This is a genomic window from Pannonibacter sp. SL95 (assembly GCF_026672425.1).
GTDB lineage: Bacteria > Pseudomonadota > Alphaproteobacteria > Rhizobiales > Stappiaceae > Pannonibacter.
This window is the reverse complement of the sequence record NZ_JAPPRC010000004.1, coordinates 411,236-466,971: the sequence shown is the minus strand read 5'-3', so window position 1 is coordinate 466,971 and position 55,736 is coordinate 411,236. Positions and strand designations below refer to the sequence as shown.

General features: G+C 63.8%; 53 protein-coding genes. 27 read left to right on the top strand and 26 right to left on the bottom strand.

The window, feature by feature from the left end; genetic code table 11:
- Positions 1 to 178: 178 nt before the first annotated feature.
- The 10 genes from dnaJ to OVA12_RS12650 all read left to right on the top strand — a co-directional run bounded on the left by dnaJ (position 179) and on the right by OVA12_RS12650 (position 9,090).
- Positions 179 to 1,312 carry a molecular chaperone DnaJ gene (gene dnaJ, locus OVA12_RS12695; RefSeq protein WP_268137829.1) on the top strand — a complete coding sequence of 378 codons (1,134 nt, stop codon included), beginning with the start codon at positions 179 to 181 and terminating at the stop codon, positions 1,310 to 1,312.
- A gap of 91 nt (positions 1,313 to 1,403) precedes the next feature.
- On the top strand, positions 1,404 to 2,018 hold the full coding sequence (locus OVA12_RS12690; RefSeq protein WP_268137827.1) for a class I SAM-dependent methyltransferase: 615 nt from the start codon (positions 1,404 to 1,406) through the stop codon (positions 2,016 to 2,018).
- Between the two features lie 105 nt (positions 2,019 to 2,123).
- Complete coding sequence (locus tag OVA12_RS12685; RefSeq protein WP_268137826.1) at positions 2,124 to 2,717, top strand: NADPH-dependent FMN reductase; 594 nt, start codon at positions 2,124 to 2,126, stop codon at positions 2,715 to 2,717.
- Between the two features lie 93 nt (positions 2,718 to 2,810).
- Positions 2,811 to 3,392, top strand: a complete 582-nt coding sequence (locus tag OVA12_RS12680; protein ID WP_268137824.1) for an NADPH-dependent FMN reductase — start codon at positions 2,811 to 2,813, stop codon at positions 3,390 to 3,392.
- Between the two features lie 183 nt (positions 3,393 to 3,575).
- The gene (gene hslV / locus OVA12_RS12675) at positions 3,576 to 4,136 is read left to right on the top strand and encodes an ATP-dependent protease subunit HslV (protein WP_326493911.1); all 561 of its coding nucleotides are present in this window, start codon (positions 3,576 to 3,578) and stop codon (positions 4,134 to 4,136) included.
- 34 nt (positions 4,137 to 4,170) lie between these two features.
- The gene (gene hslU / locus OVA12_RS12670; protein WP_268137822.1) at positions 4,171 to 5,475 is read left to right on the top strand and encodes an ATP-dependent protease ATPase subunit HslU; all 1,305 of its coding nucleotides are present in this window, start codon (positions 4,171 to 4,173) and stop codon (positions 5,473 to 5,475) included.
- Positions 5,472 to 6,557: a hypothetical protein gene (locus tag OVA12_RS12665; RefSeq protein ID WP_268137820.1), complete on the top strand. Its 1,086-nt coding sequence runs from the start codon at positions 5,472 to 5,474 to the stop codon at positions 6,555 to 6,557. Before hslU ends, OVA12_RS12665 begins: the two co-directional genes overlap by 4 nt.
- Before the next feature lie 107 nt (positions 6,558 to 6,664).
- The gene (locus OVA12_RS12660) at positions 6,665 to 7,174 is read left to right on the top strand and encodes an MmcB family DNA repair protein (protein ID WP_268137818.1); all 510 of its coding nucleotides are present in this window, start codon (positions 6,665 to 6,667) and stop codon (positions 7,172 to 7,174) included.
- Between the two features lie 108 nt (positions 7,175 to 7,282).
- Positions 7,283 to 8,920: an FAD-binding domain-containing protein gene (locus OVA12_RS12655; RefSeq protein ID WP_268137816.1), complete on the top strand. Its 1,638-nt coding sequence runs from the start codon at positions 7,283 to 7,285 to the stop codon at positions 8,918 to 8,920.
- A gap of 2 nt (positions 8,921 to 8,922) precedes the next feature.
- On the top strand, positions 8,923 to 9,090 hold the full coding sequence (locus tag OVA12_RS12650) for a DUF2256 domain-containing protein (RefSeq protein ID WP_268138703.1): 168 nt from the start codon (positions 8,923 to 8,925) through the stop codon (positions 9,088 to 9,090).
- A 9-nt stretch (positions 9,091 to 9,099) separates the two neighbouring features.
- Here the strand turns inward: OVA12_RS12650 and coaBC are convergent, their stop codons facing one another.
- Together coaBC and OVA12_RS12640 are read right to left on the bottom strand one after the other, a co-directional pair.
- Entirely contained in the window at positions 9,100 to 10,305 is a 1,206-nt protein-coding gene (coaBC, locus tag OVA12_RS12645; RefSeq protein ID WP_268138701.1) for a bifunctional phosphopantothenoylcysteine decarboxylase/phosphopantothenate--cysteine ligase CoaBC, read from the bottom strand.
- Between the two features lie 14 nt (positions 10,306 to 10,319).
- Entirely contained in the window at positions 10,320 to 11,600 is a 1,281-nt protein-coding gene (locus tag OVA12_RS12640) for a penicillin-binding protein activator (protein WP_268137814.1), read from the bottom strand.
- A gap of 164 nt (positions 11,601 to 11,764) precedes the next feature.
- Here OVA12_RS12640 and rsmI point away from each other — a divergent pair, with 164 nt between their 5' ends.
- From rsmI to gshB, 3 genes are all read left to right on the top strand, one after another.
- Entirely contained in the window at positions 11,765 to 12,706 is a 942-nt protein-coding gene (gene rsmI / locus OVA12_RS12635; protein WP_268137812.1) for a 16S rRNA (cytidine(1402)-2'-O)-methyltransferase, read from the top strand.
- Entirely contained in the window at positions 12,703 to 13,110 is a 408-nt protein-coding gene (locus OVA12_RS12630) for a YraN family protein (RefSeq protein ID WP_268137810.1), read from the top strand. The genes rsmI and OVA12_RS12630 overlap by 4 nt, the downstream gene beginning before the upstream one ends.
- 119 nt (positions 13,111 to 13,229) lie before the next feature.
- On the top strand, positions 13,230 to 14,174 hold the full coding sequence (gene gshB, locus OVA12_RS12625; protein ID WP_268137808.1) for a glutathione synthase: 945 nt from the start codon (positions 13,230 to 13,232) through the stop codon (positions 14,172 to 14,174).
- Positions 14,175 to 14,241: 67 nt separating this feature from the next.
- Here gshB and OVA12_RS12620 read toward each other — a convergent pair whose 3' ends face one another.
- Positions 14,242 to 15,063 carry a cyclase family protein gene (locus tag OVA12_RS12620; RefSeq protein ID WP_268137806.1) on the bottom strand — a complete coding sequence of 274 codons (822 nt, stop codon included), beginning with the start codon at positions 15,061 to 15,063 and terminating at the stop codon, positions 14,242 to 14,244.
- Between the two features lie 163 nt (positions 15,064 to 15,226).
- Here OVA12_RS12620 and OVA12_RS12615 point away from each other — a divergent pair, with 163 nt between their 5' ends.
- Positions 15,227 to 16,753: a YifB family Mg chelatase-like AAA ATPase gene (locus OVA12_RS12615; RefSeq protein WP_268137804.1), complete on the top strand. Its 1,527-nt coding sequence runs from the start codon at positions 15,227 to 15,229 to the stop codon at positions 16,751 to 16,753.
- On the opposite strand, the gene OVA12_RS12610 is transcribed toward OVA12_RS12615, so the two are convergent.
- Entirely contained in the window at positions 16,713 to 17,126 is a 414-nt protein-coding gene (locus OVA12_RS12610; RefSeq protein WP_268137802.1) for a hypothetical protein, read from the bottom strand. The two genes, OVA12_RS12615 and OVA12_RS12610, sit on opposite strands and share 41 nt — an antisense overlap.
- 258 nt (positions 17,127 to 17,384) lie before the next feature.
- Here OVA12_RS12610 and OVA12_RS12605 point away from each other — a divergent pair, with 258 nt between their 5' ends.
- Both OVA12_RS12605 and OVA12_RS12600 read left to right on the top strand, forming a co-directional pair.
- Entirely contained in the window at positions 17,385 to 19,481 is a 2,097-nt protein-coding gene (locus tag OVA12_RS12605) for an ATP-binding protein (protein ID WP_268137800.1), read from the top strand.
- 510 nt (positions 19,482 to 19,991) lie between these two features.
- A complete protein-coding gene (locus OVA12_RS12600; protein ID WP_268137798.1) occupies positions 19,992 to 20,945 on the top strand; it encodes a GNAT family N-acetyltransferase in 954 nt (317 codons plus the stop codon).
- 449 nt (positions 20,946 to 21,394) lie between these two features.
- Here OVA12_RS12600 and OVA12_RS12595 read toward each other — a convergent pair whose 3' ends face one another.
- On the bottom strand, positions 21,395 to 21,700 hold the full coding sequence (locus tag OVA12_RS12595; RefSeq protein WP_268137796.1) for a DUF1330 domain-containing protein: 306 nt from the start codon (positions 21,698 to 21,700) through the stop codon (positions 21,395 to 21,397).
- 286 nt (positions 21,701 to 21,986) lie between these two features.
- On the opposite strand from OVA12_RS12595, the gene OVA12_RS12590 reads away from it, so the two are divergent.
- A complete protein-coding gene (locus tag OVA12_RS12590; protein ID WP_268137794.1) occupies positions 21,987 to 24,182 on the top strand; it encodes a transglycosylase domain-containing protein in 2,196 nt (731 codons plus the stop codon).
- A gap of 14 nt (positions 24,183 to 24,196) precedes the next feature.
- Here OVA12_RS12590 and OVA12_RS12585 read toward each other — a convergent pair whose 3' ends face one another.
- The 7 genes from OVA12_RS12585 to rph all read right to left on the bottom strand — a co-directional run bounded on the left by OVA12_RS12585 (position 24,197) and on the right by rph (position 31,090).
- On the bottom strand, positions 24,197 to 24,931 hold the full coding sequence (locus OVA12_RS12585; protein ID WP_268137792.1) for a M48 family metallopeptidase: 735 nt from the start codon (positions 24,929 to 24,931) through the stop codon (positions 24,197 to 24,199).
- Positions 24,932 to 25,098: 167 nt separating this feature from the next.
- On the bottom strand, positions 25,099 to 25,515 hold the full coding sequence (locus OVA12_RS12580; protein WP_268137790.1) for a DUF2852 domain-containing protein: 417 nt from the start codon (positions 25,513 to 25,515) through the stop codon (positions 25,099 to 25,101).
- A gap of 101 nt (positions 25,516 to 25,616) precedes the next feature.
- Positions 25,617 to 26,522 (bottom strand): glutaminase, encoded by a 906-nt coding sequence (locus tag OVA12_RS12575; protein WP_268137789.1) that lies wholly within the window; start codon positions 26,520 to 26,522, stop codon positions 25,617 to 25,619.
- A 153-nt stretch (positions 26,523 to 26,675) separates the two neighbouring features.
- Positions 26,676 to 28,226, bottom strand: coding sequence for a polyhydroxyalkanoate depolymerase (gene phaZ / locus OVA12_RS12570; protein WP_442793879.1), 1,551 nt, complete (start codon positions 28,224 to 28,226; stop codon positions 26,676 to 26,678).
- A 344-nt stretch (positions 28,227 to 28,570) separates the two neighbouring features.
- On the bottom strand, positions 28,571 to 29,743 hold the full coding sequence (gene hemW, locus OVA12_RS12565; protein WP_442793867.1) for a radical SAM family heme chaperone HemW: 1,173 nt from the start codon (positions 29,741 to 29,743) through the stop codon (positions 28,571 to 28,573).
- Entirely contained in the window at positions 29,725 to 30,366 is a 642-nt protein-coding gene (gene rdgB, locus OVA12_RS12560; protein ID WP_268137784.1) for an RdgB/HAM1 family non-canonical purine NTP pyrophosphatase, read from the bottom strand. The genes hemW and rdgB overlap by 19 nt, the downstream gene beginning before the upstream one ends.
- A 10-nt stretch (positions 30,367 to 30,376) precedes the next feature.
- Complete coding sequence (rph, locus tag OVA12_RS12555) at positions 30,377 to 31,090, bottom strand: ribonuclease PH (RefSeq protein WP_268137783.1); 714 nt, start codon at positions 31,088 to 31,090, stop codon at positions 30,377 to 30,379.
- Positions 31,091 to 31,278: 188 nt separating this feature from the next.
- Between rph and hrcA the strand changes: the two genes are divergently transcribed.
- Both hrcA and OVA12_RS12545 read left to right on the top strand, forming a co-directional pair.
- On the top strand, positions 31,279 to 32,325 hold the full coding sequence (hrcA, locus tag OVA12_RS12550) for a heat-inducible transcriptional repressor HrcA (protein ID WP_268137782.1): 1,047 nt from the start codon (positions 31,279 to 31,281) through the stop codon (positions 32,323 to 32,325).
- A 39-nt stretch (positions 32,326 to 32,364) separates the two neighbouring features.
- Positions 32,365 to 33,174, top strand: coding sequence for a HesA/MoeB/ThiF family protein (locus tag OVA12_RS12545; RefSeq protein WP_268137781.1), 810 nt, complete (start codon positions 32,365 to 32,367; stop codon positions 33,172 to 33,174).
- 66 nt (positions 33,175 to 33,240) lie between these two features.
- On the opposite strand, the gene fabI is transcribed toward OVA12_RS12545, so the two are convergent.
- The 3 genes from fabI to fabA all read right to left on the bottom strand — a co-directional run bounded on the left by fabI (position 33,241) and on the right by fabA (position 35,957).
- A complete protein-coding gene (fabI, locus tag OVA12_RS12540; RefSeq protein WP_268137779.1) occupies positions 33,241 to 34,053 on the bottom strand; it encodes an enoyl-ACP reductase FabI in 813 nt (270 codons plus the stop codon).
- Positions 34,054 to 34,114: 61 nt separating this feature from the next.
- The gene (gene fabB / locus OVA12_RS12535) at positions 34,115 to 35,332 is read right to left on the bottom strand and encodes a beta-ketoacyl-ACP synthase I (RefSeq protein ID WP_268137777.1); all 1,218 of its coding nucleotides are present in this window, start codon (positions 35,330 to 35,332) and stop codon (positions 34,115 to 34,117) included.
- 118 nt (positions 35,333 to 35,450) lie between these two features.
- Positions 35,451 to 35,957 (bottom strand): 3-hydroxyacyl-[acyl-carrier-protein] dehydratase FabA, encoded by a 507-nt coding sequence (fabA, locus tag OVA12_RS12530; protein ID WP_268137776.1) that lies wholly within the window; start codon positions 35,955 to 35,957, stop codon positions 35,451 to 35,453.
- A gap of 369 nt (positions 35,958 to 36,326) precedes the next feature.
- Between fabA and irrA the strand changes: the two genes are divergently transcribed.
- Positions 36,327 to 36,761 carry an iron response transcriptional regulator IrrA gene (irrA, locus tag OVA12_RS12525; RefSeq protein ID WP_268137775.1) on the top strand — a complete coding sequence of 145 codons (435 nt, stop codon included), beginning with the start codon at positions 36,327 to 36,329 and terminating at the stop codon, positions 36,759 to 36,761.
- A gap of 49 nt (positions 36,762 to 36,810) precedes the next feature.
- On the opposite strand, the gene OVA12_RS12520 is transcribed toward irrA, so the two are convergent.
- Together OVA12_RS12520 and nth are read right to left on the bottom strand one after the other, a co-directional pair.
- Positions 36,811 to 37,362, bottom strand: coding sequence for a GNAT family N-acetyltransferase (locus OVA12_RS12520; protein ID WP_268137773.1), 552 nt, complete (start codon positions 37,360 to 37,362; stop codon positions 36,811 to 36,813).
- Positions 37,359 to 38,186 carry an endonuclease III gene (nth, locus tag OVA12_RS12515; RefSeq protein WP_268137772.1) on the bottom strand — a complete coding sequence of 276 codons (828 nt, stop codon included), beginning with the start codon at positions 38,184 to 38,186 and terminating at the stop codon, positions 37,359 to 37,361. Before nth ends, OVA12_RS12520 begins: the two co-directional genes overlap by 4 nt.
- A 22-nt stretch (positions 38,187 to 38,208) precedes the next feature.
- Here nth and OVA12_RS12510 point away from each other — a divergent pair, with 22 nt between their 5' ends.
- A complete protein-coding gene (locus tag OVA12_RS12510) occupies positions 38,209 to 38,751 on the top strand; it encodes a DUF2244 domain-containing protein (protein WP_268137771.1) in 543 nt (180 codons plus the stop codon).
- 123 nt (positions 38,752 to 38,874) lie between these two features.
- A complete protein-coding gene (locus OVA12_RS12505) occupies positions 38,875 to 39,507 on the top strand; it encodes a DUF2799 domain-containing protein (RefSeq protein WP_268137770.1) in 633 nt (210 codons plus the stop codon).
- A 51-nt stretch (positions 39,508 to 39,558) separates the two neighbouring features.
- Here OVA12_RS12505 and OVA12_RS12500 read toward each other — a convergent pair whose 3' ends face one another.
- Positions 39,559 to 40,725 (bottom strand): MFS transporter, encoded by a 1,167-nt coding sequence (locus tag OVA12_RS12500; protein WP_268137769.1) that lies wholly within the window; start codon positions 40,723 to 40,725, stop codon positions 39,559 to 39,561.
- 205 nt (positions 40,726 to 40,930) lie between these two features.
- Positions 40,931 to 43,696, bottom strand: a complete 2,766-nt coding sequence (mutS, locus tag OVA12_RS12495) for a DNA mismatch repair protein MutS (protein ID WP_268137768.1) — start codon at positions 43,694 to 43,696, stop codon at positions 40,931 to 40,933.
- A gap of 158 nt (positions 43,697 to 43,854) precedes the next feature.
- On the opposite strand from mutS, the gene OVA12_RS12490 reads away from it, so the two are divergent.
- Positions 43,855 to 46,137, top strand: coding sequence for an NADP-dependent malic enzyme (locus OVA12_RS12490; protein ID WP_268137767.1), 2,283 nt, complete (start codon positions 43,855 to 43,857; stop codon positions 46,135 to 46,137).
- 107 nt (positions 46,138 to 46,244) lie between these two features.
- Entirely contained in the window at positions 46,245 to 47,048 is an 804-nt protein-coding gene (locus tag OVA12_RS12485) for a nucleotidyltransferase domain-containing protein (RefSeq protein ID WP_268137766.1), read from the top strand.
- Positions 47,049 to 47,102: 54 nt separating this feature from the next.
- Here OVA12_RS12485 and cysK read toward each other — a convergent pair whose 3' ends face one another.
- Both cysK and dut read right to left on the bottom strand, forming a co-directional pair.
- Positions 47,103 to 48,068, bottom strand: coding sequence for a cysteine synthase A (gene cysK, locus OVA12_RS12480; protein ID WP_268137765.1), 966 nt, complete (start codon positions 48,066 to 48,068; stop codon positions 47,103 to 47,105).
- 185 nt (positions 48,069 to 48,253) lie between these two features.
- Entirely contained in the window at positions 48,254 to 48,703 is a 450-nt protein-coding gene (gene dut / locus OVA12_RS12475; RefSeq protein WP_442793866.1) for a dUTP diphosphatase, read from the bottom strand.
- A gap of 218 nt (positions 48,704 to 48,921) precedes the next feature.
- On the opposite strand from dut, the gene OVA12_RS12470 reads away from it, so the two are divergent.
- Positions 48,922 to 49,722 (top strand): DODA-type extradiol aromatic ring-opening family dioxygenase, encoded by an 801-nt coding sequence (locus OVA12_RS12470; RefSeq protein ID WP_268137763.1) that lies wholly within the window; start codon positions 48,922 to 48,924, stop codon positions 49,720 to 49,722.
- Positions 49,723 to 49,763: 41 nt separating this feature from the next.
- On the opposite strand, the gene OVA12_RS12465 is transcribed toward OVA12_RS12470, so the two are convergent.
- The 3 genes from OVA12_RS12465 to trpA all read right to left on the bottom strand — a co-directional run bounded on the left by OVA12_RS12465 (position 49,764) and on the right by trpA (position 53,012).
- Positions 49,764 to 51,080, bottom strand: coding sequence for a bifunctional folylpolyglutamate synthase/dihydrofolate synthase (locus tag OVA12_RS12465; RefSeq protein WP_268137762.1), 1,317 nt, complete (start codon positions 51,078 to 51,080; stop codon positions 49,764 to 49,766).
- A gap of 166 nt (positions 51,081 to 51,246) precedes the next feature.
- The gene (accD, locus tag OVA12_RS12460; RefSeq protein ID WP_268137761.1) at positions 51,247 to 52,143 is read right to left on the bottom strand and encodes an acetyl-CoA carboxylase, carboxyltransferase subunit beta; all 897 of its coding nucleotides are present in this window, start codon (positions 52,141 to 52,143) and stop codon (positions 51,247 to 51,249) included.
- 41 nt (positions 52,144 to 52,184) lie between these two features.
- On the bottom strand, positions 52,185 to 53,012 hold the full coding sequence (gene trpA, locus OVA12_RS12455) for a tryptophan synthase subunit alpha (RefSeq protein WP_106754437.1): 828 nt from the start codon (positions 53,010 to 53,012) through the stop codon (positions 52,185 to 52,187).
- A gap of 358 nt (positions 53,013 to 53,370) precedes the next feature.
- Here trpA and OVA12_RS12450 point away from each other — a divergent pair, with 358 nt between their 5' ends.
- Positions 53,371 to 53,538 carry a hypothetical protein gene (locus OVA12_RS12450; RefSeq protein WP_268137760.1) on the top strand — a complete coding sequence of 56 codons (168 nt, stop codon included), beginning with the start codon at positions 53,371 to 53,373 and terminating at the stop codon, positions 53,536 to 53,538.
- A gap of 70 nt (positions 53,539 to 53,608) precedes the next feature.
- On the opposite strand, the gene OVA12_RS12445 is transcribed toward OVA12_RS12450, so the two are convergent.
- Positions 53,609 to 54,157, bottom strand: coding sequence for a TetR/AcrR family transcriptional regulator (locus OVA12_RS12445; RefSeq protein ID WP_268138699.1), 549 nt, complete (start codon positions 54,155 to 54,157; stop codon positions 53,609 to 53,611).
- A gap of 174 nt (positions 54,158 to 54,331) precedes the next feature.
- On the opposite strand from OVA12_RS12445, the gene OVA12_RS12440 reads away from it, so the two are divergent.
- Positions 54,332 to 55,093 carry an SDR family oxidoreductase gene (locus tag OVA12_RS12440; RefSeq protein ID WP_268137759.1) on the top strand — a complete coding sequence of 254 codons (762 nt, stop codon included), beginning with the start codon at positions 54,332 to 54,334 and terminating at the stop codon, positions 55,091 to 55,093.
- 81 nt (positions 55,094 to 55,174) lie between these two features.
- Here the strand turns inward: OVA12_RS12440 and secB are convergent, their stop codons facing one another.
- Positions 55,175 to 55,654, bottom strand: coding sequence for a protein-export chaperone SecB (secB, locus tag OVA12_RS12435; protein WP_268137758.1), 480 nt, complete (start codon positions 55,652 to 55,654; stop codon positions 55,175 to 55,177).
- Positions 55,655 to 55,736: the final 82 nt, after the last annotated feature.

Sequence of the window (55,736 nt, the reverse complement as noted above, 5' to 3'; positions counted from 1 at the left end):
ACCGTTTAAGGCACAAGAGCGAAGGCGTTGATGCGTCTGCAGGCGCATCACACCGGGTGCTGCGGGCAAAGCAGTTCTCGGGAACCAGCTCAACGCATTGATCTGGGAGCGATTTCTCATCGACCGGTCACCACGGCCTGATTGGAAAGCGCTCCGGAATCCAGCGAGTACCTCGAATATGGCAAAGCGCGATTACTATGAAATCCTTGGCGTTGCGCGCGGCGCGGATGAAAAGGTGCTGAAAAGCGCCTATCGCAAGCTCGCCATGCAGTATCACCCGGACCGCAATCCCGGTGATGATTCCGCCGAGGCGCTCTTCAAGGAAGTCAACGAAGCCTATGACGTCTTGAAGGACGGCCAGAAGCGTGCCGCTTACGATCGATTTGGCCATGCCGCCTTCGAAAACGGCGGCGGCGGTGGCGGCGGGTTCGGTGCGCATTCGCACGACTTCGCCTCGACCATGTCGGATATTTTCGAAGAATTCTTCGGCATGAGCGGCGGCGGCCGTCGCTCTGGCGGTCGTGAGCGTGGCGCTGACCTGCGCTACAATCTTGAAATCACCCTGGAAGAGGCCTTTGCGGGCAAGACGGTCGAGATCGAAGTGCCAACCTCGATCACCTGTCAGCCGTGCGGCGGCTCGGGCGCCAAGCCGGGCTCCAGCCCCACCACTTGCCGCACCTGCGGCGGCTCCGGACGCGTGCGCGCGGCACAGGGTTTCTTCACCCTCGAGCGCGCCTGCCCGAGCTGTCAGGGGCGTGGCCAGGTCATTTCCGACCCTTGCACCAACTGCGGCGGCGTGGGGCGGGTGACGCAGGAACGCACCCTGTCCGTCAACATTCCGGCCGGCATCGAGGACGGAACCCGGATCCGGCTCGCCGGCGAAGGCGAAGCGGGCTTGCGCGGCGGCCCCAGCGGCGATCTCTACATCTTCCTGTCGATCAAGCCGCATGAGTTCTTCCAGCGCGACGGCGCTGATCTTTACTGCCGCGTTCCGATCTCGATGACGACGGCCTCGCTTGGCGGGCAGTTCGATGTCCCGACCGTGGACGGGGGCACGACGCGGGTGAAGGTTCCCGAAAGCACCCAGACGGGCAAGCAGTTCCGCCTCAAGGGCAAGGGCATGCCTGTCATGAGGGCAAGCCAGCACGGTGACATGTACATCCAGGTGACCGTCGAAACGCCGACGAATCTCACCAAGCGCCAGCGGGAGCTTCTCGCCGAATTCGAGAAGGAAAGCTCCGGCGAGAACAATCCGGAGTCGACCGGGTTCTTTGCCAGGGTAAAAGATTTTCTCGACAATCTCGGCGGTTAGCCTCACGTGACGCAAGCGTCACGCAAGTTCGGTCTTGAAATCGCCACGCTTGGTTTCCTAGATGATAATCATCGTTAAGGGGACGGAGCCGATGGCCGCGCACAAGCTGCTCACGCACAAGGGACTTGCCGACAAGATCCGGGATGAACTGCGTTTCTTCCGGAGCTGGATCGACAGTCCGTTGACCATGGGTGCCGTCAGCCCGTCGGGCCCGGAACTGGCGAAGCGCATTGCCTCGTTTGTCCCCGTGCGCCCTGGCGGCCATTATCTGGAACTTGGCCCGGGCACTGGCGTAGTGACCAAGGCGATCTTTGATCGCGGCGTCGCCCAGCGCGACCTCACGGTGATCGAATACAGTTCCGACTTCTGCCATCTGCTGCGCCAGCGGTATCCGGGCATGGCGACGGTACAGGGTGATGCCTATGCGCTGCGCGACACACTCGCGCCGCATGCGCCTGTGGCGAATGGCAGTCTTGCTGCGATCGTCTCGGGCCTGCCCCTGTTCACGAAGCCAGTCGAACAACGCCGCGCGCTCATTCTCGAGGCGCTGGAACTGCTGGAGCCAGGCGCGCCGTTCATCCAGTTCTCCTACGCGCTGGTTCCTCCGGTCAAACCCGAGGCTGGCCTGTTCGATCTGGCCCGGACCGACTGGATCTGGGCCAACCTGCCGCCTGCACGTGTCTGGGTGTACCGACGCCCTGTTTGACTGAGGTCTCACCTCAGCCCTTGCGATTAGACTTGGGGTTTTTTCCGGCCGTATTGACAGAACCCGGCAGCGTTGCGCTGCCGGGTTTTTGCGTCTGGAGGCAGCATGGCACATCCAAGAATTCTCGTGTTCTCAGGCTCGGCACGCACTGGGTCCCACAATGCTCGCCTGGCGTCGCTCGTCGGGCAGCGTCTCGGCGAAAACGGCGCTGAGGTCAGCTCCATTTCCCTGCGGGACTTCCCCATGCCGCTCTATGATGGTGACCTGGAGAATTCGGAGGGCGTGCCCGAGAACGCGGTCGCGTTGAAGCGGCTGATCCAGCAACATCATGGCGTCTTCATCGCCAGCCCCGAGTACAACGCCGGTGTAACACCGCTGCTGAAGAACGTGATTGACTGGATCAGTCGTGTTTCCGAGCCGTCCGAACCGCGCATGGCCGCCTACAAGGGCCGTGTTTTTGCACTCGGCTCGGCGTCGACATCTCCGTTTGGCGGCATCCGCGGATTGGCAAACCTGCGGCTCGTTCTGGAAACGGGCGTTGGAGCCCTTGTGATCCCGGAGATGATTGCCGTTCCGAATGCTGCCGATGCGTTCGACCCCTCAGGCGGCCTCGCCAATGAACGAGCAGCCGCATCGCTCTCTGCGATGATCCGGGCCTTGATTGCGGAAGCGTCGCTGAGGATGAGCAAAGCGGCGTAGTCCAGACCAGTCATTTCTGGTGAAGTCATTGAACTTTCTTCGTTCAGACCGCACTCTGCGCGGCAGATCCATGCGGCTGATCGAGGAGTTTTCATGCGCCATCCCAGAATTCTGGTTTTCTCCGGCTCCATCCGGGGCGGGTCCTACAACACGCAGCTGGCCGCGTTCGTGGCCAAGCAGCTGGTGCTGGCCGACGCGGACGTGACCCGCATTTCCCTCGCCGACTATCCGATGCCGCTTTACGACGGCGATCAGGAACGGGAGAAGGGAGCCCCGGAATCTGCACACAAGCTGAAGCGGCTGATGCAGGAGCACCAGGGCGTGTTCATCGCCTGCCCCGAATACAACACCGCCATTACACCTTTGCTGAAGAACACGCTCGACTGGCTCAGCCGTCTCAATGACCCTGGCGAGCCGGCGGCAGCGGCATTCAAGGGCCGCATCTTCGCAATTGGCGCCGCCTCGACCGGCGCACTGGGCGGAATTCGCGGGCTAATCGGGACGCGGACCATTCTGGAAGTCGGGCTCGGTGCCTTCCTGATCCCCGAGATGGTCATGGTACCCAATGCCGCGGACGCCTTCGACGACAAGGGCGATCTGCGCAACGAGCGCAGCATGGCCTCGCTGGATGCGATGGTGAAGCGGTTCCTTTCCGAGACCAGGGCCCGCGCCTGACAAGGCTAGACCAAGCGTGGCTTGGCGATTGACCGTTGCACGCCTAAATAAGGATCAACGAAGCGGCGACCGAAGATACGGATCGGCCCGGATCGACACGATCCGGACCGGGCTATCCATGTTTGCGGTCGCCGGTGTCTCCTGGCGCTGATGCCGGAGACGGATGCGACAGACGGACAGGACATGAGTTCAGAACACGGAATGGGCACCTGGCACGGGACCACAATCCTGATGGTCCGCAAGGGCGGCCGCGTTGTCATTGCTGGCGACGGACAGGTCTCACTCGGACCGACGGTGATCAAGAATACCGCGCGCAAGGTGCGGCCACTGGCCAAGGGCAGCGTGATTGGCGGCTTTGCTGGCGCAACCGCAGACGCTTTCACCCTCTTCGAGCGGCTTGAGGCCAAGCTGGAACAATATCCGGGACAGCTGATGCGCGCCTGCGTCGAGCTGGCCAAGGACTGGCGGACGGACCGGTATCTGCGCCGTCTTGAAGCCATGATGCTGGTCGCAGACAAGGATGTCTCGCTGGTCCTGACCGGCACTGGCGACGTGCTTGAGCCTGAGGGCGGTGTCATGGGTATCGGGTCCGGCGGCAACTTCGCGCTGGCCGCTGCCCGCGCGCTGGTGGACATCGACATGGAAGCCGAGGCAATCGCCCGCAAGGCGATGGCCATCGCCGCTGACATCTGTGTCTACACCAACGGCAATCTCACCATCGAAAGCCTGGAGAGCGCGCGCTGACACGCGGCGCGCCCCCGAGAGGACCATCGACACGATGACCAATTTTTCCCCCCGCGAGATCGTCTCCGAGCTCGACCGCTATATCGTCGGCCAGAAGGACGCCAAGCGCGCCGTCGCCATCGCCCTGCGCAACCGCTGGCGCCGCCAGCAGCTGGAAAGCCCGATGCGCGAGGAAGTCCTGCCGAAGAACATCCTCATGATCGGGCCCACCGGCGTCGGCAAGACCGAGATCGCCCGGCGCCTCGCCCGCCTTGCCAACGCGCCCTTCGTCAAGGTCGAGGCGACCAAGTTCACGGAAGTCGGCTATGTCGGCCGCGACGTGGAACAGATCATCCGGGACCTCGTTGAGGCCGGGATCTCGCTGGTGCGCGATGTGCGCCGGCAGGAGGTCAAGGCAAAGGCTCATGTGCTGGCAGAGGAGCGCGTGCTGGACGCGCTGGTCGGCGCCAGCGCCAGCCCCGCGACCCGGGACAGCTTCCGCAAGAAGCTGCGCGACGGTGAACTCGACAACCGCGAAATCGAGATCCAGGTTCGGGCGACGCCGCAGATGCCGGGCTTTGACGTTCCCGGCATGCCGGGTGCGAACATCGGCGTCATCAACATGTCCGAACTGCTCGGCAAAGCCTTTGGCGGCCAGACCAAAAGCCGGCGCGTGACGGTCAAGGAATCGCACGACATCCTGATTGCCGAAGAATCCGACAAGTTGCTCGACGAGGAAAAGGTCATCCGGGAAGCGGTTTCTCTGGTCGAGAATGCCGGGATCGTCTTCCTTGACGAGATCGACAAGATCTGCGCCCGCGATGGCCGTGTTGGCGGCGATGTCTCGCGCGAGGGCGTGCAGCGCGACCTGCTGCCACTGATCGAGGGAACTGTCGTTTCGACCAAGCACGGTCCGGTCAAGACGGACCACATCCTGTTCATTGCTTCGGGCGCGTTTCATGTGGCCAAACCGTCAGACCTTCTGCCGGAATTGCAGGGACGCTTGCCCATCCGCGTGGAACTGAAGCCGCTGACGCGGGAAGATTTCCGGGCCATTCTCACGGAACCGGAAGCAAGCCTGATCAAGCAGTATGTGGCCTTGCTGAAGACCGAAGAGGTGGAGCTGAGCTTTACCGAGGCCGCCATCGACGAGATCGCGGCCATCGCAGTGGAGCTGAATGCCAGCGTCGAGAACATCGGCGCGCGGCGGCTGCAGACGGTGATGGAGCGGATTCTCGACGAGATTTCCTACTCCGCCCCCGATCAGGCTGGCCGTGTTGTCGCCATTGACGCCGATCATGTGCGGACCAACGTGGGCGAACTGGCCCGCAACGTCGACCTGTCGCGCTTCATCCTGTGACCCTGACGGATAAACCCGGCGAGGACGCAGCGTCCTTTCTCCGGCACCGGCTTGCCCCCGGTGCCGGCAGCGGCCTGCTCGTCGTGGTCTATTCGCAGGTTCGTGTGCCGGACGGCAAGTTCGGTCTGGAGCGGATGTTCTCCGCCACCCGTCACGCCTGCCTGTTTCTCAACGACACGCGCAACGGCTGGTATCTGGGCCAGGAGGCAGCCATTGATGCCGCTATCGAGGCGGCCATGGCCTCGGTCCAGCCGGCCCGCATCCTTCATTACGGCGCCTCGATGGGCGGATACGCCGCGCTGGTCACCGGCCTGCGCCGGGGCGACGGGGCAATCCATGCCTTCGGCCCTGAGCTGGAGCTGGGCCGGCCCGGCAGCCAGAGCGCGCTTTATGGCCTGCCCCATCCCGGCACCCCGGCCGAGGCGCTGGCGCTGGACCCTGCGCTCGACGGGCTGCGGCGGGAGCTTGCCCATCCTGTTCATCTCTATTTCGGCCACCTTGATCCGGTCGATAGCGCCGGGGTCGCGCGGGTCCTGGCACAGGGACTGGGCAGCCGGCTGTTCGATCTCGCCTCCTGCCACGCCAGCCATGACCACCTCTACACGCTCAACGTGATCCGCAAGATCACCCGCACCTTCGACCGCGATCCGGAAGACGAGCTGGTGGCGCGGGGCCTGATCCGACCGTTGCCGCGTGCCTTTCACGCGGGCTTTGCGGCCGCCGGCGAGGCCTTTGCTGCCGGCGAACGGCTGACGCCTGAGCAGCTTGACGCGCTGGCCGCGCTCGCACCGGGCCACGCCGGCCTGCTGCGGCTGCGGGCCGAGGCGGCCGCTGGCACCGGCGATCTCGTTCACGCGGTTGACCTGATGCAGGCGGCGGAAGCGGCGATCACCCGGGATCCCGCCTTGCACGGCCTGCCGAAGCGCTGGCGCAAGGATCTGCCGCTGGCCAGGGCCGAATGGATGCTGACGCTCGGCAGGACGGATGCAGCCCTTGCGCTGCTGGCCGACTGCCGGGAGACCTTCGGCCCGGACGAGCGCATCGACACCTTGCGCGCGGCGGCCGAGACGGGGCTTGGCTGAACTACGCCGGACATCTCTTGCCGAAACCGGAAAAATCCGAACAAGCTTGATAAGGATTGCCGGGAACAGCGCTTGATTTTCGTGAACGAGAGAGGAACAAATAGAGAATGACCTCTATTGTCCCCTCTTCCGGCAATCGCATTGCCCTCGATGACCCCTTAACGGACGGCCGCCAGTCCGAGACCGCGCTGAAAGTCTGGCGCGGCACTGCCCGGCTGCTGCGCCTGCAGGGCTATGTCTGCCTGCCCGAACTGACGCTGGCCTCCGGCCGCCGGGCAGACCTCGTCGCGCTCGGCCAGAAGCAGGAGCTGGTCATCGTCGAGGTTAAGTCCTCCATCGCCGACTTCCGCGCCGACAGCAAATGGCCGGACTACCGCGCCCATTGCGACCGGCTCTATTTCGCCACCCATCCCGACGTGCCGCAGGACATTTTCCCGCAAGACGCTGGCCTGATCCTGTCCGACGGTTTTTCGGCCGACATCCTGCGCGAGGCGCCAAGCCATCCACTTCCGGCGGCCACCCGCAAGGCGGTGACCCTGCGCTTTGCGAGGCACGCAGCCCAGCGGCTGCACGACCTGATCGATCCGGACGCCCGCTTCCAGTCGGGGTCGCTCTGACGCGCGCCCGGTAATCCTCTTCAGGCCGGTCTGCGTAGAGGCACGGTAGTTGGTTGCATCCCCATCCTTGCGGCAGAGCTGCCTCCGCTGTGTTCCGTTGCCGGTGCCATGTCCGAGTTTCCGCCCCTGCAGGTCGTCTGGTTCAAGCGCGATCTGCGCAGCTTTGATCACCAGCCGCTGGTCGAAGCCGCGCGACGCGGCCCGGTGCTGCCGCTCTACATCGTCGAGCCCGATCTCTGGCGGCTGCCGGATGCTTCCGGCCGGCATCACGCCTTCCTTGCCGAGTGCCTGCACGAGCTGCGGCAGGATCTGGCTCGCCTTGGCCAGCCGTTGATCATCCGCAAGGGGGCCGCAGTCGAGGTTCTGCGCGCCCTGCACGCCCGGCGTGGCATCGCCACCCTCTGGTCGCACGAGGAAACCGGCAATGGCTTCACCTATGCCCGCGATCTGGCCGTGAAGGCCTTCTGCCGCGAGGCCGGCATTCCCTGGGAGGAGCCTCGCCAGACCGGCGTCATCCGTCGCCTGAAGAGCCGCAACGGCTGGGCGCAGCGCTGGGACCGCGACATGCGCCAGCCGCTGCTGCCCGAGCCGGCGCTGACGCCGCTGCCCGGCATCGAGCCCGGTCCCCTGCCGACGGCGCAGGACCTAGGCCTTGCCCCCGACCCCTGCCCCGACCGTCAGCGCGGCGGCCGCCGGGCCGGTCTTGCCTGTCTCGGCAGCTTCCTGACCCAGCGCGGCCGCACCTATCGTGCCGCCATGTCCAGCCCGGTCACCGGCTTCGATGCCTGTTCGCGGCTGTCGCCGCATCTGGCCTTCGGCACCTTGTCGCTGCGCGAGGTCACGCAGCGGGCGGAGGACCGGCTGCGCGCGCTGGTCGAGAGCGGCGACAGCGGCGCCGCGCGCCAGTGGCAGGGCGCAGTCGGATCGTTTCTGTCCCGCCTGCACTGGCATTGCCACTTCATGCAGAAGCTGGAGGATGCGCCCGAGCTGGAGTTCCGCAATCTCCACCGCGCCCACGACGGCCTGCGCCCGCGGCAGCCCGACGCCGCCCGGCTCGCGGCCTGGTGCGAGGGCGAGACCGGCCTGCCCTTCGTCGACGCGACCATGCGCGCGCTCAATGCCACCGGCTGGATGAACTTCCGCATGCGCGCGATGCTGATGGCCGTGGCCGCCTATCATCTCTGGCTGGACTGGCGGGCCCCGGGCGAACATCTGGCGCGGGCCTTCACCGACTACGAGCCGGGCATCCACTGGCCACAGGTGCAGATGCAGTCCGGAACCACCGGCATCAATACCATCCGCATCTACAACCCGGTCAAGCAGGGGCAGGATCAGGATCCGCAGGGCGTCTTCATCCGCCGCTGGGTCCCGGAACTGTCCGAGGTGCCGGATGCCTTCCTTCATGCGCCCTGGACCTGGGGCGGCGCGGCGTCGCTGCTGGGCCGACGCTATCCCGAGCCCATCGTCGATCCACTGGCGGCCGCCCGTGCGGCCCGCGACCGGGTCTGGGGCCTGCGCAAGGAGCGCGAGTTCCACCGCGAGGCGGACCGGATCCAGGACCGCCACGGAAGCCGCAAGGCCGGCATCGCCAACCGCGGCCAGCGCAACGACGGGGTCTCGGCCGCGCGCAAGGGGCGGACGAAGGCGGCCCCTGATGGACAGCTCAGCCTGTTTGCCGCCGGTCCCGAACCTGTCTCCGACCCGGAGCCCCATCCCGACCCCGCTCAGGCAGGCCAGATCACATGAAGATGCGCAAGAAATCCGATCTGCCGCAGAAGACCTGTGTCACCTGTGGCCGCCCCTTCACCTGGCGCAAGAAATGGGAAAAGGTGTGGGACGAGGTCCGCTATTGCTCCGACCGCTGCCGCAACGAGCGTGGCAGCAAGGAGCGGAAGCAGGCCACGCCCGGCGCTTAGACAGTCGTCTCAGGTCAGCGCGGCGGCAATCCGCGCGGCGAGACGACGCGCGACCTCGCCCTTGTCCAGCGTCGGCCAGTCTTCCACGCCGGCCGCCGAGACGATGCGCACCGTGTTGGCGTCGCCGCCCATCACGCCGGTTTCCGGGCTGACATCGTTGGCGACGATCCAGTCCGCGCCCTTGCGCGCAAGCTTGGCCTGCGCATTGGCAATGAGGTTCTGGGTTTCTGCCGCAAAGCCGACGACGAGCCTCGGCCGCCGATCGCCCAGATGACCCACGGTCGCCAGGATGTCCGGATTTTCCGTCAGGGCCAGTGCCGGCGGACGGCCAGTGCCATCCTTCTTGATCTTTTCGGCCCCTTCCGCCGCCACCCGCCAGTCGGCGACAGCTGCGGCCATGACGGCGGCCTCGGCCGGCAGCGCAGCCTCGACGGCCGCCAGCATCTGCCGCGCCGTCTCCACATGCACCGTGGTAACGCCCTTCGGATCGGGCACCGTCACCGGACCGCTGACCAGCGTCACCCGGGCACCAAGCGCAGCCAGTGCGGCGGCGATGGCATGGCCCTGCTTGCCGGAGGAGCGGTTGGCGATGTAGCGCACCGGGTCAATCGGCTCATGCGTGGGACCGGAGGTGATGACGACATGCCGCCCGGCAAGAGGACCGGGAGCCGGCACCAGCATCGCCGCGACACGCTCGGCAATCGCCAGCGGCTCGCTCATGCGGCCAACACCTGCCTCACCGCTTTCCGCCATCTCGCCGCTGTCCGGACCGATAAAGGCAATGCCATCTGCCGTCAGTCGCGCCACATTGCGCTTCGTTGCCGGGTGGCTCCACATCGCCGGGTTCATCGCGGGCGCGACCAGCACCGGCTTTTTCGTCGCCAGGAGCACCGCTGTGGCAAGATCACCGGCCAGTCCGTTGACCATCTTGGCCATCAGATCCGCCGTCGCCGGGGCCACCAGAACAAGATCGGTTTCCCGCGCCAGGCGGATATGCCCCACATCCTGCTCCGCCTCCCGGTCGAACAGGTCGGTGTAGACACGGTCGGCGCTGAGGGCACCCGCGGCCAGCGGCGTGATGAACTCCTGCGCGCCGGCAGTCATGATCACGCGTACAGCCGCGCCCCGTTCGCGCAGGCGGCGGATCAGATCCAGCGACTTGTAAGCGGCAATGCCACCGCCAATGATCAGGAGGATCCGCTTGTCCGAAAGCATCATCGCATCAGCCATCAGGAGGGCGCGCGGAAATCACGGGGAGCAGGCGAGATCACCTTGACCCCCGTCGGCGCGATTTCATAGACGGCAAGCCCGCGCTCGCTCTCGCCATTCGGCAGGAACCGGAATACGCCATCGATGCCGAGGAAGCCGTCGCGGTTGGTCAGGACCGGCTGCGAGAACCGCTGCGGCCCGGCCGAGCGGACAAGGCCAGCCGCAAGAATGGTGCCATCATAGGCCAGCGAGGCATTGCGCGGCGGAACGCTGCCGTAGGCCGCCTGATAACGGCCGGACAAGGCATCAAAGCTGGACCGCTCCGGCCCGGGGAACCAGGTGCCCGCCATGATCGGATTGCTGGTCACCTGCGCTGCGTCCCATTGGCCGCTGCCCAGAACCTTGATGTTTGCCAGATTGCCGCCCTGGGTCATCAGGCTCTGCATCACGAATGGCGCAACACTGGCCGCCGGCAGGAACAGCGCATCGGCCTGCGGAAGCACGCTGACGAGCGCCTGGGTCTTGGCCGTCAGGTCCGATGTGTCGGATCCGGAGACCTTGTAGCGCTGGATCGAAACCACCCGCCCGCCGGTCCGCCCGACTTCCTGGCGAAACGCTGCCTCGGTGACGGCGCCATAAGCATCGTCGGGCAGCAAGGCGACATAGGACTTGCGGTTCTGGGTCGCGGCATAGCCGATGATGCGGCGGACGTCGCCGGCCGGCAGGAACGACAGGAGATAGACACCGGGGCCGGCGACCGACGTATCCGTCGAAAACGCAACGATCGGAACCCCGGACGTGCGGGCGACGCTGGCCGCCCCGCTAACGGCCGGCGCAAACACCGGACCAAGCAGCAGCTCGGCGCCTTCGGAAATGGCAGACTGCGCAGCGGCCCGGCCGCCTTCCGCCGTTCCGGCTGTATCCTTGACCAGAAGCTGGATGTCCGAGCCCTGGAAGTCCTTCAACGCCAGTTCGGCGGAGTTGCGGAACGTCGTCGCGATGGCCGTCGCCGATCCTCCAGCCGACAGCGGCAGAAGAAGGCCAACCCGCACGGTACCGTTGCCGATGGTCTGGCCGGTCACGGCGGGCGTGGACGGCGTTGCGGGCAGGGTTTGCAGTCCATCAGGCGCGGTGCCCATGGTCGACCCCATGCAGCCGGTCAAAAGGCTGGCTGCGGTCAGCAGGCCGGCAAGCCGCTGGACCATTCGGCGCGGAGCGCCTGGCGAGGCAGCGCGCGGCGCGAAAGATCCGGCTGCCGGGCCGGCAAATGGGGCAGTGGCGGCAACAGTCGTGTTTTCCACTCGGGCCTCCTCGCATCCGCGATCAAAAACCATTACGAATTCAGAACGTTCCTGTCCAGCCATGTGAACGCCTGCAAAGGTCGCCTGTCGTCTTTGCAACATGATAATGAATGCGGGCCCCTTGGGGCCGACACCGCGACGCGCCAACCTGAAAGACCACTCTCATGGCCGAAACACCGGCAGACCGCCGTTTTTTCATTGGTGAGCACGCCTATACCGCTCCGGCCCAGGAAAGCGCGCTCTACGTCGTCTCCACACCCATCGGCAATCTTGGCGACATAACCATTCGGGCGCTGGAAACACTGGCTGGGGCCGATGTGATCGCCTGCGAGGATACACGGGTCACCGCCACGCTGACCCAGCGCTTTGGCTTGAAGGCGCCGTTGCTGCCCTATCACGAGCACAACGCCGAAAGGCAGCGCCCGCGCCTGCTCGCCGCGCTGGCCGAAGGACAGGTCGTCGCGCTTGTCTCGGATGCAGGCACGCCGCTCGTTTCCGATCCGGGCTATCGGCTGGTCCGCGACGTGCTCGCCGCCGGGCACAAGGTCGTGCCGATCCCTGGAGCCTCCGCACCGCTTGCCGGGCTGGTTGCCTCTGGCCTGCCAACGGACACGCTGCTGTTCGCCGGTTTCCTGCCGCAAAAGGCAGGCGCACGGGCCCGCCGCCTGTCCGAACTGGCCACCATTCCGGCGACCCTGGCCTTCTTTGAATCTCCCCACCGGCTCAGTGCCTCGCTGGCGGCGATGGCCGCCTCACTCGGTGAGCGTGAGGCAGTTGTCGCCCGCGAACTGACCAAACGGTTCGAGACGTTCCAGCGCGGAACCCTGAGCGAGCTTTGCGCCTATTACGAGGCCAATCCGCCAAAGGGCGAAATCGTTGTTCTCGTCGCCCCGCCAGCCGAACAGAAGCCGGATGTGGACCCGGCCGATGTGGAGACGCTGCTGCTGGCCGCGTTGGCCGAGATGCCAGTGGCACAGGCCGCCAAGGATGTCGCCAAGCGGACAGGCCGGGATCGTGCGGAGATCTATCGTCTTGCCCTTGCGTTAAAGGCGGAGGGCGGCGAAAGTGATGATCATCCCGATCCGGATCCTTCCGATACGCCATGAGTTTTCCGTCCGCCCTGCCCCCGGCTGATCACAGGCCGCGCAACCGTCGCCGCGCCTATCGGCTTGGGCACGGCGCGGAAAGTCTGGCAGCGCTGATCCTGCGCCTGAAAGGCTGGCGCATTCTGGCTCGCCGGTTCAAGTCAGGCGCCGGAGAAGTCGATCTGATCGCCCGGCGCGGGGAGGTTCTGGCCTTTGTCGAGGTCAAGGCGCGGCGAAGCCGCACTGCGGCGCTTGAAGCCGTGAGCGCGACCGCGCGCGGCCGCATCATACGGGCGGCGCAGATCTTCCTTGTCCAGAACCCGGACCATGCCGACAGCACCCAGCGGTTTGATCTCATGCTGATTGTGCCGTGGCGCCTGCCGGAACACCTGACCGATGCCTTTCGCCCTGACCAGCTGATGTGAAAAAGCCGTGATCAGGCACGGGCATCGTCATTCTGGACAAGTCGGTCCAGAAATCCCATATCATGATCACCCACCCGATCCGCGCCGGCCTCCCCCGGCGCCATTTCCGGAGAGTTGGCATGTCGCTCAAGGTTGCGGTCCAGATGGACCATATTTCGTCCATCAACATCCTGGGCGACAGCGCCTTTGCGCTGATGCTGGAGGCCCAGGCGCGCGGTCACACGCTCTATCACTACACGCCTGACCGCCTGGCGCTGCGCGGCGACAAGGTCTTTGCTGCGCTGGAGCCTGTCACGGTGCGCGACGAGAAAGGCAACCACTTCACGTTGGGCGCGCCCGAGCGCATGGACCTCTCGAGCATCGACGTGATCCTGATGCGGCAGGATCCGCCGTTCGACATGGCCTATGTCGCTGCCACCCATCTGCTGGAAAAGATCCACCCGCATACCCTAGTGGTGAACAACCCAGCCGAAGTGCGCAACGCGCCGGAGAAGCTCTTCGTCACCGAGTTCTCCGACCTCATGCCACCGACCCTGATCACCCGCGACCGGGCAGAGATCGACGCTTTCCGCGAGGAACATGGTGACATCGTCATGAAGCCGCTGTTCGGTCACGGCGGTGCCGCGGTGTTCCGCATCACCCAGGACGACCTCAACTACGGCTCACTGTACGACTTTTTCGCCGCCACCTTCCGCGAACCCTGGGTGATCCAGCGTTTCCTGCCCAACGTCAAACATGGCGACAAGCGCATCCTGCTCGTCGATGGCGAATTCGCCGGTGCGGTCAACCGCGTGCCGGCGCCGGGCGATCTGCGCTCCAACATGGTACGCGGCGGCTCTCCGGCCGAATCCGACCTCAGCGACCGTGAGCGCGAGATCTGCGCCCGCATCGGCCCAGCCCTGAAGGCCAAAGGCCTGCTCCTCGTCGGCATTGATGTCATCGACGGCAATCTGACCGAAATCAACGTTACCGCCCCGACCGGCATCCGCGCCATCAAGCGCCTCGGCGGCCCTGACATCGCCATTCGCGTCTGGGACGTCATCGAGGCGCGGCGGCGCGGATAACCCCCGATCGGGTTTACAGGGGTGACCGGGCCAACCGGTTCCCCTGTAAACCCTTGAAATCTTTTGCTTACACTAGAGCCAGAATGCGCGCGGGACCACCCGTGCCGCCCTTGTGTTTCGGGGCGCCAACAATGAGTGTGGCGCCGGTCACGGGCAGCTGCTCCAGATTTGCGATGCACTCGATGCCCCAACGGTTGCTCGGCAGCCATTTGTAATGGGTGGCGAAATCCGGCGACGCGCCGAAATCAAGCGACAGGGTATCGACGGCGATGCCGACGACCTTGGCCTCCTCGATCAGCATCGCGGCTGCCTCGACGTGGAACCCGGGAAAATGCATCACGCCCTTGTCGTCGGGATTGCGGAACTTCGGACTGGCAACGTGCTTGTCCCAGCCTGACAGCATGGCAACGCAGGCTCCGTCGGGGATCGCGCCATTGGCTGCGATCCAGGCCTTCAGGTCATCCGGCGTGACCTGCGCGTCGGCGTTTTCGGCAGCCTTGGCCCGGATATCGACGATGGCAAGCGGAGCGATCAGGTTGCTGACCGGGATCTCGGCCACCGACTGTCCATCCTCCGAGAAATGCAACGGCGCATCCACATGCGTGCCAGTGTGTTCGTTCACTCTCAGCTCGTAGAGGTTGAACTTGTCCTTCTGATAGTCAAACAGCTTGTTTGCGAAGAATTGCTGTTCGCCGAAAAACGTCGGGAAGCTTTCGCTCAGTTCATGCGTCAGGTCACTGACCTTTGTAGGCACGGCGGCCATCGCCGGCATTGCCGAGCTTGTAACTGTAACGGCAGCGGCAACACTGCCGGCAGCAGCCAACCGGAACATGTCCCGGCGAGACAGCATCCGGTTCTTTACCGCGATCATGACGCAAGCATCACACATTGCAAAGCGCTCCCCTGTTCCCGACTGCCCCTGAAGCCTCAATATGCTGCGCCGGATTTCAGGCAACGGCAAGAGGCCGGCGATGAATTAATGTTCTCTTTACGTTCTTGACTCTCCAAAAAGTTGTCGTATCGTCTTCCTCGACCTTTCGGGGAGTTGGGGTATGGTCAGTCGCGTAACAACTGTCGCGTTCCAGGGTATCGAAGCCGTTCCGGTCGATGTCCAGGTCATGGTCGGACCGGGGATGGTGGCCTTCACGATCGTCGGATTGCCGGACAAGGCGGTTGGCGAAAGCCGGGAACGGGTCAGGGCGGCGCTGCTGGCCTCCGGTCTGGCGCTTCCGGCCAAACGGGTGACCGTGAACCTTGCACCAGCGGACCTTCCCAAGGAAGGGTCACATTACGACCTGCCAATCGCGCTTGGCATCATGGCGGCCATTGGTGCAATTCCGGCCGACATGCTGGCTGACTACCTTGTGCTTGGCGAACTGGGCCTCGACGGGCGGCTTGCGCCCGTTGCCGGTGTCCTGCCGGCGGCCATTGGCGCCAATGCGCTTGGTAAAGGCCTGATCTGCCCGGCGGACTGCGGTCCGGAGGCAGCATGGGCTGATGGCGAGATGAGCATCCTGGCCCCGCGCTCCCTGATCCAGCTGGCCAATCACTTCAAGGGTACGCAGGTGCTGTCCCGTCCAGCGCCGAAGTTGCGCGGGCCGGCGGGAGACTTGCCAGACCTTGCCGACGTGAAAGGCCAGGAAAGCGCCAAGCGCGCGCTGGAGATCGCGGCAGCTGGCGGCCACAATCTCCTGATGGTCGGCCCTCCAGGTGCCGGCAAGTCCATGCTGGCCAGCAGGTTGCCCTCGCTACTGCCGCCACTGAGCCCGCGGGAGCTGCTCGAAGTCTCAATGATTGCCTCGCTGGCTGGCGAGCTTGCCGATGGCAAGCTGACGGATCGCCGGCCGTTTCGGGCCCCGCATCACTCAGCGTCGATGGCTGCGCTGGTCGGCGGCGGGCTCCGGGCGCGTCCGGGCGAGGTGTCGCTTGCCCATAATGGCGTGCTCTTCCTCGATGAGCTGCCCGAGTTTCAGCCGCAGGTGCTCGACAGCTTGCGGCAACCCCTCGAAACGGGCGAAACCGTCATTGCGCGCGCCAATCATCGCGTCACATATCCCTCGCGGATCCAAATGATCACGGCCATGAACCCGTGCCGTTGCGGCCACGCCGGCGAACCTGGGCACGTCTGCCGGCGCGGACCGCGTTGCGCCATCGAGTATCAGGGCCGAGTTTCCGGCCCCTTCCTTGACCGGATTGACCTGCGCATTGAAGTCCCCTCGGTAACCGCGTCAGATCTTCTTAGCCCCGGAAAGGCCGAAAGCTCAGCCAGCGTTGCAACACGCGTGGCAAGGGCCAGAGACATCCAGCGCCAGCGCTATCTGGCCCTGGGACTGGGCGAGTGCACGAACGCCCGCCTGCCTGCCGGGCTTGTGGACGAGGTGACCAGGATTGATGCGGCCGGCCGCAGCTTCCTGACAGATGCAGCCAATGCGCTGGCCTTGAGCGCGCGGGGCTATCACCGTGTGCTGAAGCTTGGCCGCACCTTGGCCGATCTAGACGGATCAGGCCCTGTGACACGGCTGCATCTGGCAGAAGCGCTCAGTCTTCGGGGCGAGGCAGTGCTGCGGCAGGCGGCTTGATCCGGCGTCCAGCCAGCATGGTCGCAACCTGCAGGGCGAAGGGGCCGGAAGCGGCCAGTTCTTTGACAATTGAATTGGACAGGTTGTGCAGACGGCCTTCCAGGTGCCTTAAAGGCGCGCGGCGAAAGGGTTTCCGAAAGGGTTTGCCGCCCATTCTGCGATGACAGTGAATCACCAGAGCAGACCGACGCGCGAGGCTGCTGCGGAGACGGCGATGACGGGCAAACACGATCGGACATCTGGACAGGATCAGCGGCGGTCCGTCATGCGCCCGACCGATGAGGCTCTGCCAGAAGAAACCGGGCGTCATCCGGATGGGGAACGGGAAAGCGATGCCCAGTCTGCGGGCGATGTTCAAAAGCCTGGCGTTCACCCTTCGCGTGATCCTGTCGATGGTGCACCGCTGACCGGAGGAGCTCGGGATTCGGAGCGGACGGATGCCGCCGTCGATCCAAAGGCTTCTGTGGTACCGCCGCGACCGTCGTGGCGGGAAAGGGCCGCGCAAGCCGCACCAACCGTCGCCGTCGCTCTGGCCCCGATTTGCGCCCTCGTACTGGTCAGCGGAGACACGGTCTCGCGCGTTGCTGCCATCACGATTGCGTTTCTGGCTGGTGCACTGGCCGTCCATTTGATGGTTCGCGATGAGCGGCAACGACTGAATGGCAGAATTGTCGAGCTCGAAGCCGAGCGGCGCGCCTTGCGCCAACAGGTCGAGGAAACTGAGGACCAGGCCTGGGAGCTGCGGGAGGCGACGGAGCGGCAAGCCAGCATCCTGCAAGCGCTCGGCGACGTCGTGATCCGCCGGGATATGAGCGGCACGGTCCTGTACATCAGTCCGGCAGCCACGGAACTGTTCACCTCCGAGACGATGCCGCGGCTTGGCCAGCCTTTGAGCCTGCCGCTTGCCGATACGCGTGACAGTACCGGGACTACAGCTGGCGACGTCGCGTTCGGTGACATCATGCTGATGACGCGGCAGGGCCCACGCTGGTTCTCTCGCCTGGATGTGACGGTCCGCGATGGAACGCGCGACACACCTCTGGTTCAGACCCTGCTGCGCGATGTGACCGAGCGGCGGATCATGGAGGAGGAGCTGCTCGCCGCCCGCAACAGCGCCGAAACGGCCAGCGAGGCGAAGTCACGGTTTCTTGCGACGGTCAGTCACGAGATCCGCACGCCGCTGAACGGCATTCTGGGCATGGCGTCACTGCTGCGGGACACGCGCCTGACACCCGAGCAGGCGGCCTATGCTGACGCCCTGACATCGTCTGGCGAAACGCTGCTTCTGCTGATCGACGAACTTCTCGACTTCTCGCGCGCCGAGGCCGGCCGTCTCTTGCTGCATCCAGCACCGGCTGCACTTGCGCCGCTGTGCGAACAGGTTGTCGAGCTGCTGGCACCCCGGGCGCAGGCCAAGGGGCTGGAGGTCTCGTTGACCCTTGCACCGGACGTTCCGGAACAAGTCACGGTCGACGCAAGCCGGTTGCGTCAAATCCTTTTCAATCTGGCCGGAAACGGCGTGAAGTTCACGGAGACCGGAGGTGTCAGCGTGGACATCGCCATCGAGCACGGCCCTTCCGGCACCGGTGTGCTGGCTATATCCGTGGCCGATACCGGGATTGGCTTTGCGCCTGAAGATTCCGCCCGGATGTTTGGCGAATTCGAGCAGGTCGACCACGGTCCCGCGCGGCGCTATGGCGGCACGGGCCTCGGGCTGGCAATCGTTCAGCGCCTGATCACCCTGATGCAGGGCGGCATTGCGGCAGAGGGCACACCCGGACAAGGCGCAAGATTCCTGGTACGTCTCCCTGTTCCGGAGGCACCCGCTGCTGCGCGAAAGTGGCCCGTGCTTACAAACCGCCGCATCGCAGTGGTTTCCTCGGGGCGGGTCGAAGCATCCGCATTGGCGCGGCATCTTGGCGCCCATGGCGCGCAGTTGCAGCAACTGCTGCCAGGCGATCCTGACATGGCGGAATCACTTGCTGTCGCCGATCTTGTCTTCCTGGACCACGCCTCTGTCAGCGATGGCGCTGCATGGCTGGCGGGAGCCCGGGCGGCCGGATGCAAATCTCCGGCGATCGTGTTGATCACCCCGACAGAACGCGAACGCCTCGAGCGCCTGCGGATGGCCGGTTTCGCTGCGTATCTCATCCGGCCGGTCCGGAGTCAGACGCTGGAGCGTACGGTCAACGCCGTGCTGATGGGTCAGGGTGACGCCAGTTTGGCGGGCGATGCATCGGCCTCATCCGCGTCTTGGGACGGGATGGGATCAACAGCAAGGTCGTCTGATCCAGGCGCAGAACCGGACCATTTGAAGCTGGCGGAGGCCAATCGCCTTGCGCCGAGCCGCCCGCTTCGCCTGCTCCTTGCCGAGGATAATGATATCAACCGGCTGCTCGGCGAAGCCTTGTTGCGCAAGCTCGGCCACGAGACGCTCCTCGCGACCGACGGCACCGAGGCCGTAAAGGCTGCTCGGTCTGGAGAGTTCGATGCCATCCTGATGGACTTGCATATGCCGGGACTGGACGGGTTCGGGGCAATTGCTGCAATCCGGGCAGAAGAGAAAAGCCGAGGTGCATCCCCGGTCCCGGTCCTCATTGTGACGGCAGATGTCATGCCCGCAGCTCGCGAGAGAGCTGAGGGCCTTGGCGTGCTTGGCTATCTGACCAAACCGCTGAGCCAAGCGGCAGTTGCCGATGCTTTGCGTCAGCTGACGTTGCGCATCTGACCGCGAAGAACGTCACAAAACGGACAGAACGCTGCGTTGGCAGCTGATGCTGCCGGCCTTTTTCGTCGGATAAACTACAGAAACACCACGCGGTTTCTGCTCGACCGCGCGACCACCTTCCGCCCTCTTGGAACGAGCCCGCCCCTTGAATTCACCGGCGCCAGAGGCGAAATAGATGCGGTCAGGGCCCTGTCATGCTACTGTTTAAATGCTGTGGTCTATGGGAAGACGCTTTGACGAGGGCCTGAGCAAGTTTGTTGCGGCGTTTCGACAGTCTCGCCAATGACAAACAGGTTGCGGTGCTTGCGAAGCGAACGTTGCGTTGTCATTGCCGGGGCGACCGCCACGGTGGATAGACAGAACAACAGAGTGCCGGCAATCAAAGTCGGCCTTGACCAGAAACGCGCCGCCGCACGGGCGTCGCCGACAAAACAAAGCCAGGCCCGTCCGCAAGGACGCAAGTCAGGTGCCGGTGGAAACGACCGAAGAACGCAAGGGGACCGAACACTCATGGTGCGGTCGGGCATTTTTTCTCCGAAGAAACTCGTCGAGAAGTTCACGCCATTGCGCCGCGATCCCGGCGTCGCCGGTCGCTGGTTTCCGGGCCTCTCGCGACCGCTCAAAGCCAATCTGGCGCTGACGGCAGAACAGGCATCGCTTGGCCGGATCGGGTCGCTGGAAGTGCGGCTCGCACGGACCGGCAAGGAGATCAAGGCCGCGCAGCGTTTGCGGTATCACGTGTTCTACGAAGAAATGTCAGCGATTGGTGACGCGCAAACCCAGGCAACCAAGCGGGATGTTGATCCGTTTGACGCAATCTGTGACCATATGCTGGTCGTTGACCACGCCTGCCTGAAGCGCAACAAGCTGGGTCGCCTGCAGCCGCAGATCGTTGGGACATATCGCCTGCTGCGCCAGTCAGTCGCCGATCAACACAGCGGGTTCTATACGTCCAGCGAATATGACATCCAGCCACTGCTCGACGCCAATCCGACGCTCAATTTTCTGGAGCTCGGCCGGTCCTGCGTCCTGAAGCCGTATCGCAACAAGCGGACGGTCGAACTTCTCTGGCACGGCATCTGGGCCTATGTCCTGCAGCACCGGATCGACGTGATGATTGGCTGCGCATCGATCGAAGGCACGGATCCTGACCGGATCGGAAGCCAGCTGGCATTCCTGCATCATCATGCGCGTGCGCCTGAAAACTGGCGCGTCCGCGCCCTGCCCGAGCGCTACGTCGAGATGAACCGTCTGGACAAGGAAGCCCTGAACGAAAAGGCTACCCTGCGGGATCTGCCGCCTCTCGTCAAGGGATACCTGCGCCTTGGTGCCTATATCGGCGACGGCGCGGTGATCGACCACCAGTTCGGCACCACAGATGTCTTGATCGTCATGCCCGTTGCATCGCTGAGCGCGCGCTATGTGAACTACTACGGCGCAGACGCGAGCCGTTACGCCAGCTAGGCAAGGAACGGCTGGATGCCTTGCGTCCAGCTGCCTACCCGTGAGCGCGTGCCAGTACAGTCTGGCGCGCTGGCGGTCGCTGCCAAGCGCAGCGATCAACCCCCAAGCCGGAAACGGGCTTGGCGTTGAATCTCCGTACTGACCTTATCGGCCGACCGCCCCAATCGGTCGGACAAAGCCGGGCGCGGTCTGAGTGACTGGTGCCGCATCAGACTGGTCGCGCGGTCATCCAGCCGACCAGCCGAATTAACGACCGGCGCGCGACTCTCATTGAACCTAGTTGCCTGCGGCGGATGCGTGGCGAACGCTCCCTCAACAGCCCATATTCTGGCCTTCTGGGCTCGTGTTGAGGAACAGCCTTGGCAACAGGGCCGCCACGCCACGTCGCTTGCCGCAAGCAGGACCGCCGAAAGGGAGATGCCAATGACCTCAACTCATGCGTCTTGCGGTTAACCAGGCTGCGGACCGTCATACCCTTCGATAACGATGATGTCGGCAACACCGGCGGCCTCGCGCAACGACTTTGCGTGGGCATATCCCGGCGAGTGATAGCAGGCGAGCGCCACCTCATAGCTCGGGAACTCGATCACCACGTTGCGGGCGCGGGCATTGCCCTCGACGGCTTCAAATGCCCCTCCACGCACCAGAAACCGCGCGCCGAAGGCCGCAAAAGGTTCCGCATTCGCTGCCACATAGGCTTTGTAGGCCTCAGGGTCCAAGACGTCGACACGCCCGATCCAGTATCCCTTCGCCATCACGCTCCCTTTCGATTCTGTTCCAGTTCGACGCATGGAGCCCGAGTGGTCCCGTCTTGTCCAGCGGTGCGACATGCGACGTTGAGCCTGACGCGCCGGGCGACAGGCCACTGCCGCATCACCATGAAACGCTGAATCCTGTGACTGTTCCGATGGTGGCGCGAGCCATTGTTCCGGAACCGGCCCCATTTGACTTAACGCCGCCTTAAATCCGAGGCCCTAGTTTCGGTAAGGACACCGGTTCGGCGACGGCGCCGAAGTGACTGGCAGTTTCCATCGGGAGATCATGGCGCAGAAGCGCAAAAGCGGAACACGAATCGAACCGACCTTCGATGGTGGAGACGCAGCCTTCCTGGACCTGCGGCCCTCGCCTCGTGATCGGGTCAGCGGATCCGTGCCCGCACGGCGCAAACGCAAGGCTCCTGAACCCGAGACGCTTGACGACGAAGAAGAGATTGCCCCGAAAGCCAGTTCGGCACGGCGCAAGGCCGGACGCGGTCCGCGCAAGGACCGTTCTGGTCCCCGGCGCAAGCGCCAGAGTTTTCTCGGATGGCTGATCCGCCGCACGGTCTACTGGGGCTTCGTGCTGTCCATCTGGGGCGCGGTCGCGGTGGTCGGTATCCTCGGTTATTATGCAGCGCACCTGCCGCCGACGTCTGAATGGCATGTCCCCGACCGTCCGCCGAATGTGAAGATCGTCGCGGCAAATGGCGAGCTGCTTGCCAACCGGGGCGACACCGGCGGCGAAGCCGTGCGGCTGGAACAGCTGCCCCCCTACCTGCCACAAGCCGTCATCGCGATCGAGGACCGGCGCTTCTACAGCCACTTCGGTCTCGACCCGATCGGTCTTGCGCGTGCCATGGCGGTGAACCTGTCGTCGGGCCAGCTCGTGCAGGGCGGTTCAACCTTGACGCAGCAGCTGGCGAAGAACCTGTTCCTCGAGCCGGACCGGACGCTCGGCCGCAAGATGCAGGAGCTTGTTCTGGCCCTCTGGCTGGAGGCGACCTACTCCAAGGACGAAATCCTGGAGATGTATCTGAACCGGGTCTATCTCGGCGCAGGCGCTTACGGCGTTGATGCGGCTGCGCGGCGCTATTTCGGAAAATCGGCGCGGATGGTCACGCTGGCGGAAGCGGCAACGCTGGCCGGCCTGCTGAAGGCTCCGTCCCGTTATGCCCCGACCCGCAATCCCAAGCTGGCGTCAGATCGTGCACAGGTGGTCCTGGCTGCGATGCGCGATGCCGGCTTCATCGAGCCATCTGCTGCCAAGACAGCCATGAACGAGCCCGCAGTCGTGGTGTCGATCCAGAACAGCTCCAGCGCAAATTATGTCGCGGACTGGGTCATGGACATGCTGCCGCAATATGTCGGCGCGATTGATGCGGACATCGTCGTGGATACCACGATCGACGGCAGCATGCAGGAAGCGGCGGAAATGGCTCTGCGGGGTAATCTTGCCGCGCAGGGCGATACCCTCGGGGTCCGCCAAGGTGCGGTGGTGGTTCTGGACACCGCCGGGGCGGTCAAGGCACTCGTTGGCGGTGCCGATTACGGACAGAGCCAGTTCAACCGGGCCGTGGCCGCAAAGCGCCAGCCCGGCTCGGCGTTCAAGCCCTTCGTTTTCCTGACCGCGCTTGAGGCCGGTATGACGCCGGACACGGTGCGCCGGGATGAACCTTTCACGGTGAAGGGCTGGTCGCCGCAAAACTACACCAAGAAATTCTATGGCGATGTCACGCTGACCAATGCACTGGCCATGTCGCTCAACACCGTTGCGGCGCGTCTCATGTCAGAGCTGGGGCCGAAGGCAGTCATCAAGACCGCGCGGCGCATGGGAATTTCCTCTCCGATGGCCACGAACCTGTCGCTGTCGCTAGGCACGTCGGAGGTGACGCCGCTCGAACTGACGGCCGCCTTCGTTCCCTTCTCCAATGGTGGATATGGCGTGGTGCCGCATGTCATCGATCGCATCCGGACAGCCGAAGGCCGAACGCTATACGCAAGACAGGGCGATGGTCCCGGCAAGGTCGTCGGCCCAACGCAACTGGCTCAGATGAACCATATGCTGGCGCAGACGCTGGTCACAGGAACGGGCAAGAAGGCCGTTCTGTTCGACAAGCGTCCTGCCGCCGGCAAGACAGGGACAAGCCAGGAATTCCGAGATGGCTGGTTTATCGGCTACACGGCCAACCTGACTGCAGCTGTCTGGCTTGGCAACGACGACAACAGCCCGACCAAGAAGGCCACGGGCGGCTCCCTGCCTGCCGACATCTGGCGCGAGACCATGGAGGCGGCGCATCTTGGGCTGCCGGTTGCGCCCCTGCCGGGCGTCGCCGAGCAGATGATCCTGGAGGCGGGTCCGGCGATCAGCGATGATGCTCCCTTGCCGCCGGCAGAGGTGGGGTCCGGAAATCAGCTTGTTCCGCCGCAGGAAAATGCCCCGGGGCCGCTGGATCTGATCGGGCGGATCTTCGGCAACTGAGGCAGGCCCAGGTTTCAGCCAAACATGTGCAGCGATGCACCATGTTCGCGCAGCCACAGGCGCGCCGTCGAGGTCTGAGGCGCAAGCCTGCGGCAGACAGCCCAGAACCGGTCGGAATGGTTCATCTCGACAAGATGTGCCACCTCGTGGGCCGCGACATAATCAAGGATCTCGGGTGGCGCCAGGATCAGGCGCCAGGAAAACGACAGCCGGCCGTTGGCAGCGCAGGAGCCCCAGCGGCTGCGGGTATCGCGCAAGGAGATCGCCGTCGCGCGGCGGCCGATTGTTGCGCTGTGCCGGTCGACGGCAGCGGTAAGATCGGCGCGCGCCTGCTTGCGCAGCCAGTCCGTGACCTTCCGGCTGATATGGCTTTCGTCGCCGGGCACCAGCAACACCGGACCATCCGGGCCATCGGCGGCGTTAACGACCCCGCGCAGGCGACCGCTGGCGACGATCCGGTGCATTTTCCCCCTAACGGGTACGTCTGCTCCGGCGGCAAAGGGCGTTGCAGCCGGACGCGCAGCCAGCTGTCCTTCGAGCCAGCCGCGATTGCGCGTGGCAAAATCCAGAGCCGTCTCCAGTGATCCACCGCGCGGAATTGTCAGGACTGGCCCGGTGCTGTCGGCCGGAAGGCGCAGCAGATACCGCCTTGCCCGCGGATCCTGCCGCAACCGGACGCTGACCTCGCCACTGCCCAGCGCAAGGATGATGGCTTCGGGTATCTTCTGGCGGCGGGCGCGGAACAGCATCGGCTTCCGGAGGTTCGAATCGGACTTGAAGAATAGTTCAACCGACGAAGGGTGGCACGCTGGATAGCGCCTCCTTCGCATACAGGCGGGATCGGCGGTTCTCAATGACGAAAGCGGCGCTTTTGGCGCCGCTTCCGGTCAGTAACCTGCAGATGGCGTATCCCGGATCAGCCCGCGACATCCACCGGCGTGCGGTTGGAACGGGAAGCCATGAAGCGGTCGAATTCTTCCTGGTCCTTGGCGCGGCGCAGCTCACGCAGGTAGCTGTCGAACTCGGAGCGCATGACGTCGAGCTTGGCACGTTCTTCCTCGATGCGCTTGATCTCGCGTTCGCGGTACTCGTCAAAAGCCACGTTGCCGGTGCGGCTGAAGCCGGTGTTGGTCGTCATGTTGCAGAAGGTTCCCTTCATCGGACTTGCGTTCCACTGGGCCTTCGCGTCCCGGGCCATGGCCTGGAACCGGTCACCCCAGAGAATGTAGGCGAGCATCGCCAGGCCAAGCGGCCAGAAGACGATGAAACCAAGAACCATCAAAGCGATGGTCGCCGGGGACCAGCCCGGGCGGATGACGGATGTTGCGGTCATGTCTGCTCCCTATCGGTTGCCTCAACAGCGAATCACGTGGGGGGTGCAGGGCAGGACTTCAAGAGCCGTTACAATTCGGGACAAGCTCGCCGGCGAGCGGATCAGCCGAACACCGACCAGCCTGTGCGCCGGGCCAGGATTTCCATGGCTTCCGTGCCAAGCCTGGAATTGCCATAGCGGTTGAGTCCGGGCGACCAGACGGCAATCGACGCAAGGCCTGGCGCAATCGCGAGAATGCCGCCGCCGACGCCGCTCTTGCCGGGAAGGCCGACGCGGAAGGCGAAATCGCCAGAGCCGTCATAATGGCCGCAGGTCATCATCAAGGCGTTGATGCGCCGCTGCCGTTCACGGGTAAGCAGGCGCGGGAAGTTCTTGCCTTCAATGAGAAACCGGCCCGCCAAGGCAAGCTGGCGGCAACTCATGTCGATGGCGCACTGGTGGCAATAGGTGCCGAGCACCTTGTCCGGGCTGTTGTCCAGATTGTCGAAGGACGCGAGGTAGTGGGCCAGGGCGAAGTTGCGATGGGCCGTCTCCAGCTCCGACCGGGCAACGGCCTGGTTGATGTGGATGGCCTCGTCATCCGCCGCCGTGCGGACGAAGCGCAGCAGATGACCCAGCGCCTCGCGCGGCGTGGAGCCGGCGAGATAAGTGTCTGTTGTCACCAGCGCGCCGGCATTGATGAAGGGATTGCGCGGAATGCCCTCCTCGCGCTCCAGCAGCAGAATGCTGTTGAAGCTTTGGCCGGACGGCTCGCGTCCAACACGCCGCCACAGCTGGTCGCCAACGCGGCCAAGCGCCAGTGCGAGGGCGAAGACCTTGGAGACGGACTGGATCGAAAACGGTGTCTCGGCATCGCCAGCGAGATACAGACTGCCATCAGCCATAGCGACCGCGATTCCGAACTGATCCGGGTCGACCTTGGCCAGTTCAGGGATGTAATCGGCAACGTCGCCGCGATCGGTACGAGCCGCCAGCGTGGCGGCGATCTCGTCGATGAGGTCCTGCATGGCGGACGGGTGCTCCTTCGGTCCGGGTGGCGGAAAAGAGCATATCGAGTACCGCTAGGGAAGCCTCACCAAAGGGAGACCGCCCCCGAAATGCAAAAAGGGCCGCCGTGAGGCGGCCCTTCGAAGGGGCAAGATTGCGGCCGTGCAGAACGGTCAGCTGACGGTCTCTGACAGGCGGCGGGCCTGTTCGAGCCAGTTGTCACGCGAAATGCGGCCACGGAAATCCAGCCGCGTATCAAGCGCCTCGATCTGCGGTGCGGTCAGATTGGCGATCTGCCAGTAGTGGAAGATACCGGCCTCGTTCAGGGCCTTCTCCAGCTTCGGTCCGACACCCGCGATGGCCTTCAGATCGTCAGCGACGCCCTGCGGCTTGGCGAGCAGGATCTTTTCCAGCGGATCAGCCTTTGCAGCAGCAGGGGCAGAAGCCGCAGCCGTCGGCTTTGCCGGAGCAGCCTTGGGCGCAGCGGTGCCGGCAGAGACGGCCGCAGCGGCGCGGGCCTGACGGGCGCGATTGTCCTGCGAGTGCGTCAGGATGAAGTCGATCATGCGCGGCGCGATCTCGGCGCGGAAGCGGGAGCCGTTGAACACGCCATAGTGGCCGACATTCGGCTGCTCGTAATGCACCTTCATGTCCTGCGGCAGGTTGGTGCAAAGATCATGGGCAGCGCGGGTCTGACCGCGACCGGTGATATCGTCCTTCTCGCCCTCGACAGTGAGAAGCGCCGTGTTGCGGATTGCAGAGCAATCCACCGGCGTGTCGCCATGCATCATCGTTCCACGCGGCAGCGCGTGTTCAATGAACACTGTCTCGACAGTCTGCAGGTAGAATTCGGCGGTCAGATCCATGACGGCAAGGTATTCGTCATAGAATTCGCGATGCTTCTCGGCGTTGTCGCCGTCGCCCTTCACCAGATGCTGGAAGAAGTCGCGATGCGCGATCAGATGCCGATCAAGGTTCATCGACATGAACCCGGAAAGCTGCAGGAAGCCCGGATAGACTTCACGCATGACGCCCGGATGCGGGAACGGCACTGTCATGATGACATTGCGGCGGAACCAGTCGATGCCCTTCGACATCGCCAGGTCATTGACCGCCGTCGGGGCGACGCGCGTGTCGATCGGGCCGCCCATCAGCGTCATGGTCGACGGCGCGTAAGGATCGTTGCGGGTTTCCATGACTGCGACCGCAGCCAGAACCGGCACAGACGGCTGGCAGACGGCCACCACATGTGTATCCGGCCCGAGGAAATGGATCATCGAGATGACATAGTCGATGTAGTCATCAAGGTCGAACTTGCCCGCAGCCATCGGCACCATGCGGGCGTCGATCCAGTCGGTGATGTAGACATCGGCGCGCGGCATCATCGCCTCGACCGTCCCGCGCAGCAGCGTGGCATAGTGGCCGGACATGGGCGCGACGATCAGCACCTTGGGATCCCGGCGCGGACGTTCCAGCGCGCGCTCGAAATGGATCAGGTTGCAGAAAGGCCGGTTCCAGACCACGCGTTCCGTCACCGCGACACGGGTGCCGCCGACGAGCGTCGTTGGCAGGTCGAACTCCGGTTTGCCATAGCGACGGGTTGTACGCTCCATGACCTCGCAGGCAGCGGCGATCTGGCGTCCCATCTGCGTGTGTGCCATCGGGTTGAACGGATTTTGAAAGTAAAGCCGGGTCGCATCGGCAGCAGCGCGCATCGGCGCCATCACCGCGTGATTGAGCTCATAGAGATGATAGAACGGCACCAGTTCCAATCCTCTTCGCTGACCGGGTGCGCGCGTCGCACCGCAGGTTCTGGCATTGCAGCAGGATAGGCCGAAGATTCACACATCTTCAATAGCCGGTTTGTCTATAGCTTGCGCCCTGCCTGTTGATTATTCGTGAAGGGCAAGTCGCAAATAGCAATACATTGGCTTCTATTTTGAATGCCAAGTATGCCGCGCCGCAGCATCGCTGCCAGCCTAAAGTCGTTTTAAAATAGGCCCTTAGCCGGGTAATGTGACAGTGTCACAGATAACGCGACGAAGAGTTGCATGAAGATTGTCTGCCCCTAGGCGGCCAGATCAGCGACGACGGCATCGAGCACAAAAAAACCGTCGCGGGTCGCGCGCAGGCGGTGATTGCCGAGCATTTCAACCATGCCGTGTTCAAGAAGCGCATCAAGACGCCGCGGATCGATGGTCCGGCTTGCCAGCTTTTCGTAGCGCAGCAGATCCACGCCCTCGGTCAGTCGCAGACCCATCAGCAGGTATTCGTCGCCCTGCTCTTCATCGTTGAGCGGCGCATCTTCGACCATGCCATGACCACGATCCTCGACATGGCCCAGCCATGTCTCCGGATGGCGCTCGATCGCGGTTGCCCGCTTGGTGGCGCCCAGCGACAGGCGGCCATGGGCGCCCGGTCCGACACCGACGTAGTCGCCGTAGCGCCAGTAGACGAGATTATGCCGGCATTCTGCACCAGGCCGAGCATGATTGGAGACCTCATAGGCGGGAAGCCCATGTGCTTCAGTCACATCCTGGGTCACGGCGTAGAACTCGGCCCCGACGTCCGGTTCCGGCACGATGAGCTTTCCCGCCTGATGTAGGGCAAAGAAGGGCGTGCCCTCCTCAATGGTCAGCTGATAGAGCGACAGGTGATCAGCGGCCAGCGAAATGGCTTCGGCGAGCTCACGCTCCCAGGCGGCGACCGTCTGGCCCGGACGGGCATAGATCAGGTCGAAGGAAAGGCGGGGGAACGTCTCGCGGGCGGTCTCGATGGCGCGGCGCGCGCCGGCCACATCATGCAGACGGCCAAGCATGCGCAGGTCCGGATCATTGAGGGCCTGAACCCCCATCGACACCCGGTTGACGCCGGCCGCGCGATAGCCCCTGAAGCGCTCGGCTTCGACCGAGGACGGATTGGCTTCGAGCGATATTTCCACGTCCTGGTCCAGCGACCAGTGGCGCGCGATCGCCTCAAGAATGCGCTCGACCGTGCGTGGCTGCATCAGCGACGGCGTGCCGCCGCCAAAAAAGATCGACTGGACGGAGCGGCCAGGTGTCCAGGCTGCGAAATGCGCCAGCTCACGCTCGAAAGCGGCGACGTATCGATCCTGATCCACCGCCTGATGGCGCACATGGGAATTAAAATCGCAATACGGGCACTTGGCCGCGCAGAACGGCCAGTGCACGTAGATGCCAAATCCACCGTCCGGTGCCGTGATCATTCTTGCTCCAGACATGCCTTCGAGAAGGCTGCAAAAGCCCTTGCACGATGCGACAGTCCCGGCGTGCTGTGCGACCAGCCGTGCTTTTCATCCGACGTCATCTCGCCGAACGTCCGGTCATGGCCGTCCGGCTGGAACATCGGGTCGTAGCCGAAGCCCTTTTCGCCGCGCGGGGGCCAGACGATCTGGCCCTCGACCTCGCCACGGAAGAACTCCTTGTGACCATCCGGCCAGGCAAGGCAGAGGACGGCAACGAAGGAGCCGCGACGCTGATCCAGCGCGGTGGCACCGAGCTGCTGCAGCTTCTCCTCGACATTGCGCATGGCCATCGCGAAGTCCTTCTCCGGCCCTGCCCAGCGCGCGGAGTAGATTCCGGGCGCACCGCCTAGTGCTGCTGCGCAGAACCCGCTGTCGTCGGCAAGCGACGGCAGACCGGAAGCGGCCGCGGCGGCAACGGCCTTCAGCTCGGCATTGGCTTCGAAGGTGGTGCCGGTTTCTTCCGGCTCCGGCAAGTCGAGTTCTCCTGCCGAAATGACCTCATAGCCATAGGGAGCCAGCAGCTCGCGAAACTCGCGCAGCTTGCCGGCATTGTGGCTGGCAAGGACGAGGCGGCCGGGCTGGAGCATGCGGTGGGTCATGTCACAGCCCTCACAGGATCGCCATCCTCTGCAGGTCGACCAGCCGGGCGATGCCCGACTTGGCCAGCCCCATCAGCGCGGACAGCTCGGCTTCGGAGAAGGGCTCACCTTCTGCCGTACCCTGGATCTCGACGATGCCACCCTTGCCGGTGAAGACGAAGTTGGCGTCGGTCTGCGCGGTGGAATCCTCGGCGTAATCGAGATCCAGCACCGGCGTGCCGTTGTAAATGCCGCAGGAAATGGCCGCGACGTGATCCTTGAGCACCGGCTTCTTGACCATTTCGCGGGCACGCATCCACTCGATGCAGTCATGCAGCGCGACCCATGCGCCCGTGATGGACGCGGTCCGCGTGCCGCCATCGGCCTGGATCACGTCGCAATCGATGGTGATCTGGTTTTCCCCGAGAGCTTCCAGATCGACCACGGCGCGCAGGGAGCGGCCGATCAGACGCTGGATCTCCTGGGTGCGGCCGGACTGCTTGCCAGCCGACGCTTCACGGCGCATGCGCTCGCCAGTGGCGCGCGGCAGCATGCCGTATTCGGCGGTGACCCAGCCGCGGTTCTGGCCGCGCAACCAGGGCGGAACCCGGTCTTCAAGGCTCGCGGTGCACAGGACATGCGTGTCGCCAAACTTCACCAGGCAGGAGCCCTCGGCATGCTTGGCAAAACCGCGCTCCAGCGTGACTGATCTGAGTTCGTCAGCAGCGCGCCGTGATGGACGCATGGGCAACTCCTTGGGGTTGGTCCCGGCGCATGCGCCCGGATCTGGCTCTTTCGCGCGCTTGTAACCGTTGGAGCACCTGGACGCAAAGGTCTGCTTGCGCTTGACGGCGGATTTGATCCTATATCTTTAATCGGCAGGCGGATCAGATGCCGCAAGCGACAGGAGAACCGCGTGAGCAAGAGGCTGGAATGGTGAGCTTGAGCGAGCTGGACAGGCGATCTCGCGACATCTTCCGCTCCATCGTGGAGAGCTATCTGGACACAGGCGAGCCGGTCGGCTCGCGCAACGTGGCGCGCGGCCTCGGCATGTCGCTGTCGCCGGCCTCGGTGCGCAATGTGATGGCCGATCTGGAGCATCTGGGACTGCTCTACTCGCCGCATACGAGTGCTGGCCGTTTGCCGACAGAGACGGGCCTGCGCTTCTTCATCGATGCCCTGCTGGAAGTGGGCGATCTTTCCCGGGAAGAACGCGAACGGATCAATGTTCAGGTCCGGGCGTCCGGCGGCAAGAACACCGAACAGGTGCTGACCGAAGCCAGCCAGTTGCTGTCCGGCCTGACCAGCGGCGCCGCTGTCGTGCTGACGCACAAGCAGGACATACGCCTGAAGCATATCGAGTTCATCCGCATCGAGCCGCTGCGGGCCCTGGCCGTGCTGGTGGGCGAGGACGGATCGGTCGAGAACCGGATCATTGACCTTCCTGCAAACCTGCCGCCATCGGCGCTGGTTCAGGCGTCCAATTATCTGAACGCCCAGATCCAGGGGCGGACGATTGCCGAGGTGCGGCGCGAGCTGGAACGGCTGCGCGAGGCCGAACAGGCCGAACTTGACCTTTTGACCCAGCGGATCGTCGAAGCCGGACTTGCCGTCTGGGGCGGGGATTCGGGTGATGGCGATACGCTGATCGTGCGCGGGCAATCCAATCTCCTGACCGATGTCGGGGCAGCGGAGGACCTCGAGCGCGTTCGCCTGCTGTTCGATGACCTCGAAAACAAGCGCGACCTGATCCAGCTGCTCGGCCTTGCGGAGACCGGGGATGGCGTGCGGATCTTTATCGGATCGGAGAACAAGCTGTTTTCCCTGTCCGGATCCTCGCTGGTGGTTTCGCCCTATCGCGACCGGGAACAACGGATCATCGGCGTGCTGGGCGTGATCGGTCCGACGCGGCTGAACTACGCCCGTGTGATCCCGATGGTCGATTACACTGCCCGTCTCGTCAGCCGTCTTGTCGGCTGAACCAACACCGCCGAACCGGCCCTGCCGTCAGGAACTCACATGCTTTCGCCCGCCGAACTGGAACGTTATGCCCGCCACATTGTCCTGCGCGAGATCGGTGGGCCGGGACAACAGAAGCTGAAGGCCGCGCGCGTTCTGGTCATCGGCGCAGGCGGCCTTGGCTCGCCGGTGTTGCAGTATCTCGCCGCAGCCGGGGTCGGGACGCTCGGCATCGTCGACCATGACACCGTGTCCTTGTCCAACCTGCAGCGGCAGGTGATCCATGACACGGATCATCTGGGCGAGCCCAAGGTCGCCAGCGCTGCCGAGGCGATCGCGCGGCTGAACCCATATGTCGCTGTCGAACCGCATCCGGAGCGTCTCGGGGGCCACAATGCCCTGTCGCTCGTGGGCGGCTACGACCTCGTCATCGACGGGTCCGACAATTTCATGACGCGCTATCTGTTGTCCGACGCCTGCTACTATCGGAAGAAGCCGTTGATCACCGCGGCGGTCGGCCGTTTTGACGGTTCGCTGACGCTTTTGAAGCCACACGAGACGGCGCCGGACGGAACGCCCAATCCCACATACCGCTGCCTGTTTCCTGCGCCACCAAAGCCCGGCGTCGTTCCCTCCTGCGCCGAAGCGGGCGTGGTGGGTGCATTGACGGGAATTCTTGGAACACTGCAGGCGATGGAGGCGATCAAGGCGATCACAGGCGCGGGCGAAGGGCCGGTTGGCCGCCTGGTCATGTTCAACGCGCTGTCGCTGCGCATGGACGAGATCGCCTATCGCTGGTCCCCGACCAACCCGCTCAACGGCAAGGCCCCGCTCACCTGGGCGGAGCTGCGGGAGCGCGACACACGATAACAGCAGCGCACAGACAAAAAGAGGGCCGCTTTCGCGGCCCTCTGTGCTTGATCCGTCCGGTCCGGCTCAGTCGTCGGTGCGATCCTGGCGCTTCAACTCGTCCAGTCGCGGCATCGACACGATGTTGTAGCCGCTGTCGACAAAGTGAACCTCGCCGGTCACGCCGCCCGACAGATGCGACAGCAGGTAGAGACCCGAGCCGCCGATCTCTTCCAGGGTGACCGTGCGGGCCAGCGGCGAGTGGCGCTTCTGGAAATTGTACATCAGACGCGAGTCGGAGATGACCGATCCGGCGAGCGTGCGCACCGGGCCTGCGGAGATCGCGTTCACGCGGATGCCCTGCTCGCCATAATCCATCGCCAGATAGCGCACGGAGGACTCCAGTGCCGCCTTGGCAACGCCCATGACGTTGTAGTTCGGCATCACCCGCGTGGATCCGCCATAGGTCAGCGTCACGATGGAGCCACCGTTCGGCATGATCGCTGCGGCGCGCTTGACGATCTCCGTGAAAGAGAAGCAGGAAATCAGCATGGCCTTGCTGAAATTGTCCCGCGATGTGTCGGCGTAGCGGCCACGCAGCTCGGACTTGTCGGCATAGGCGATGGCGTGAACCAGGAAATCGATGGTTCCCCATTCCTGCTTCAGCGTGTCGAACACGGAATCCACCGATGCGATGTCCTCGACGTCGCACGGCATGAGGATCTTCGAACCGACCGTTTCCGCCAGCGGCTTGATGCGCTTGCCGAAGGCGTCGCCCTGATAGGTGAAGGCAAGTTCGGCGCCCTGGTCAGCGAGGGTCTTGGCAATGCCCCAAGCGATCGAATGGTCGTTGGCGACACCCATGACAAGCCCGCGCTTGCCCTTCATCAGCCCGTTCATGAAAAACTCCTGTGGGATCGCCGGATCGCGCCCAGGGCGTTGGGTGCGATCCGTCAATCGGTTAGCCGTTGTATTTCTGGAAGACGACCGACGCGTTGGTGCCGCCAAAGCCGAAGCCGTTGGACAGGACGCAGTTGAGTTCGGCGTTGTCGACGCGCTCACGCACGATCGGCATGTCGGCAAAGGCGGGATCGATGGTCTCGATGTGGGCGGAAGCCGCGATGAAGTTGTTCTGCATCATCAGGATCGAATAGATCGCTTCCTGCACGCCAGCAGCGCCGAGCGAATGGCCGGACAGTGCCTTGGTGGCGGAGATCGGCGGGATCTTGTTGCCGAATACGGAACGGATCGCTTCGATTTCCTTGACGTCGCCCACCGGGGTCGAGGTCGCGTGCGGGTTGATGTAGTCCACATCGCAGTTCACGGTCTTCAGGGCAAGGCGCATGCAGCGCTCGGCGCCTTCGCCCGAGGGGGCGACCATGTCATGGCCGTCTGAGGTTGCGCCGTAACCGACGACCTCGGCATAAATCTTGGCGCCACGGGCCTTGGCATGCTCGAGTTCTTCCAGAACAAGCACGCCGGCACCGCCGGCAATGACGAAGCCGTCGCGGTTGGCGTCATAGGGACGCGACGCGGTCGACGGGGTTTCGTTGTACTTGGAGGACATCGCGCCCATGGCGTCGAACAGGACCGAAAGAGTCCAGTCCAGCTCCTCGCCGCCGCCGGCGAAGACGATGTCCTGCTTGCCCCACTGGATCAGCTCGGCCGCATTGCCGATGCAGATGTTGGTCGTGGCGCAGGCTGCCGAGATCGAATAGTTGACGCCGTGAATCTTGAAGGGCGTTGCAAGTGTCGCCGAGTTGGTCGAGGACATCGCCTTCGGCACGGCCGTGGGTCCAATGCGCTTGGGACCCTTCTCGCGGGTGATGTCGGCCGCTTCCACGATGGCGTGGGTCGACGGTCCGCCGGAGCCCATGATGATGCCGGTGCGCTCGTTGGAGATATCGGAGGCTTCGAGACCGGAGTCCTCGATGGCCTGCTGCATGGCGATGTAGTTCCAGGCAGCGCCCTGGCCCATGAAGCGCGTGGTGCGGCGATCCAGGACTTCAAACGGGTTGACCTTCGGCGCGCCATGAACCTGGCAACGGAAGCCGAGATCGGCATATTCCTGCGCCCGAACGATGCCGGAACGGCCGGACTTCAGGCTCTCAAGCACTTCCTGTGCCGTATCGCCGATCGACGACACGATGCCCATGCCCGTAACAACAACCCGCCTCATTGGGGTCTCCTGTCTTTCGATGCCACCCGTCCTGCAAGCGCGGGAGGATAGCCGCATTATTTCGTCAGAAAAATGAAGGGGCGCGTCCCGTGGCGCGCCCGCACCCATTTATATGGGATCAGGTCTTGGCCAGACCAACCCGCAGATCAGTTGCCTTGTAGATCTGCTCGCCGTCAGCCTTCAGCCAGCCGTCGGCAATGCCCAGCACCAGCTTGCCGCGCATGATGCGCTTGAAGTCGACACCATACTCTACTTTCTTGACGGCCGGCGTGACCATGCCCTTGAACTTGACCTCGCCGGTCGACAGGGCCATGCCCTTGCCTTCCAGGCCGAGCCAGCCAAGGTAGAAGCCAGTCAGCTGCCACAGCGCGTCGAGGCCAAGGCAGCCCGGCATCACCGGATTGCCCTGGAAATGGCAGGGGAAAAACCACAGGTCCGGGTGAATGTCGAACTCAGCCCGGGCGTAGCCCTTGTCGAACTCGCCGCCGGTTTCGGAAATCTCCGTGATGCGGTTGAACATCAGCATCGGCGGCAGCGGCAGCTGCGCGTTGCCGGGGCCAAACAACTCTCCGCGTGCACAGGCGAGGAGTTCTTCATAGTCGTAGCTGGAGGGCCGCTCGGTCATTCCGTTCCCGTTTTTTCTTATCTGGCTATGTTCAACCAGTGACGTGGCTGAACCGCCCAGATGGGTCTTGTTCAAGAGGTTCGATGGCCTTCCTAACACAGTGGTCCTTCCTCCGAAAGATCGTCGCTTTGCCGAGAGGACCAAGCGTCTTCCTTGGTTTCCGTATTCGGGAACATCACTTCACATCTCGTTGAGGCATGAAAAACTTGCATTTCGGGGCCAAGAAATGGCAAAGGTAGAAAAAGCCCCGCGTCAGCCGGCTTGTCGGATACAGAAGCTGAATATGCGTCGTCGTTGAAACCCGACCGCCCTATTTGTCGCTGTAGACCCGATCACAAGTCACGGACCGAACACGGATCAGAATGAAATATGACTGAGCACCTTCATCACGTCGAAGAACACGACCGGGACGTAACCGACATGCTGCGGGACGCCGGGCTTCGTCCGACGCGTCAGCGCGTCTCGCTGGCCGAACTGCTGTATTCCAAGGGCAATCGTCACATCTCGGCAGAAATCCTGCATGAGGAGGCCGTGCGCGCCAAGGTGCCGGTGTCACTCGCGACTGTCTACAACACGCTGCACCAGTTCACGGAAGCGGGCCTGCTGCGCGAAGTCGCCATCGACGGCACCAAGACCTATTTCGACACCAACGTGCACGACCACCATCACTTCTTCATCGAGGGTGAAAACCGCGTCGTCGACATTCCGAATGACGGCGTTGGCATCGGCCGCATCCCGCAGGCGCCTGAAGGCATGGAAATCGTGCGGATCGACGTGGTTGTCCGCGTGCGTCCCAAGAGCTGAGCCGGATAGAAACATCCGACTTGTTCACAGATCAGAAGGCCGGCGTCCGTCAGACGTCCGGCCTTTTCAATTTGTGCAGGCAGCTCGGATCCGCATCAGGCGTCATGCGGAACGTGCGATCAATGACGGAAAAGCCAAGGCGTGCGAGCAGCCCGTTTGAGGGTACATTTTCGGGATTGGTGATCGCAAAGAGGCATTCCACCGCCAGCACCCCAAAGGCGTGCTTCAGCATCACCTCCGCTGCCTCGCGGCCGTAACCAGCCCCACGAGCTTCCGCCAGAAGTGCATAGCCAATATCGGGCGCATCAAGCAGGTCGCGCTTCAGAAGACCGGCGATTCCGACTGGCTTGCCCTCTGCCGTTGACGCAAGCCAGAGGCCGAAGCCGTGCCTTGTATGATGCGGCGTAATATTTTCACGAATATAGCGCCGGGCATCCTCGACAGTTTTCAGCCCCCTGTCCCCGATGAACCGGTGATAATCGGGGTCATTCATCAGGCCCAGCATGAAGTCCGCGTCGGCTGGCAAGATCATTCGGAACGACAACCGGTCGCTGGAAGCGGGCACGATACGGCCGCGTGGCCTGGCCGGTTGCGGCGTCATGACGCTGCTCCGGTCGCAGATGCAGCCTCCTGCTGCACAATCAAGGCCGTGCGTATCGCGATATCCGGGATCTCCGCCAATTCCTGCCGCTCCTTGCTCTTGCACAGATCGTAGATCACGCAACGCTGGCATTCCGGCTTGCGCGCCTTGCAGATGTAGCGGCCATGCAGGATCAGCCAATGATGCGCATGCAGGCCAAAGCGCGGAGGCACCACCTTTTCCATCGCCAGCTCGACCGCCAGCGGTGTCTTTCCCGGCGCAATTCCGATGCGGTTGCCGAGCCGGAACAGATGAGTGTCGACGGCAATCGTGTGATGCCCGAATGCAATGTTCAGCACCACATTCGCCGTCTTGCGCCCAACGCCGGGCAGCGCTTCCAGCGCCTCGCGGCTTTCGGGCACCTCACCACCGTGATCGCGAATGAGCTGCTCGCACAGGAGAATGACGTTCTTCGCCTTTGTCTTGTAGAGGCCAATGGTGCGGATCTCTTCCCGGACGCGGTCCTCGCCCAGCGCAAGCATCTTTTCCGGGGTGTCTGCGATCCTGAACAGGGTCTTGGTCGCCCGGTTCACGCCCACGTCGGTCGCCTGAGCCGAAAGCACGACGGCCACGAGCAAGGTGAAGGGATTGACGTAGTCCAGTTCCCCCTGCGGTTCCGGATTGTCCGCGTGGAAGCGCGCGAAAATCGCGTCGACCTCCGCGCGCGTATAGCGCGGCGCGGCAGTCCGGCGGCGCGCTGGACCCGGTTTCGCAGCGCCAGAGGCCATTGCGGCCTTCGACTTGGCCTTCGTTTGCTTGGGGGAGGGGGTCTTTGCTTCGCTCATGTCTCCTCTATAAAGGTTGGTCATGACGAGCGACAATCCGAAACACGCGCCGGACGGGGGTGCTGGGACGGGCGAGCAGCCGTTTTTCTCGGCCGTTCTTACTCCGTACAGATCCCTGGGACAAAACGGCTTTCTCGTGCTGATGCTGTGCACCGGTGCGATTTGCCTTGTGCATGGCGTCCTGTTTGTTGCCGTTGGAGCCTGGCCTGTGATGGCCTTCTTCGGGCTGGATGTGGCACTTGTCTGGTTTGCCTTCCGCATGAACTACGCCTCGGCGCAGGCCAGTGAAGAGGTCAGCGTCTATGCTCACGAGATCGTGATCCGGAAGATCGGCCCGGGAAAGCGGGCGCAGGAATTCCGGTTCAACACGTTCTGGGTCCGCCTCACCGTCGACCAGCTGGAGGACGAGGGCGTGACCCGGATCCTGCTGACCTCACGCGGGGAAGCGGTGCCGGTTGGTGACTTCCTGAACCCTCCGGACCGGACCAGTTTTGCCAGCGCGCTCACCGCTGCGCTCGCTGCGGCAAAAGCCGGTCGCCCGTTTGCCAGCAATCCGAACATCTGACAGGCACGCAAGCCAGGTTAACTTCACCCGGAAAATGCCGTTGCAACCTCTAGAAGGCCAAAAGACATCCTCCTAGGATGCTGGCGAACGAATTCGGGGTTCGGGGGCATCATGAAAGTCTGGATGGCAATTGCCGGGGGCGCCTTGCTTGCGCTCTCGCTGGCGGGTTGTGAAACCGTATCCAAGGAACAGTGCCAGGCGGGCGATTGGGTGGCGCTGGGCCGGGCCGACGCATCGGTCGGCCATCCATCCTCACGCATCGAGGACATCATGAAGGACTGCGGCCGCCACGGGATTACCCCCGATCCGCAAGCCTATTATGCCGGCTGGCAGGAAGGCGTGCAGATCTATTGTACGCCCCTCAACGGCTTCAACCTCGGCCGGGATGGAACGTCGAAGTCGAACATTTGTCCGCCGGCGTTGGGCGGCCCGTTCGACTATGCCTATCAGCTGGGCTATCGGCTCTGGTCCGCACGCAACGAGGTCAGGCAGCTGGAAGACCGCGCCCGGTCGCTGGAAAGCCAGATCGACCGCGACCGCTTCTCGCTTAACACGACGGATTGCAACGGCGTGAAACCGGAAGACCGAGACAACTGCCGCCGCAACCGGGACCGTCTGCGTGACCGGATCGACGACGCCCGCTTCGAGATCCAGGACCTGCGCTGGCGCATCCTGCAGAAACAGCAGGAACTGCAGGCGACCGAATATGCGGTGAACACCGAGGCGGCACGCCTGTTCCCCGGCTACGGCCGATAAAAGCGGTGCCTTTGGCCCGGTCATTGAACCGGGTCAAAGGCGGTTTGTTCATCACTGGCGCGGTGGACGCAGGCAGATCAGAGCCAGCAACACCGGCACCCCGCTGGCGGCAGCCACAAATATCACCGCCTGGAAGCTGAACACATCCGCGATGAAGCCCATCGAGACATTGCCGATGAAGCCGCCAAGGTAGAGCGAGTTCATGTACAGCGCCGTCGCCCGGCCCGGTTTGTCGGGCGCATAGCTCTGGACGAAGGAAATGGCGACACCTGCAAAGAGACCGTAATAGTAGCCTTCGATTGCCCCCAGAATGACCACCTGGGTGACACTGCTGACCTGTGTGAAGGCGGCAAACGTCAAGATGGCGAGAACCGCGGCCGCAGCGAGCACCGCGCGCGGGCCGAACCGGGTCGCAAGCCGTGCGGCACTGAAGATCGCAACAACCTCGACCACACACTTGGCCGAGATGGCGAGGCCCGGCGTGTAGCCCGGCAGGCCGACTTCGCGCACGAAGAACAGCGGCATGGCGGCCGTGAACAGCACGTTGCCGATGGCAATCAGCGTGCAGACCAATGCGGCCAGAAGCAGCGGCCAGTCGATGCCATCAAGGTCCGCCGGGCGCGGTGGACGCGGCGCGGCGCGAAAGCCGTTCGGCACAGCCAGATGCCACAGCAACAGCCAGATGACCGCCATGCCGGCTGAAATGCTGTAGGCCACGCGAAACCCGACCAGATCGATGATGATGAAGGACATCGACGGACCGACCACCCAGGCCAGCGACACGCCCATGCGCAGCCAGGCATTATACTGGCTGATCTCGATTCCGGTTTTCTCGGCGTAGAGGCGGCCATAGGTGAATTCGGTCGAAGTGGCGCCATTCGCAATCGCCATCACCGGCGCGCCCAGCGCGATCAGCAACCAGAACGGCGGCAGGCTGGCGAGCAGCACGGCCATGACCAGATAGGCGATGATCGACACCAGCAGGAGTGGCTTTACCGCGACCATCCGGTCGAGGCGCTCGCCGAAGATGCGGTTCACGACCATCGTCAACGGTGCAACAACGCCGGCATATAGGGCAATCTGCCAGGGCTCCTGCCCGAGACCTTCGACGATGAAAAAGCCCATCACCGGGATCAGGGACGAGGTGCACATCGCGCCGAAAAAGACGAGCAGAAGGATCAGCACCGCCTGACGCGGGAGCTGCAGAACGAAGGACATCTGGAAACCGGTTTCAGGCGGGGCAGCCGGACGGGGCGGCAGGCTGCAAATCAGGGAATAGACTTGAAGAATAGACCCATTTGCCGGCTTTGCACGTGCGTTTTTTGAATGGATTTAAATCTGGCCCATGCGGTGTGCACATGGGTATGCAATCAGCCAAATGGCTTGTCCGTCGTATCCTTGCACCAGTTGTTCGATGCTGCCGTTACGGCTTCAATGCCTTCAGCCGGTACAGGGCTTCGAGTGCCTCACGGGGGCTCATGTCATCGGGATCCAGCCCGTCCAGCGCCTGCCGCAGCACATCCGGCACCGGCGTTGCTGGAGCAGTGGCCTGTGCCGCGCGGGAAGCCGGTTGCCGGGGCGCTGGTGCGAGTGCCGCAAACAGCGGCAGGTCGTCGATCAGCGTCTCGGCCGGTGCGCGGCGGTCCTTTTCTTCCAGCTGCGACAGAACGGCCTTGGCACGCTCGACCACGCTTGCCGGCAGACCGGCGAGCTTGGCCACCTGAATGCCGTAGGACCGGTCGGCGGCGCCGGGCACGATCTCGTGCAGGAAGATGACGTCGCCGTTCCACTCCTTGACCGACACCGTGGCGTTGGTCAGTCGCGGCAGGCGCTGGGCCAGGGCCGTCAGCTCGTGATAGTGCGTGGCGAACAGGGCACGCGCGCGGTTCACCTCGTGCAGGTGCTCGATCGCAGCCCAGGCAATCGACAGGCCGTCGAAGGTCGCGGTGCCACGGCCAATCTCGTCCAGGATCACCAGTGCCCGCTCACCCGCCTGATTGAGGATGGCGGCCGTCTCCACCATCTCCACCATGAAGGTCGAGCGGCCGCGCGCCAGATCGTCGGCCGCGCCGACACGGGAGAACAACCGGTCGACCATGCCGATATGCGCGGAGCGCGCGGGCACATAGGCGCCCGTCTGCGCCATCACGGCAATCAGCGCATTCTGGCGCAGGAACGTCGACTTACCGGCCATGTTCGGACCGGTGATCAGCCAGATGCGGCCATGCGCCATCGCGTCATCGGCCGGGCCGAGATTGCTGTCGTTCGCGACAAAGCTGTCGCCGCCCGAGCGCCGCAGCGCCTGTTCGACCACCGGGTGGCGGCCACCCTCGATGGTGAAGGCAAGGCTCGTGTCCACCTGAGGCCGGCAGTAGCCATCCTCCTGCGCCAGCTTGGCCAGTGCAGCCGAGACATCCAGCACGGCCAGCGCCCGCGCGGCCGCCTTGATCGCCTCGCCAGCTGCGACGACAGCGGCGGCGAGCCGGTCGAAGATCTCGAGTTCGATCGCCAACGCCCGTTCACCGGCGCTGGCGATCTTCGATTCCAGGTCAGCCAGCTCGGTCGTCGTAAAGCGCATCGCGCCGGCCATCGTCTGCCGGTGGATGAAACGGGCCGGATCGGCCGTCATCCGGTCAGCCTGGCCACTTGGAGCCTCGATGAACCAGCCGAGCACGTTGTTGTGCTTGATCTTCAGCGAGCGCAGGCCCAGCTCGTCGGCATACTCGGCCTGCAGCCGTGCGATCACCTTGCGCGAGGCATCGCGAAGGTCGCGCAGCTCGTCGAGATTGGCGTCATAGCCTTCGGCAACAAAGCCGCCGTCTCGCTTCAGCAGTGGCGGCTCATCCGACAGCGCGCGTGACAGCTCTTCGCCCAGCGCATGCGGTGCGACGGCAAGATCATGCCGCGCGGCCGAGAGCTCCACCGGCGTTTCGGCCCCGCGCTCCAGCAGCGCCAGAATCGACCGGGTCGCAGCCAGACCCTGCGCGATGCTGAGAAGGTCACGCGGTCCGCCGCGCTGAAGGGCAATCCGCGACAGGGCGCGGGCAAGATCTGGCGCTGCGGCCAGTTCACGCCTGAGCCCCTCGCGCAGGATTTCCTCGTCGAGGAAGTAGGCAACGGAGTCCAGGCGGGCGTTGATGGCGTCCGGGTCCGTCAACGGTCCGGCGAGCCGGCTCGCCAACAGGCGCGCGCCGGCGCCGGTGACAGTCCGGTCGATGGCCGACAGCAGACTGCCCTGCCGGTCGCCGCCAAGCGTGCGCATCAGCTCCAGATTGGCCCGGGTTGCCGGGTCGATCAGCATCCGCCCCCTTGCGGCCTCGCGTACGGGCGGGTCCAGCGGCGGGCGCTCGCCCAGCTGCGTCTTCTCGACATAGGCAAGTACGCCCGCGGCGGCCGACAGCTCGGCGCGCGAAAACGTGCCGAACCCGTCCAGCGTCCGAACGCCGAAATACCGGGCCAGGCGATCAGCGGCCGTGGCGCTGTCAAAAAACGCACGCGGCACCGGCGACAGGGCTGCGCCTTGTCCTTCCACGATGTGTCTGAGGTCCGGTTCCTGCAACAACGCGTCAGGCACGAGAATTTCGCGCGGATCGATGCGGGCAAGGTCGGCCGAAAGACGGGGCAGGTCACTCTCGCCAACCTGGAAGCTGCCGGTCGACATGTCGATCCAGGCAAGACCGAACACGGCGTCATCCGGGCCGGAGCCAATGCGCAGGCGATTGAGAGCGAGCAGGAAATTGTTGGTTCCGGCATCCAGCAGACGTTCTTCGGTCAGCGTGCCTGGGGTCACGAGACGGATGACATCGCGCCGGACGACAGATTTGGAGCCGCGTTTCTTGGCCTCGGCCGGATCTTCCATCTGCTCGCAGACCGCCACCCGGTGGCCAAAGGCGATCAGTTTCTGCAGGTAGTCATCGGCAGCGTGCACCGGCACACCGCACATCGGGATGTCCTCGCCAAGGTGCTTGCCGCGCTTGGTCAGCGTGATTCCGAGCGTGCGGGAGGCGATTTCCGCATCCTCGAAGAACAGTTCGTAGAAGTCCCCCATCCGGTAGAACAGCAAGCTGTCCGGATTGGCGGTCTTGATCTCGATGAACTGCGCCATCATCGGCGTGACGCGCTGGTCCGCCCCTGAGGTGTCAGGCGCGGACAGGTCGGCTGAAGTATCCTGGGTCGGTTCAAATGACATGGCCGGACCGTAGCAAAGGGCATCCGTCCTTTCATGGCGACTACTGCCTTGTGCTGCCTTGAGCCGGTAATTTTCAGGGGATAAGGTTTGCATCCCCCCGGCGTGGCTATGCCCGGCCGCCCGCAGCCCGACGCATGCTCCAGAGGATCCCAAAGGCCATGTCCGACAAGAAGAAGACACCGAAGACCGGCATCAGTTTCACCGAACAGGAAGCGCTTCTGTTCCACCAGGAAGGCAAACCCGGCAAGCTGGAAATCACCCCGACCAAGCCGATGGCCACCCAGCGCGACCTGTCGCTGGCCTATTCGCCCGGCGTTGCAGTTCCGGTTCGCGCCATTGCCGAGGATCCGAGCCGTGCCTTCGACTACACCACGCGCGGCAATCTCGTTGCCGTCATCTCCAACGGTACGGCCATCCTCGGCCTTGGTAATCTGGGGGCACTGGCTTCCAAGCCGGTGATGGAAGGCAAGGCCGTGCTGTTCAAGCGCTTCGCCGACGTGGATTCCATCGACCTGGAAGTCGATACCGAGGAAGTCGACGCCTTCATCAACTCGGTCCGCTATCTCGGGCCCTCCTTCGGCGGCATCAACCTTGAGGACATCAAGGCGCCGGACTGCTTCATCATCGAGCAGCGCCTGCGCGAACTGATGGACATCCCGGTCTTCCACGACGACCAGCACGGCACCGCGATCATCGCCGCTGCCGGCATGATCAACGCGCTGCATCTGACCGGCCGCGACATGAAGACCGTCAAGGTGGTCTGCAATGGAGCGGGCGCAGCCGGCATTGCGTGTATCGAACTGGTCAAGGCCATGGGTGTGCCGCATGAGAATGTCATCCTCTGCGACACCAAGGGCGTCATCTACCAGGGCCGCACCGAGGGCATGAACCAGTGGAAGTCGGCCCATGCCGTGCGCACGGACGCAAGGACGCTGTATGAGGCCCTCAAGGGCGCGGATGTGTTCCTCGGCGTTTCCGTCAAGGGCGCGCTGACCGAGGACATGGTCCGCGCCATGGCACCGAACCCGATCATCTTCGCCATGGCCAACCCGGATCCGGAGATCACCCCGGAGGAGGTTGCCGCAATCCGAGATGACGCCATCGTCGCCACCGGCCGCTCCGACTATCCGAACCAGGTCAACAACGTCCTCGGTTTCCCCTACATCTTCCGCGGCGCGCTGGATGTGCGCGCCACCACAATCAACGAGGACATGAAGGTGGCCTGTGCCCGGGCTCTGGCCGAACTCGCACGCGAGGAAGTGCCGGACGAGGTAGCGGCGGCCTATCGCGGCAACCGGCCGAAGTTCGGGCCGGAATACATCATCCCGGTGCCGTTCGATCCCCGGCTCATCTCGACGATCCCTCCGGCCGTGGCCCAGGCCGCCATGGACTCAGGCGTGGCGCGCAAGCCGATCATCGACATGGATCAGTACCGGCACCAGCTGTCGGCACGGCGCGATCCTGTGGCTGGCACGCTGCAGCGCATCTTCACCCGCGTTCGCCAGATGCCGAAGCGCGTTGTCTTTGCCGAGGGCGAAGAGGAGCCGATGATCCGCGCCGCCGTGAGTTTCGTGAACCAGGGCCTCGGTGAAGCCATCCTGATTGGCCGTGAAGACGAGATCCGGACAGCGGCCCAGGGTGCCGGCATCGATATCGACCGCCCCGGCATCCGCCTGCAGAATGCACGTAACTCGACCCGCAATGCCGATTACGCCCAGTATCTCTACGGCCGGATGCAGCGGAAGGGTTATCTGTTGCGCGACTGCCAGCGCATGGTCAACAACGACCGCAACTACTGGGGTGCCATCATGGTGGCGCGCGGCGATGCCGACGCCATGGTGACTGGCATCACCCGCAACTACTCCGTCGCCCTCGACACTGTGCGCCAGTGCATCGACACCAAGCCCGGCCACCGCGTCATCGGCGTGTCGCTGGTGCTCGCCCGCGGCCGCACGGTGCTCGTCGCCGACACAACCGTGCACGACATGCCGAACTCCGAGGAGCTGGCGGACATCGCCGAGGAAGCAGCCCATGTGGCCCGGCGCCTTGGCTATGAGCCGCGCGTGGCCATGCTGGCCTATTCCACCTTCGGTCACCCGAAGGGCGAGCGTGCCGAGCGGGTGCAGGAAGCCGTGCGCATCCTCGACCGTCGCCGCGTCGACTTCGAGTATGACGGGGAAATGGCCGCCGACGTGGCGCTGAACATGGACAAGATGGCGCCCTATCCGTTCTGCCGCCTGACGGGTCCAGCCAACGTGCTGATCATGCCCGCGTTCCACTCTGCATCCATCTCGACCAAGATGCTGCAGGAACTGGGTGGCTCCACCGTCATCGGCCCCCTGCTCGTCGGCTTCGACAAGCCGGTGCAGATCGTGCCGATGGGCGCCAAGGACAGCGACATCGTCAACATGGCAGCAGTGGCCGCGTATAATGTGACGTGAGCTTTCCGGCGCTGGCCGGTTCGAGAGTCTGTTTCGCCACTCTTGGAATTGAGGGTGGCGAAACAAAGTCCTGCCAATCACCGCGTCAGGAACACAGGAACAATTCAATGGACGAGAGTATCGTCACCGAAATCCAAGCGCGCCTGGATGCGATCGTCAAACGCGAGAACGTCTCGATCCCATTTGCGATAGAAAGCGGCAGCAGGGCTTGGGGCTTCCCGTCGCCGGACAGCGACTATGACTGCCGTTTTGTTTTTGTCCGACCAGTTGCGGAGACGTTCACGCTTTTTCCCAAACGCGATGTCATTGAAGACCCTTTAACCGCGATTTTTGATGTCAATGGATGGGAGCTGGCAAAAGCAATCCGGCTGCTGCTCAAGGGCAATGCCGTTATCATCGAGTGGTTGAACTCGCCCTTCGCCTATCGCGAATTGTCTGGCTTCCGTTCGCAAATGCTCGATCTCGCAAAGGAAATTGGCGACCGCAACCTGATTGGCCGTCACTACTATTACCTCTGCCGTGAACATGTGGAACGGTGCTTCAAGGACCCGGAATCAACCGCTCTCAAGAAACTATTCTACATGCTGCGTCCGCTGTTTGCTGTTCAGTGGCTGGATACGCATCCAGATGCTGTTTACCCACCAATGAACTTTCATGAGCTGCGCGCCGGGATCGCGATCCCGTCAGATGCGAGCGACGAAATCGACGCGTTGCTGGAGAAAAAGACAACGACACGGGAGCTGGGTGAGGGCCGAATTCCCCCAGTGCTCGCAGACTACGCCATGAAGGCCTACGAGAACGCGGGCCACTGGCGCCTTGCTGTCGAGGTCGACAGGGACCGGCAGGAGACAGCCGACGCCTGCTGGCGCAGCTGGACTGAAAAACTGTCCCCGGCGCCAACTGCTGCTTGATTTCCTAGGCAAACCTTCGCCACGCGAAACTGCGAGGCGAAGGTTTGTACTCTCTCACTCCAGACCTTCGAACAGTGCCGTCGACAGATAGCGTTCGGCGAAGGATGGGATGATCACCACGATGGTCTTTCCGGCAAACTCGTCGCGCTGGCCGACCTTGATGGCGGCGGTCAGGGCCGCGCCGGAGGAAATGCCGACCGGAACACCTTCGGTGCGGGCGACTTCGCGAGCCATGGCGAAGGCCTCGTCATTGCTGACCTTGACGATCTCGTCAAAGACCGATGTGTCCAGCACGCCCGGCACGAAGCCGGCACCGATGCCCTGGATCTTGTGCGGGCCCGGGTTGCCACCGGAGAGGACCGGGCTGTCGGCCGGCTCGACGGCCACCACATGCAGGCCCGGCTTGCGCGCCTTGAGCACCTGGCTGACGCCGGTGATGGTGCCGCCGGTGCCGATACCGGACACAAAGACATCAACGCCGCCGTTGGTGTCGTTCCAGATCTCCTCGGCCGTGGTGCGGCGGTGGATTTCAGGGTTAGCGGCGTTTTCGAACTGCTGCGGCATGACAGCGCCTGGGATCTCGTCCACCAGTTCTTGCGCGCGGGCGATGGCGCCCTTCATGCCCTTCGGGCCCTCGGTCAGCTCGAGTTCCGCGCCCAGGATCTTGAACATCTTGCGCCGCTCGACCGACATGGTTTCCGGCATGACGAGGATCAGGCGATAGCCCTTGGCGGCCGCGACGAAGGCCAGCGCGATGCCGGTGTTGCCGGACGTCGGCTCGACCAGCGTCGTCTTGCCAGCCTGGATGCGGCCGTCGGCTTCCATCGCCTCGATCATGGCAACGCCGATACGGTCCTTGACGCTCGAGATCGGGTTGAAGAATTCAAGTTTGGCCAGAAGGTTGGCCTTTACGCCGTGCTTTTCGGCGAGGCGGTCAAGGCGCACGATCGGGGTATCACCGATGGTTTCGGTGATCGAACCATAGATTCGGCCGCGGCCGGGCTTCTTGTCGGACATCATCTTCTCCTGATGCAGGGACCTGCGCGCCAGGCGCGCTGCCTCTGACTGTGATCAGAGCCTAGGCGCAACGCTGAGGCAAGGCGAGAAGGCTCGTTCCAAAGTTTCAAGGCGCAGGAAATGTTCATCCCGCCGCTTTCGGTCTTCGGCAAATGCCGTGCTCCTGAGCAAGGCATGGCAAGGACCATTCAGGCTGTGCCGGTGGATCCGAAACCGCCGCTGCCACGGTCCGTCTCATCGAGGCTGCCAACCTCGACCAGCGCGGCCTGCAGCACCGGCGCGACGATCATTTGCGCAATGCGCATACCGCGCGTCACCGTAAAGGCGGCGCTGCCGTGATTGATCAGGATGACCTTTACTTCGCCGCGGTAATCCGCGTCGATGGTCCCGGGGGTGTTCAGCACGGTGACGCCATTCTTGGCGGCAAGGCCTGACCGTGGGCGAACCTGGCCTTCAAAGCCACGCGGAATGGCCATGGCAAGGCCCGTAGGCACCAGCGCTACGGCTCCCGGCGCCAGCACAAGGTCCGTTTCGACGGCCGCGCTGAGATCAAACCCCGCCGCGTCAGCACTCTGATAGGCGGGCAGGGGAAGGTCAGCACCATGGGCAAGGCGCTGGATCTGAACCGATACGGTCATCAAGGGGCTCCATATGATGTGTTTCCGCCTTGCTGGCAGGTCGGGCGCCCCAGTGCAAGAGGGCGAACACGAAGGATCGATCAGACGCTTGCGCCGGCGCGGCCCAGATCGGCACTACTGTTTTCGTCTAGTGAACGATCAGTTGGCAGAAACGGGTATTTATTCACGCCTGACGCCGAACTACCTTAGGCCCATGCTTGTTGACCCCGAGGTCTGTCATGTCTGCGATTACCCCCCATTCAGCTTCCACCTTTGCCCCGATGTTTCTGGCGCATGGGTCTCCGATGCTGGCCATCGAAGACAGCGCTGCGCATCAGTATCTGAAGTCGCTGGGCGACAGCCTGCCACGGCCGCGGGCGATCATCGTCCTGTCGCCGCATTGGGAAACCGAAGGCCTGCGCGTGTCCGCCCCGGGTCCGCTGCGCACCATCCATGACTTCGGCGGCTTTCCGAGGGCGCTGTTCGAAATCCAGTATCCGGCGAGCGCACCGAAAGCACTGGTTGCCGACGTGATGCAACGGCTGACGACAGCAGGGATCGCGGCGTCTGTGGATGCGTCGTGGGGACTGGATCACGGGGCGTGGGTTCCCTTGTCCCTCGCTTTCCCGGATGCTGACATTCCCGTCGTCGCCCTGTCCCTGCCCCTGACTTATGGCCCGGAACAGATGCTGGAGCTTGGCGCGGCGCTGAGCCCGCTGAAGGATGAAGGTGTGCTGATCCTCGCGACCGGCAGCACGACGCATAACCTGCGGATGATCATGCCGAAGACGACACCGGCTGCCGATTGGGCCGTTGCCTTCGACGACTGGCTGGATCAGGGGCTCTTGACTGGCACGCCGGAGAAGATCACGGACCTGACAGCCAATCCGCAGCTTCGGCTGGCGCATCCAACGGAAGAACACTTGCTGCCGGTGTTCTTTGCCCTTGGCGCGGGTGGTGCCGGCGCAAAGGGCGAGCTTCTGCATCGCAGCTACGAATATGGCACGCTCTCGATGTCCTACTATCAATTTGCGGCGTAAGCGGTTGCCTTGAGCTGCCGCCCAAGCAGACCTGTCCCGCGTCAGCGGGGCAGGGTGCCGTTTGCGGCCAGAACATCCCCGACCAGATAGAGCGAGCCGCAGATCAGGATGCGCGGCGGCTCGCCATCCCTGGCTGCGCAGGCCCGGATGTCCGCCAGTGCCAGATCGAGACTGTCAAAGGGTGTGGCTTCCAGCCCTGCCGTGCGGGCAAAATCGGCCAGCTCGAACGGATCCCGGGCGGCATTGGTGGAATTGATCGGCACCGTTCCCACATGCCGCACGAGCCCTTCGAAGGCGCGGAAGAAACCGATCGGATCCTTGGTCGTGAGCATGGCCGAAATCATGTAGAGCGGCCTTGGGCTCTTCTCTTCCAGCTCCCCCATATAGGCAGCAATGGTGAGCGCAGCGCCCGGATTGTGGCCACCATCGACCCAGACCTCGGCGCCAGCCGGGCATTTCTCGAACAGCGGACCCTGGCGCAGCAGCTGCAGCCGGCCCGGCCAGCGGACCTCCCTCAGGCCCCGGGCGATAACCTCCGGCGTCGGCAGCAGACCGGCCGCCTTCAACGCCGCAATGGCGAGACCCGCGTTGCCAATCTGGTGGGCACCGGGCAGGTGCGGCAAGGGCAGATCGATCAGGCCTTCATCGTCCTGGAACACCATGCGGCCATTGTCGGCCAGCGCCGTGAACTCCTGGCCAAACCGGCCGAGTTGCGACTTTGCGCGGGCGGCGGCGCGGTCAATGACCCGCGAGACCTCGTCCACCTGCTCGGCCGAAACGGACGGGCAGCCTGGCTTGATGATCGCAGCCTTCTCGCCGGCAATCTCCGTCAGCGTGTTGCCAAGGAACTTCTCGTGATCATGGGAAATGGACGTGATGACCGACACCAAGGGCGCATCGATGACATTTGTCGCGTCCAGCCGGCCGCCCAGTCCAACCTCCAGCAGCAGAACATCCGCAGGCTCCTCGGCGAAGAGTAGCAGCGCGGCCGCCGTGGTGATCTCGAAGAAGGTAATCGGATTGCCGTCATTCGCCCGCTCGCAGCGATCGAGCGCAGCGATGAGGCGCGGATCATCGACGAACTCACCCGTGCTGCCGAGGCGAATGCGTTCGTTGAAGCGGACGAGATGCGGCGAAGTGTAGACATGGCAGCGCTTGCCATCGGCCTCCAGGATCGCCCGCATGGTCGCGGTGACCGACCCCTTGCCATTCGTGCCGGCAACATGGATTGCCGGTGGCATGGCGCGCTCCGGGTTGCCCAGCGCCGCAAGCAGCCGGTGCATCCGGTCCAGTGACAGGTCGATCTGCAGCGGGTGCAAGGCAAGCAGACGGTCAAGGATGGCGGTAATCTGGTCCATGGTGCCCCTTGGGCTTCAACACGTCCCCTGGCCGTTCAACCCAGGAGAGGCCTGATACAGGTTTCGCATATAGAGGCGCACAGGTCCTGACAAGCGGCAGAAACGGGAACGGCCCGCCGTGTCCAATTCACGACGGGCCGTCCCGGATTTCAGGTCATCCGGAGCGTCAGGCGGCCTCGGTCGTCGCCGGACCGTCCATTTCCGGCAGCTCGATCTGGCGCTTCATCAGGATGCCGGCGAGACGGGCAATGGTCGACTTCATGTCGTGCCGCTTCACCACCATGTCGACCATGCCGTGGTCGAGCAGGTATTCTGCGCTCTGGAAGTCCTCCGGCAGCTTTTCGCGGATCGTCTGCTCGATCACGCGGCGGCCGGCAAAGCCGATGACGGCGCCCGGCTCGGCGATGTGCACGTCGCCCAGCATCGCGTAGGAGGCCGACACGCCGCCCGTGGTCGGGTTGGTCAGCACGACGATATAGGGCAGGCGCGCCTCGCGCAGCATCTGGACCCCGACCGTGGTGCGCGGCATCTGCATCAGCGACAGAATGCCTTCCTGCATGCGCGCGCCGCCGGAGGCGACGAACAGCACGAAGGGCGTGTTCGCCTGCACAGCTGCCTGCATGCCGGTCAAGATCGCCTCACCGGCCGCCATGCCGAGCGAGCCGCCCATGAAGTCGAAATCCTGCACGGCAGCGGTGAAGTCCATGCCTTCAACCTTGCCGCGGCCGACATAGACGCAGTCTTCCTCGCCGGAGCGGGTGCGGTACTCTTTCAGGCGGTCGACATACTTCTTGGTGTCGCGGAACTTCAGCGGATCGACGGTCACGCCCGGCGTCGCAATGCGCTCGTAGCTGCCACCGTCGAAGAAAGCGTCCAGGCGCTTGCGCGCCGGCATACGCATGTGGAAGCCGGAATTCGGCACCACCCAGAGATTGGCTTCCAGATCGCGATGGAACACCATCTCGCCCGTTTCCGGGCACTTGATCCAGAGGTTTTCCGGCATCTCGCGGCGCGACAGGAAGCTGCGCAGTTTCGGCCGAACGACAGTGTTGATCCAGTTCACGGCAAAATCCGTCCGTTGTTGATCGGTCTTTGGGTCCTGCCTCAGCGGGCGCGAGCCACGCCGCCGGCAAGCGACGACACAAGGTCAGTGACGGCTGCAACGGTGCGGTCCGTTGCCTTGCCGTTTGCATCCAGGCTTTCGCGGATCGCCTCGACCAGCACCGAGCCCACCACGACGCCATCGGCGTTGCGGCCAATCTCTGCGGCCTGATCCGCTGTCTTCACACCGAAGCCGACGGCGACCGGCAGGTTCGTGTGCGACTTGATCCGGCCGACAGCCGCCGCAACGCGCTCCGGATCCGCCGAGGCGGTGCCGGTGATGCCGGTGATCGAGACATAATACACGAAACCGGACGTGTTCTTCAAAACGGCCGGCAGGCGGCGGTCATCGGTGGTCGGCGTGGCGAGGCGGATGAAGTTCAGCCCGCCCTTCATCGCCGGAATGCAGAGCTCGTCATCGGCTTCCGGCGGAATATCCACGATGATGAGACCGTCGACGCCAGCTTCCTTGGCTTCCGCCACGAAGGCTTCCGGGCCGCGGACATAGATCGGGTTGTAATAGCCCATCAGGATGATCGGCGTGTCCTGGTCCGACTGGCGGAACTTGCGCACCATGTCGAGGGTCTTGTCCATGGTCTGGCCGGCGGCCAGGGCGCGCTGCGTGGCGCGCTGGATCGGAACGCCTTCCGCCATGGGATCGGAGAAGGGCATGCCCAGTTCAATCACGTCGGCACCGGCGGCGGGCAGAGCGTCCAGCACGGCCTGCGACGTGGCGAGGTCAGGGTCACCGGCGGTGATGAAGGTCACCAGGGCCGGGCGGCCCTTCTCGGCGCAGGCCTTGAAGCGGCGGTCGATGCGCGTCTCGGTCATACGGCTTTCCATCCTGTGGCGGGCCACCCGCTGCGGGTTGCGCCCGTTCTGAGCTTGAGCGCGGCCGCACAGGAACCGGCTGCCGCGCAAGGTCCGGGGCTTGGATGTAGGGGGCGGGCGGGGCTCCTGTCAACGCGAGTCCGCCATGGTGCTGAAGAAATGGCAAGCCAACTGTGGCCAGGCACGGCAGAGCCATGCACGCAACGCTGCCCAGACGCTCATTGTCGAGGGGTGCAAACGCACTCAGTGCGTGATTATCTGGCTAACAAGGGGACGGCGATGGTCCGTCCCGGTTTGGCTCCGGCGAACGGCCTGAAGAGGCACCGGCCGGGCCTCATATCCCCAAAAGGAGCATGTCATGCGCGAACCCGTTTCCGCCCGTCTTGCCCGCATCGGGCGCATTTTCAGTGATCATGCAGGCGACAGCCTGCCCGCGACGCCGCGCGGCCAGCGCAATGAACCCAGGGCAAGCCAGTTCGAAGTCTATCTTTCGGCGATGCTCGCCGGCGGTCTTGGCGGCCGCTAGACCCACCCGCTCTCGAGGGAACCGGGTCTGTGTCTTGATGGAAGGACAGAAGACTGCCGCGCAGCGGAGCTCAGGCCGGCGGTGTGCGCCAGTCTAGTCCGAGATAGCCGAAAGCCGCCCGCCGCAGGCGCAGGAACAGAGCGTCCATGTCGGTCTCGCCCGACATCGTTGCCGCCTGCGCCAGGCCATGCGTGATCGCGATCAGGTCAAAGGCCGTCTGGTCGACGTCTTCCAGACCATACTCCTGCAGCAAGCCCGTGATCAGAACGCGAATGCGCTGCTTCAGCTCCAGTGTCTCCGCGTCGAGCGGCAAACCCGTTTCCAGCTGCTCCAGGGCATGGGCCAGCTGAGGCCGTCGTGTGTGATGGTAGAGGCTTGCCTTCAGCACAGCTTCGACAGCCGCTGCAAAGGAAAGCCCGGCTGCTCCATCGATCGCACCCCGCAGATCTTCCAGCAACTCGGCGCGCAAGGCACGGATCAATCCGGCAAGGATGGCCTCCTTGGATGGATAGTACTGATACAGCGAGCCGATCGACACGCCAGCGCGTTCTGCGACGCGGTTCGTAGTGAACCGGGCGGTCCCGTCCTCTTCCAGAATGCGAGCTGCAGCCTCGTGGATCGCGTCGCACGTCTGCTCGGCTGCGATCCTGGCGCGGCTGTTTTCTGGGCTTCAAGGCCGTGCTCAAGATCGCTCCCGATTGCGAGTTGAGAAAAGTGAGTAATTACTCACATTTCTAGTGGCAGGTGTCCAGCACGAATGGCCGCGCCGGACCGAAGGCTACAGGAGGCTTGCATGTTTGAGATGTTCGATCTGTCTGATCGCACGGTTCTGGTCACCGGCGGAGCACGCGGGATCGGCCGCGAGCTGACGCGTCAACTGACAGGTCATGGCGCAAGGGTTCTGATTGTCGGCCGCAATGCCGATGCGCTCCAGAAGCTGGCGGCTCTCTACCCGGACCAGGTTTTCACGCTGGATGTGGACCTAGCCAATCCCGGAGCTGCCACAGCCATCGCGGGCTGGGTCAGGGAAGAGCATCCGGATTTGAGCGTCGTGATCAACAACGCCGCGATCATGCGTCATGATGATCTCACCGAACCTGCCGAAACGCGGGCAAGCGACATTGCCGAAGAGATCGCCATCAACCTGACAGCGCCTTTGCAACTGAGCAGCCTGCTCCTGCCAACGCTGGCGCGCTGCCCGCGGGGTGGGGCCATCGTCAACATCTCGTCCGGACTGGCGATCGCCCCCAAGAAGGATGCGGCGGTCTATTGCGCCACCAAGGCAGCCCTGTCGCACTTCTCGCGCGCCCTCAGGGACCAATGCCGGGCCAGGCACCTGAAGATCCGGGTGTTCGATGTGCTGATGACACTCGTCGACACCACGCTGTCGCGTCCGAACAAGATGCGGAAATACGCACCGGAAGCCGCCGCAAGCGATGTCCTGAAGGCGATCGCCCAAGGCCGGGAAGAGGTGCTGGTGGAAAAGGTGAAACTGCTTGCTGCCATAAACCGGCTCTCGCCGAGTGTTGCCCGGCACATGATGCGCGGAGCCTGAAGCAGCGGCATCAGACAGCAAAAACCCCTCCCCAGGTCATCGCCCGAGGAGGGGTTTTCATTTTCAGCGGGACTGTCGAGCTCAGTTGGCGCGCGGCGCTTCCTGGGACATGTTCTGGCGGTACAGCTGGGCGAAGTCGATCGGGTCCAGCATCAGCGGCGGGAAACCGCCGTTGCGCGTCGCATCAGCCAGGATCTGGCGTGCAAACGGGAACAGCATGCGCGGGCATTCGATCATGACGAACGGATGCAGGTGCTCCTGCGGCACGCCGGTGATGCGGAAGAAGCCGCCGTAGACCAGCTCGACGTTGAACATCAGGAAATCATCGCGCTCGGCGCGGGCGTTCAGCGACAGGACGACGTCGAACTGGCCATCGCCCATCGGCTGGGCGCTGACGTTGACGGCGATGTCGAGCTTGGGCTGGTCGCCCTGGGCCAGCGAACGCGGAGCATTCGGGTTCTCGAAGGACAGGTCCTTGATGTACTGGGCCAGGATGTTCATGCCCGGAATGCCGTTGTTGTCTTCCGGTGCGGCGGCGCCGCCGTCATTGATGTCGGTCATCGTCAATGGTTCCGTCTATCGCCTGCCACCCCGACCGGGGTGGCGCCTGAGTTTGCCCGCTGCGGCGGGGAGCCGGCAGAAG

Excerpts from the sequence above, each read along its gene's own strand:
- dnaJ (WP_268137829.1), top strand. The coding sequence starts at position 179 with ATGGCAAAGCGCGATTACTATGAAATCCTTGGCGTTGCGCGCGGCGCG.
- OVA12_RS12690 (WP_268137827.1), top strand. The coding sequence starts at position 1,404 with ATGGCCGCGCACAAGCTGCTCACGCACAAGGGACTTGCCGACAAGATC.
- OVA12_RS12685 (WP_268137826.1), top strand. The coding sequence starts at position 2,124 with ATGGCACATCCAAGAATTCTCGTGTTCTCAGGCTCGGCACGCACTGGG.
- OVA12_RS12680 (WP_268137824.1), top strand. The coding sequence starts at position 2,811 with ATGCGCCATCCCAGAATTCTGGTTTTCTCCGGCTCCATCCGGGGCGGG.
- hslV (WP_326493911.1), top strand. The coding sequence starts at position 3,576 with ATGAGTTCAGAACACGGAATGGGCACCTGGCACGGGACCACAATCCTG.
- hslU (WP_268137822.1), top strand. The coding sequence starts at position 4,171 with ATGACCAATTTTTCCCCCCGCGAGATCGTCTCCGAGCTCGACCGCTAT.
- OVA12_RS12660 (WP_268137818.1), top strand. The coding sequence starts at position 6,665 with ATGACCTCTATTGTCCCCTCTTCCGGCAATCGCATTGCCCTCGATGAC.
- OVA12_RS12655 (WP_268137816.1), top strand. The coding sequence starts at position 7,283 with ATGTCCGAGTTTCCGCCCCTGCAGGTCGTCTGGTTCAAGCGCGATCTG.
- OVA12_RS12650 (WP_268138703.1), top strand. The coding sequence starts at position 8,923 with ATGCGCAAGAAATCCGATCTGCCGCAGAAGACCTGTGTCACCTGTGGC.
- coaBC (WP_268138701.1), bottom strand. The coding sequence starts at position 10,305 with ATGCTTTCGGACAAGCGGATCCTCCTGATCATTGGCGGTGGCATTGCC.
- rsmI (WP_268137812.1), top strand. The coding sequence starts at position 11,765 with ATGGCCGAAACACCGGCAGACCGCCGTTTTTTCATTGGTGAGCACGCC.
- OVA12_RS12630 (WP_268137810.1), top strand. The coding sequence starts at position 12,703 with ATGAGTTTTCCGTCCGCCCTGCCCCCGGCTGATCACAGGCCGCGCAAC.
- gshB (WP_268137808.1), top strand. The coding sequence starts at position 13,230 with ATGTCGCTCAAGGTTGCGGTCCAGATGGACCATATTTCGTCCATCAAC.
- OVA12_RS12620 (WP_268137806.1), bottom strand. The coding sequence starts at position 15,063 with ATGTGTGATGCTTGCGTCATGATCGCGGTAAAGAACCGGATGCTGTCT.
- OVA12_RS12615 (WP_268137804.1), top strand. The coding sequence starts at position 15,227 with ATGGTCAGTCGCGTAACAACTGTCGCGTTCCAGGGTATCGAAGCCGTT.
- OVA12_RS12605 (WP_268137800.1), top strand. The coding sequence starts at position 17,385 with ATGGTTCGCGATGAGCGGCAACGACTGAATGGCAGAATTGTCGAGCTC.
- OVA12_RS12600 (WP_268137798.1), top strand. The coding sequence starts at position 19,992 with ATGGTGCGGTCGGGCATTTTTTCTCCGAAGAAACTCGTCGAGAAGTTC.
- OVA12_RS12595 (WP_268137796.1), bottom strand. The coding sequence starts at position 21,700 with ATGGCGAAGGGATACTGGATCGGGCGTGTCGACGTCTTGGACCCTGAG.
- OVA12_RS12590 (WP_268137794.1), top strand. The coding sequence starts at position 21,987 with ATGGCGCAGAAGCGCAAAAGCGGAACACGAATCGAACCGACCTTCGAT.
- OVA12_RS12585 (WP_268137792.1), bottom strand. The coding sequence starts at position 24,931 with ATGCTGTTCCGCGCCCGCCGCCAGAAGATACCCGAAGCCATCATCCTT.
- OVA12_RS12580 (WP_268137790.1), bottom strand. The coding sequence starts at position 25,515 with ATGACCGCAACATCCGTCATCCGCCCGGGCTGGTCCCCGGCGACCATC.
- OVA12_RS12575 (WP_268137789.1), bottom strand. The coding sequence starts at position 26,522 with ATGCAGGACCTCATCGACGAGATCGCCGCCACGCTGGCGGCTCGTACC.
- phaZ (WP_442793879.1), bottom strand. The coding sequence starts at position 28,226 with ATGGCGCCGATGCGCGCTGCTGCCGATGCGACCCGGCTTTACTTTCAA.
- hemW (WP_442793867.1), bottom strand. The coding sequence starts at position 29,743 with ATGTCTGGAGCAAGAATGATCACGGCACCGGACGGTGGATTTGGCATC.
- rdgB (WP_268137784.1), bottom strand. The coding sequence starts at position 30,366 with ATGACCCACCGCATGCTCCAGCCCGGCCGCCTCGTCCTTGCCAGCCAC.
- rph (WP_268137783.1), bottom strand. The coding sequence starts at position 31,090 with ATGCGTCCATCACGGCGCGCTGCTGACGAACTCAGATCAGTCACGCTG.
- hrcA (WP_268137782.1), top strand. The coding sequence starts at position 31,279 with ATGGTGAGCTTGAGCGAGCTGGACAGGCGATCTCGCGACATCTTCCGC.
- OVA12_RS12545 (WP_268137781.1), top strand. The coding sequence starts at position 32,365 with ATGCTTTCGCCCGCCGAACTGGAACGTTATGCCCGCCACATTGTCCTG.
- fabI (WP_268137779.1), bottom strand. The coding sequence starts at position 34,053 with ATGAACGGGCTGATGAAGGGCAAGCGCGGGCTTGTCATGGGTGTCGCC.
- fabB (WP_268137777.1), bottom strand. The coding sequence starts at position 35,332 with ATGAGGCGGGTTGTTGTTACGGGCATGGGCATCGTGTCGTCGATCGGC.
- fabA (WP_268137776.1), bottom strand. The coding sequence starts at position 35,957 with ATGACCGAGCGGCCCTCCAGCTACGACTATGAAGAACTCCTCGCCTGT.
- irrA (WP_268137775.1), top strand. The coding sequence starts at position 36,327 with ATGACTGAGCACCTTCATCACGTCGAAGAACACGACCGGGACGTAACC.
- OVA12_RS12520 (WP_268137773.1), bottom strand. The coding sequence starts at position 37,362 with ATGACGCCGCAACCGGCCAGGCCACGCGGCCGTATCGTGCCCGCTTCC.
- nth (WP_268137772.1), bottom strand. The coding sequence starts at position 38,186 with ATGAGCGAAGCAAAGACCCCCTCCCCCAAGCAAACGAAGGCCAAGTCG.
- OVA12_RS12510 (WP_268137771.1), top strand. The coding sequence starts at position 38,209 with ATGACGAGCGACAATCCGAAACACGCGCCGGACGGGGGTGCTGGGACG.
- OVA12_RS12505 (WP_268137770.1), top strand. The coding sequence starts at position 38,875 with ATGGCAATTGCCGGGGGCGCCTTGCTTGCGCTCTCGCTGGCGGGTTGT.
- OVA12_RS12500 (WP_268137769.1), bottom strand. The coding sequence starts at position 40,725 with ATGTCCTTCGTTCTGCAGCTCCCGCGTCAGGCGGTGCTGATCCTTCTG.
- mutS (WP_268137768.1), bottom strand. The coding sequence starts at position 43,696 with ATGTCATTTGAACCGACCCAGGATACTTCAGCCGACCTGTCCGCGCCT.
- OVA12_RS12490 (WP_268137767.1), top strand. The coding sequence starts at position 43,855 with ATGTCCGACAAGAAGAAGACACCGAAGACCGGCATCAGTTTCACCGAA.
- OVA12_RS12485 (WP_268137766.1), top strand. The coding sequence starts at position 46,245 with ATGGACGAGAGTATCGTCACCGAAATCCAAGCGCGCCTGGATGCGATC.
- cysK (WP_268137765.1), bottom strand. The coding sequence starts at position 48,068 with ATGATGTCCGACAAGAAGCCCGGCCGCGGCCGAATCTATGGTTCGATC.
- dut (WP_442793866.1), bottom strand. The coding sequence starts at position 48,703 with ATGACCGTATCGGTTCAGATCCAGCGCCTTGCCCATGGTGCTGACCTT.
- OVA12_RS12470 (WP_268137763.1), top strand. The coding sequence starts at position 48,922 with ATGTCTGCGATTACCCCCCATTCAGCTTCCACCTTTGCCCCGATGTTT.
- OVA12_RS12465 (WP_268137762.1), bottom strand. The coding sequence starts at position 51,080 with ATGGACCAGATTACCGCCATCCTTGACCGTCTGCTTGCCTTGCACCCG.
- trpA (WP_106754437.1), bottom strand. The coding sequence starts at position 53,012 with ATGACCGAGACGCGCATCGACCGCCGCTTCAAGGCCTGCGCCGAGAAG.
- OVA12_RS12450 (WP_268137760.1), top strand. The coding sequence starts at position 53,371 with ATGCGCGAACCCGTTTCCGCCCGTCTTGCCCGCATCGGGCGCATTTTC.
- OVA12_RS12440 (WP_268137759.1), top strand. The coding sequence starts at position 54,332 with ATGTTTGAGATGTTCGATCTGTCTGATCGCACGGTTCTGGTCACCGGC.
- secB (WP_268137758.1), bottom strand. The coding sequence starts at position 55,654 with ATGACCGACATCAATGACGGCGGCGCCGCCGCACCGGAAGACAACAAC.